50 protein-coding genes and 3 tRNA genes (2 of these 53 running past the window's edge) are annotated in these 57253 nt (G+C 59.3%); 18 read left to right on the forward strand and 35 right to left on the reverse strand.

Translation table 11 applies throughout. From position 1 onward, the window contains the following. The 5 genes from parE to B8783_RS06410 all read left to right on the forward strand — a co-directional run. Positions 1-1674: the 3' portion of a DNA topoisomerase IV subunit B gene (gene parE, locus B8783_RS06390; RefSeq protein WP_084419226.1), read on the forward strand. The gene continues 330 nt to the left of window position 1, outside the view; only the last 1674 of its 2004 coding nucleotides appear in the window; its start codon lies off the left edge, out of view; the stop codon is at positions 1672-1674. A gap of 113 nt (positions 1675-1787) precedes the next feature. Then, the gene (locus B8783_RS06395; protein ID WP_084419228.1) at positions 1788-2705 is read left to right on the forward strand and encodes a hypothetical protein; all 918 of its coding nucleotides are present in this window, start codon (positions 1788-1790) and stop codon (positions 2703-2705) included. 1 nt (position 2706) lies between these two features. Beyond that, positions 2707-3879, forward strand: coding sequence for a GNAT family N-acetyltransferase (locus B8783_RS06400; protein ID WP_084419230.1), 1173 nt, complete (start codon positions 2707-2709; stop codon positions 3877-3879). Between the two features lie 93 nt (positions 3880-3972). Then, the gene (locus B8783_RS06405; RefSeq protein WP_084419232.1) at positions 3973-5409 is read left to right on the forward strand and encodes an amidohydrolase; all 1437 of its coding nucleotides are present in this window, start codon (positions 3973-3975) and stop codon (positions 5407-5409) included. Then, entirely contained in the window at positions 5406-6668 is a 1263-nt protein-coding gene (locus tag B8783_RS06410) for an amidohydrolase family protein (protein ID WP_084419234.1), read from the forward strand. Before B8783_RS06405 ends, B8783_RS06410 begins: the two co-directional genes overlap by 4 nt. On the opposite strand, the gene B8783_RS06415 is transcribed toward B8783_RS06410, so the two are convergent. After that, positions 6669-7481 carry an NUDIX hydrolase gene (locus tag B8783_RS06415; protein WP_084419236.1) on the reverse strand — a complete coding sequence of 271 codons (813 nt, stop codon included), beginning with the start codon at positions 7479-7481 and terminating at the stop codon, positions 6669-6671. Positions 7482-7599: 118 nt separating this feature from the next. Between B8783_RS06415 and B8783_RS06420 the strand changes: the two genes are divergently transcribed. Further along, positions 7600-8286 (forward strand): EAL domain-containing protein, encoded by a 687-nt coding sequence (locus B8783_RS06420; protein WP_084419238.1) that lies wholly within the window; start codon positions 7600-7602, stop codon positions 8284-8286. Here B8783_RS06420 and B8783_RS06425 read toward each other — a convergent pair. Then, positions 8283-9452, reverse strand: a complete 1170-nt coding sequence (locus B8783_RS06425; RefSeq protein ID WP_084419241.1) for a DUF2336 domain-containing protein — start codon at positions 9450-9452, stop codon at positions 8283-8285. The two genes, B8783_RS06420 and B8783_RS06425, sit on opposite strands and share 4 nt — an antisense overlap. A gap of 113 nt (positions 9453-9565) precedes the next feature. On the opposite strand from B8783_RS06425, the gene B8783_RS06430 reads away from it, so the two are divergent. Continuing rightward, positions 9566-10786, forward strand: coding sequence for a CaiB/BaiF CoA transferase family protein (locus tag B8783_RS06430; protein WP_084419243.1), 1221 nt, complete (start codon positions 9566-9568; stop codon positions 10784-10786). Here the strand turns inward: B8783_RS06430 and B8783_RS06435 are convergent. After that, a complete protein-coding gene (locus B8783_RS06435) occupies positions 10735-13467 on the reverse strand; it encodes a M1 family metallopeptidase (protein WP_084419245.1) in 2733 nt (910 codons plus the stop codon). The two genes, B8783_RS06430 and B8783_RS06435, sit on opposite strands and share 52 nt — an antisense overlap. A gap of 144 nt (positions 13468-13611) precedes the next feature. Here B8783_RS06435 and xth point away from each other — a divergent pair, with 144 nt between their 5' ends. Then, entirely contained in the window at positions 13612-14391 is a 780-nt protein-coding gene (gene xth, locus B8783_RS06440; RefSeq protein WP_084419247.1) for an exodeoxyribonuclease III, read from the forward strand. Positions 14392-14394: 3 nt separating this feature from the next. Here xth and B8783_RS06445 read toward each other — a convergent pair whose 3' ends face one another. The 9 genes from B8783_RS06445 to B8783_RS06480 form a co-directional block, all read right to left on the reverse strand. Continuing rightward, positions 14395-14778 (reverse strand): hypothetical protein, encoded by a 384-nt coding sequence (locus tag B8783_RS06445; RefSeq protein ID WP_084419249.1) that lies wholly within the window; start codon positions 14776-14778, stop codon positions 14395-14397. Between the two features lie 74 nt (positions 14779-14852). Next, a complete protein-coding gene (ilvD, locus tag B8783_RS06450; protein WP_084419251.1) occupies positions 14853-16580 on the reverse strand; it encodes a dihydroxy-acid dehydratase in 1728 nt (575 codons plus the stop codon). A 186-nt stretch (positions 16581-16766) separates the two neighbouring features. Continuing rightward, on the reverse strand, positions 16767-17309 hold the full coding sequence (locus B8783_RS06455) for a GNAT family N-acetyltransferase (RefSeq protein WP_084419252.1): 543 nt from the start codon (positions 17307-17309) through the stop codon (positions 16767-16769). After that, positions 17299-17484 carry a hypothetical protein gene (locus B8783_RS18460; protein WP_084419253.1) on the reverse strand — a complete coding sequence of 62 codons (186 nt, stop codon included), beginning with the start codon at positions 17482-17484 and terminating at the stop codon, positions 17299-17301. The genes B8783_RS06455 and B8783_RS18460 overlap by 11 nt, the downstream gene beginning before the upstream one ends. Then, a complete protein-coding gene (locus tag B8783_RS18465) occupies positions 17462-17620 on the reverse strand; it encodes a hypothetical protein (protein WP_169711717.1) in 159 nt (52 codons plus the stop codon). The genes B8783_RS18460 and B8783_RS18465 overlap by 23 nt, the downstream gene beginning before the upstream one ends. Positions 17621-17636: 16 nt before the next feature. Then, positions 17637-20378, reverse strand: coding sequence for a valine--tRNA ligase (locus B8783_RS06465; RefSeq protein ID WP_084419254.1), 2742 nt, complete (start codon positions 20376-20378; stop codon positions 17637-17639). Positions 20379-20461: 83 nt separating this feature from the next. Then, the gene (locus tag B8783_RS18760) at positions 20462-21424 is read right to left on the reverse strand and encodes a DUF2497 domain-containing protein (RefSeq protein WP_084419255.1); all 963 of its coding nucleotides are present in this window, start codon (positions 21422-21424) and stop codon (positions 20462-20464) included. 104 nt (positions 21425-21528) lie between these two features. Beyond that, complete coding sequence (locus tag B8783_RS06475) at positions 21529-22821, reverse strand: TolC family outer membrane protein (RefSeq protein ID WP_084419256.1); 1293 nt, start codon at positions 22819-22821, stop codon at positions 21529-21531. Positions 22822-23046: 225 nt separating this feature from the next. Next, positions 23047-23700: a protein-L-isoaspartate O-methyltransferase family protein gene (locus B8783_RS06480; protein ID WP_084419257.1), complete on the reverse strand. Its 654-nt coding sequence runs from the start codon at positions 23698-23700 to the stop codon at positions 23047-23049. A 151-nt stretch (positions 23701-23851) separates the two neighbouring features. Here B8783_RS06480 and B8783_RS06485 point away from each other — a divergent pair. Further along, positions 23852-23925, forward strand: a tRNA-Cys gene (locus B8783_RS06485). A gap of 30 nt (positions 23926-23955) precedes the next feature. On the opposite strand, the gene folE is transcribed toward B8783_RS06485, so the two are convergent. Beyond that, positions 23956-24657 carry a GTP cyclohydrolase I gene (folE, locus tag B8783_RS06490; protein WP_084419258.1) on the reverse strand — a complete coding sequence of 234 codons (702 nt, stop codon included), beginning with the start codon at positions 24655-24657 and terminating at the stop codon, positions 23956-23958. 210 nt (positions 24658-24867) lie between these two features. Here folE and B8783_RS06495 point away from each other — a divergent pair, with 210 nt between their 5' ends. The 5 genes from B8783_RS06495 (at position 24868) to B8783_RS06515 (ending at position 29180) form a co-directional block, all read left to right on the forward strand. Beyond that, positions 24868-25989 (forward strand): acyl-CoA dehydrogenase family protein, encoded by a 1122-nt coding sequence (locus B8783_RS06495; protein WP_084419259.1) that lies wholly within the window; start codon positions 24868-24870, stop codon positions 25987-25989. 17 nt (positions 25990-26006) lie between these two features. Further along, a complete protein-coding gene (locus B8783_RS06500; RefSeq protein WP_084419260.1) occupies positions 26007-27266 on the forward strand; it encodes an acyl-CoA dehydrogenase in 1260 nt (419 codons plus the stop codon). Continuing rightward, positions 27263-28036, forward strand: a complete 774-nt coding sequence (locus B8783_RS06505) for an SDR family NAD(P)-dependent oxidoreductase (RefSeq protein ID WP_084419261.1) — start codon at positions 27263-27265, stop codon at positions 28034-28036. Before B8783_RS06500 ends, B8783_RS06505 begins: the two co-directional genes overlap by 4 nt. A gap of 16 nt (positions 28037-28052) precedes the next feature. Beyond that, positions 28053-28856, forward strand: coding sequence for an enoyl-CoA hydratase/isomerase family protein (locus B8783_RS06510; protein ID WP_084421948.1), 804 nt, complete (start codon positions 28053-28055; stop codon positions 28854-28856). 248 nt (positions 28857-29104) lie between these two features. Next, positions 29105-29180: transfer RNA gene (locus B8783_RS06515), tRNA-Asn, on the forward strand. 42 nt (positions 29181-29222) lie between these two features. Here the strand turns inward: B8783_RS06515 and B8783_RS06520 are convergent. The 17 genes from B8783_RS06520 to B8783_RS06600 all read right to left on the reverse strand — a co-directional run bounded on the left by B8783_RS06520 (position 29223) and on the right by B8783_RS06600 (position 47956). Continuing rightward, a complete protein-coding gene (locus tag B8783_RS06520; RefSeq protein WP_084419262.1) occupies positions 29223-29732 on the reverse strand; it encodes a hypothetical protein in 510 nt (169 codons plus the stop codon). Then, on the reverse strand, positions 29732-30487 hold the full coding sequence (gene gspN / locus B8783_RS06525; protein WP_084419263.1) for a type II secretion system protein N: 756 nt from the start codon (positions 30485-30487) through the stop codon (positions 29732-29734). The genes B8783_RS06520 and gspN overlap by 1 nt, the downstream gene beginning before the upstream one ends. Further along, entirely contained in the window at positions 30487-30981 is a 495-nt protein-coding gene (gene gspM / locus B8783_RS06530; RefSeq protein WP_084419264.1) for a type II secretion system protein GspM, read from the reverse strand. Before gspM ends, gspN begins: the two co-directional genes overlap by 1 nt. Further along, a complete protein-coding gene (gene gspL / locus B8783_RS06535) occupies positions 30978-32147 on the reverse strand; it encodes a type II secretion system protein GspL (protein WP_169711718.1) in 1170 nt (389 codons plus the stop codon). Before gspL ends, gspM begins: the two co-directional genes overlap by 4 nt. Before the next feature lie 2 nt (positions 32148-32149). Beyond that, positions 32150-33139 (reverse strand): type II secretion system minor pseudopilin GspK, encoded by a 990-nt coding sequence (gspK, locus tag B8783_RS06540; RefSeq protein WP_084419266.1) that lies wholly within the window; start codon positions 33137-33139, stop codon positions 32150-32152. Further along, on the reverse strand, positions 33139-33768 hold the full coding sequence (gene gspJ / locus B8783_RS06545) for a type II secretion system minor pseudopilin GspJ (protein ID WP_084419267.1): 630 nt from the start codon (positions 33766-33768) through the stop codon (positions 33139-33141). The genes gspK and gspJ overlap by 1 nt, the downstream gene beginning before the upstream one ends. After that, on the reverse strand, positions 33765-34160 hold the full coding sequence (gene gspI / locus B8783_RS06550) for a type II secretion system minor pseudopilin GspI (protein ID WP_169711719.1): 396 nt from the start codon (positions 34158-34160) through the stop codon (positions 33765-33767). The genes gspJ and gspI overlap by 4 nt, the downstream gene beginning before the upstream one ends. Beyond that, complete coding sequence (locus B8783_RS06555) at positions 34144-34623, reverse strand: prepilin-type N-terminal cleavage/methylation domain-containing protein (protein WP_407646331.1); 480 nt, start codon at positions 34621-34623, stop codon at positions 34144-34146. Before B8783_RS06555 ends, gspI begins: the two co-directional genes overlap by 17 nt. Before the next feature lie 15 nt (positions 34624-34638). Further along, positions 34639-35088 carry a type II secretion system major pseudopilin GspG gene (gene gspG / locus B8783_RS06560; protein ID WP_084419270.1) on the reverse strand — a complete coding sequence of 150 codons (450 nt, stop codon included), beginning with the start codon at positions 35086-35088 and terminating at the stop codon, positions 34639-34641. Positions 35089-35107: 19 nt separating this feature from the next. Next, the gene (gene gspF / locus B8783_RS06565; protein ID WP_084419271.1) at positions 35108-36322 is read right to left on the reverse strand and encodes a type II secretion system inner membrane protein GspF; all 1215 of its coding nucleotides are present in this window, start codon (positions 36320-36322) and stop codon (positions 35108-35110) included. Positions 36323-36324: 2 nt separating this feature from the next. After that, a complete protein-coding gene (gspE, locus tag B8783_RS06570; protein ID WP_084419272.1) occupies positions 36325-37818 on the reverse strand; it encodes a type II secretion system ATPase GspE in 1494 nt (497 codons plus the stop codon). A 43-nt stretch (positions 37819-37861) separates the two neighbouring features. Then, positions 37862-39802: a type II secretion system secretin GspD gene (gspD, locus tag B8783_RS06575; protein WP_084419273.1), complete on the reverse strand. Its 1941-nt coding sequence runs from the start codon at positions 39800-39802 to the stop codon at positions 37862-37864. A 5-nt stretch (positions 39803-39807) separates the two neighbouring features. Then, positions 39808-40734: a type II secretion system protein N gene (locus tag B8783_RS06580; RefSeq protein ID WP_169711720.1), complete on the reverse strand. Its 927-nt coding sequence runs from the start codon at positions 40732-40734 to the stop codon at positions 39808-39810. Positions 40735-40833: 99 nt separating this feature from the next. Further along, positions 40834-43512, reverse strand: a complete 2679-nt coding sequence (locus B8783_RS06585; RefSeq protein WP_169711721.1) for a TonB-dependent receptor domain-containing protein — start codon at positions 43510-43512, stop codon at positions 40834-40836. A gap of 100 nt (positions 43513-43612) precedes the next feature. Continuing rightward, entirely contained in the window at positions 43613-46507 is a 2895-nt protein-coding gene (locus B8783_RS06590) for a hypothetical protein (RefSeq protein ID WP_084419279.1), read from the reverse strand. A 392-nt stretch (positions 46508-46899) separates the two neighbouring features. Then, positions 46900-47778 (reverse strand): TolB family protein, encoded by an 879-nt coding sequence (locus B8783_RS06595; protein WP_169711722.1) that lies wholly within the window; start codon positions 47776-47778, stop codon positions 46900-46902. Between the two features lie 102 nt (positions 47779-47880). Continuing rightward, positions 47881-47956, reverse strand: a tRNA-Thr gene (locus B8783_RS06600). A 142-nt stretch (positions 47957-48098) separates the two neighbouring features. Between B8783_RS06600 and B8783_RS06605 the strand changes: the two genes are divergently transcribed. Beyond that, positions 48099-48554 carry a hypothetical protein gene (locus tag B8783_RS06605; protein ID WP_139792272.1) on the forward strand — a complete coding sequence of 152 codons (456 nt, stop codon included), beginning with the start codon at positions 48099-48101 and terminating at the stop codon, positions 48552-48554. 69 nt (positions 48555-48623) lie between these two features. Here B8783_RS06605 and B8783_RS06610 read toward each other — a convergent pair whose 3' ends face one another. Next, a complete protein-coding gene (locus B8783_RS06610) occupies positions 48624-49085 on the reverse strand; it encodes a DUF1761 domain-containing protein (protein ID WP_084419285.1) in 462 nt (153 codons plus the stop codon). Between the two features lie 105 nt (positions 49086-49190). Here B8783_RS06610 and metG point away from each other — a divergent pair, with 105 nt between their 5' ends. Further along, a complete protein-coding gene (metG, locus tag B8783_RS06615) occupies positions 49191-50936 on the forward strand; it encodes a methionine--tRNA ligase (RefSeq protein WP_084419287.1) in 1746 nt (581 codons plus the stop codon). Positions 50937-51033: 97 nt separating this feature from the next. Next, positions 51034-52398, forward strand: coding sequence for an amidohydrolase (locus B8783_RS06620; RefSeq protein WP_084421949.1), 1365 nt, complete (start codon positions 51034-51036; stop codon positions 52396-52398). Here B8783_RS06620 and B8783_RS06625 read toward each other — a convergent pair whose 3' ends face one another. The 4 genes from B8783_RS06625 to B8783_RS06640 form a co-directional block, all read right to left on the reverse strand. Then, positions 52399-53364, reverse strand: a complete 966-nt coding sequence (locus B8783_RS06625) for an alpha/beta fold hydrolase (RefSeq protein WP_084419289.1) — start codon at positions 53362-53364, stop codon at positions 52399-52401. Between the two features lie 234 nt (positions 53365-53598). Continuing rightward, the gene (locus B8783_RS06630) at positions 53599-54300 is read right to left on the reverse strand and encodes a hypothetical protein (RefSeq protein WP_139792273.1); all 702 of its coding nucleotides are present in this window, start codon (positions 54298-54300) and stop codon (positions 53599-53601) included. A 71-nt stretch (positions 54301-54371) separates the two neighbouring features. After that, complete coding sequence (locus B8783_RS06635) at positions 54372-55574, reverse strand: acyl-CoA dehydrogenase family protein (RefSeq protein WP_084419293.1); 1203 nt, start codon at positions 55572-55574, stop codon at positions 54372-54374. A gap of 12 nt (positions 55575-55586) precedes the next feature. Next, the gene (locus B8783_RS06640; protein ID WP_084419294.1) at positions 55587-56702 is read right to left on the reverse strand and encodes an acyl-CoA dehydrogenase family protein; all 1116 of its coding nucleotides are present in this window, start codon (positions 56700-56702) and stop codon (positions 55587-55589) included. Between the two features lie 172 nt (positions 56703-56874). Between B8783_RS06640 and B8783_RS06645 the strand changes: the two genes are divergently transcribed. Further along, a protein-coding gene (locus tag B8783_RS06645; protein WP_084419296.1) for a hypothetical protein crosses the window boundary here: on the forward strand, positions 56875-57253 show its 5' portion. Its footprint extends 194 nt past the window's final position; only the first 379 of its 573 coding nucleotides appear in the window; its start codon is at positions 56875-56877; its stop codon lies off the right edge, out of view.

The raw sequence follows: 57253 nt of genomic DNA on the forward strand, positions 1-57253 counted from the left end.
ATCATGACGACGCTGCACTCGGGCGGCAAGTTCTCAGACAAAGCCTATGCAACCGCCGGCGGCCTGCATGGCGTCGGTATATCAGTGGTCAACGCCCTCTCAGAGCGCGTTGATGTCGAAGTCGCCCGCGACAAGAAACTCTACATTCAGTCGTTTGAGCGCGGCACCGTTGTTGGCCCCGTTGAGCAAAAAGGCGCCGCCCCGAACCGTCGTGGCACCAGCGTGAGATTCCGGCCCGACTTTGAGATCTTCGGTGAAAAGCTGCGTTTCAAGCCTGCGCGCCTGTTTCAGATGGCGCGGTCGAAAGCCTATCTCTATCGCGGTGTCGAACTTCGCTGGTCTTGTGACCCGTCGCTCCTTCCTGAAGATTCCAAAGTCCCTTCGGAAGCCGTTCTGACCTATCCAAATGGACTCGCCGATCAATTGGACGAAGTCTTCAAGGGTAAGGCCACGATCACGGCAGAGGCGTTTTCTGGTCTCGTCGAAACAGATGACGGGAAGGTCGAATGGGCCATAGCCTGGACAGCCGCCGGTTTCGGTGAGGCGGACGGTTTCTCGCGATCCTATTGTAACACCATCCCGACCCCGGATGGCGGCACGCATGAAGCAGGCCTCAGATCAGCCATCACCAAGGGCTTGCGTAATTATGGCGAGCTGACCGGCCAGAAGAAGGCCACAGCGATCACCGCCGATGATGTGATGTCCTATGCGGGCATCCTCCTGTCGGTCTTTATTCGCGGACCGGAATTTGTTGGTCAGACCAAGGACAAGCTGTCGACAACGGCGGCCTTCCGCCTCGTCGAAAATGCCGTACGCGACCGTTTCGACCATTGGCTCGCCGGCAGCCCGAAGGAAGCCGACAAGCTTCTGAATTGGGCGATGGAGCGCGCCGATGAACGTGCGAAGCGGCGCAAGGCCAAAGACATCGCTCGCAAGTCGGCAACAAAGAGACTTCGCCTCCCCGGCAAACTCGCAGATTGCGCCTCCAATGGACATGACACGGAGCTATTCATCGTCGAAGGCGACTCTGCTGGCGGCTCTGCCAAACAGGCACGGGACCGCAAGACACAAGCCATCCTGCCACTGCGCGGGAAAATTCTGAACGTCGCTTCTGCGTCCGACGACAAGCTGGAAAAGAACCAGGAACTGTCGGACCTTATGCTGGCGTTGGGAACCGGCCTGAAGACCGGCTTCAACCTCGATGATTTGCGCTATGAGCGCATCATCATCATGACCGATGCTGACGTCGATGGCGCGCATATTGCCGCCCTGCTGATCACATTCTTCTACCAGATGACGCCAGGCCTTATCGAAAGTGGCCGCCTATTCATGGCGATGCCGCCGCTCTTCCGACTGAGCTATAAGGGTAAGTCCGTCTACGCTATGGATGAAGAGCAGAAAACGGCGCTGATGGCATCGGAGTTCAAACCCAGCCAGAAGGTCGAAATCGGCCGCTTCAAGGGCCTCGGTGAGATGAACCCATCGCAGCTCAAGGAAACGACGATGGACCCGAGCTCGCGAACGCTGGCACGGATCACCTTGCCAGACTCTCTCGATGAGCTGACAGAGATGAAGCCAGCGGAGCTGATCGACACGCTCATGGGCAAAAAAGCCGAGCACCGGTTCAAATTTATTCAGGATAACGCGCAGTTCGCTGAAGAACTCGACATCTAGTTATCCCTTTATAGCCGTCTTGGCCCAAATCTTGCTCGCCTGATAAGGGAATTTTGACCTAATCCGCTTAAATGGCGGCTCTTGGACAGGTTCTGTTACAGGACGGGACAGGCATGACGATTAATTGGCCTAAAACGACGAAAAAAGACTTCGGGAATGAGATTCTCGAAGCGACCCACACGCTCGACCAGTCGCCGCTATTCAGTGACGATGCGCTGGCCGCACTTCTGGACGCCTATCCACGCGAACGGCTTGGGGTCTGGACGTTTGCCGATCACAGCGAAGGTGAGGAAGCCCCGGTCCGCGGGATCGCCGGAGACCTGTCAGGCGCTGAGATATTGCGGGCCGTCAAGCGCGGCCGGATCTGGCTCAATCTGCGCGCCACCAACCAACTGGTCGAGGCCTATAGCCAGACGGGTGAGGCAATATTCGACTCGCTCCAGAACGCTGCCGGACGGAAAGTCATGAAACGCGATATGAGCGTTCTGATTTCGTCTCCCGGCATTCATGTCCACTATCATCTGGATATCCCGCTGGTCGCCTTGTTGCAGGTTCGCGGCGAGAAGACAATTTGGCTCTACCCGCCGACCCGCGATTTTGCGCCCGATGAGCGTGTCGAAGCAATTGTTCTGCGCGAGCAGGAAGAAGGCCTCGCCTTCAAGAGCGGCTTCGAGGCCTCAGCCCGGCAGCTGACACTTAAGCCCGGCATGGCGCTCACCTGGCCTCAAACTGCCCCTCACCGCGTGCAGAATGCGGACGTCATGAACGTCTCGCTCTCTTGCGAATTCATGACGATGCCCGCCTTGCTGAAGGCGAATGCCCTTTATACCAATGGTCGCTTGAGACGCGGCTTCGGCGCCAAGCCGAGCCGGCCCAATTCGCTGACCGCCGGGACGATCGGCAAGGCAGCTCTGGCGCGCGTTCTTAAAAAGCTCGAACCACAACGCGAACCGACCGCCCCGACGCCTGCCAGTTTCGAACTCGACCTGGACAGCGAAACCTGTACTCGGCCGGCGCAGCATCTTTCCTAGAATGGCGCTGTCCCCTCCCCCCTTATCGACAACGGTCCGCGTTGTACGGGCAGATGAGCTCGACGACGCAGAGAAGGCGCAATGGAAATCCCTTTGCGCCCAACATCCCGACTATGACAGCGCCTTGTTTCAACCCGAGTTCGCAGAACTGGTGGCAGGCGTGCGGGATGATGTCCGTGTCGCACTTTATTCACGAGGGGAGCAGCTGGTGGGTGTGCTGGCGGCCCATATAAGGCCGGATGGATTTGCCCGTCCGCTCGGGGCGCCATTCTCTGACTATTGCGGCCCTATTGTCGACCGAGACTGCGCCATGTCGCTCGATGAGATGCTCGATATGGCCGGGATTCCGGCATATCTGGCCAACAGCATGGTCGATCCGTGGGGAGCGCTCGCACCGTCCAATAAGACCCATAAGGCAGATCAAACCGCCACCGACAGTCACGTCATCAGACCCGGCGAATTGTCGTCTGAGGAATATGTCGAGAGCCGTCGTTCAGACCACGCCAAACGGTTCAAGAATTTTCGGCGGCTTCTGAACCAGATCGAGCGCGAAGTCGGCGAAACACGCTTTCAATGGGGCACTCCCGACCGGGCGACACTAGACCAGCTGTACGACTGGAAGCGGCAACAGTTTCGAGAAACCGGCCTCGTCAATCTGATCGACAGCACGGATGCGTGCCAAATCCTGGAATGTGTTGCCAACAGTTCACACGGATTCGCGACGACCTTGTGGATCGGCGATAAACTGATCAGCGGGCATTTCGGCATTCGCGTGGGCGGCGCCTTCCATCCATGGCTCGCCGCTTTCAACCCAATCTATGGCCACTATTCGGCGGGCAACCTGCTGATCATGCGCGCACTCAAGAGTTTTTCCGAGATGGGGCTGGACGTGTATGACCTCGCCAACGGTCATGACCATTACAAAAAATACTTTGCGAATGCCTCCAGGCCATCTTTCGAAGTATTCGCCACATCCCCCGGCATGCGGGGCCGACGCCATCGCATTGGCCAGAAAATCTGGTCGGTCCTCAGTGGCTCGAATGAGCTCAGCACAGTCGGCCGCCTCAAGCGCCGACTTGATCATATTGCCGTCAGCGAACTCGGCTTTGCGCCGCGCGTAAGGGAATTCGGTTATGCCGTTCTGGCCCGCTCTGTGCTCAGGAAGCGGCGCTAGGCCACACGGCGCAATGGAAATTGTCGTCTGCGGATTGCAACGCGCATCAAACCGTACACAATAGCTCCGAATTGCAGTGATGAAGGGGCTCGTATGAAGCACGCGATCAAACTCATGGCCGGTGCCGCAATCGCCGTGTCACTAAGTGCCTGCGACAACGGCAAAGAGACTGAACCTACGGAAACGACCAAGACCGCAAAGTCTGAAACCTCCGAAGCGTTCAACAAGAACCCCTACCCCTCGACTTACAAGCCCTACCCGTCTGAAACGGTGCTTCTTCAAGGCGCCACGGTCTTCGACGGGATCGGTAACGAGTACCAGAATTACGACGTCCTGCTGAAGGGCGGAGAAATTGCCGAAATCGGCGAAGGTCTAGAGGTGGACGACGACGTCGAGGTCGTGGACGCGAGCGGAAAATTCGTAACGCCCGGCATTATCGACAACCATTCCCATCTCGGCGTGTACCCATCGCCCGGCGTGAGCGCGCATGGCGATGGAAATGAAGCGTCAGGTCCTGTTACAGCAGAAGTCTGGGCTGAGCACGGAGTCTGGCCACAGGATCCGGGCTTCACGCGCGCGCTGGCGGGCGGCATCACGTCACTGCAAATCCTGCCTGGCTCAGCCAACCTCTTCGGCGGACGCGGTGTAACGGTGAAGAATGTGCTTTCCAGAACCGTTCAGGGCATGAAGTTTCCCGATGCGCCTTACACGCTGAAAATGGCGTGCGGCGAGAATCCAAAGCGCGTCTACGGCTATGGCAATGGCGGCTTTCCCGGCGGCGCGCCTTATTCGCGCATGGGCAATATGGCCGGGTACCGCAACTCCTGGATCAAGGCGGCGGACTACAAGAAAAAGTGGGATGACTGGGACCCGGACAGCGATGAGGCTGCCCCTGCCCGTGACCTCGAACTCGATACGCTGAAAGGCGTCCTCGACGGCGATATCCTCGTCCATATGCACTGCTACCGCGCCGACGAGATGGCGCAGGTCATCGATATGTCGAAGGAATTTGGCTACAAGGTCGCGTCCTTCCACCATGCCGTCGAAAGCTACAAAATCGCGGACAAGCTGGCCGAGGAGAACATCTGCTCGTCCATGTGGGCCGACTGGTATGGCTTCAAGATGGAAGCCTATGACGGCATCCGCGAGAACATTCCCATGGTTCACAATGCAGGCGCCTGCGCCATTGTTCACTCTGACAGCGATGTCGGCATACAGCGGCTAAATCAGGAAGCCGCAAAAGCGCTGGCGGATGGCCGGAGGGTCGGCATCGATATTTCAAAAGCTGATGCCTGGACCTGGCTGTCGTCTAACCCTGCAAAGTCACTTGGTATTTTCGACCAGACTGGCTCGCTCGAGCCCGGCAAGGATGCAGATGTTGTCGTCTGGTCGGCTGATCCGTTCAGCGTCTACGCCAATGCCGAGAAGGTCTACATTGATGGCGCATTGATGTTCGACGCAGACCGGCCTCAGAAAACACCTGTTACCGATTTCGAGCTCGGCCAGCCTGGTGAAGGAGACATCAAATGATCGGCAAGTTCACGATCCTCGCCACTGCGGCGTCCGCACTCGTTCTTGGCGCAATCGCGCAGGATATCGCCATTGAAAATGCCAAGCTCTGGGACGGCTCAAAACTGACTGAAGATGCAACTATCGTGATCAGGGACGGCAAGGTCGTCGCCTGGGATGATGGCGCGCTTCCGGACGGCGTTGAGGCCATAGATGCAGAGGGCGCCTGGGTGACCCCCGGCATCATCGCCAGCTTTACTCAGGCGGGCATCGTCGAAGTTGGCGCGGAAGACTCCACCAACGACACAGTCGCGCCTGCATCGCCCTATAGCGCGGCGCTCGACATGTCCGATGCGTTCAATCCATCGGCGGCGATGATAGATATGACCCGGCTTGAAGGTGTCACACGCATCGTCGTTGCTCCGGGCATCAGCTCCTCGCTGATTGGTGGCCAAGGCCTTGTCGCCGATACGTCCGGCACCCCTGATTCCATCACGAAATCCAAAGCGTTCACCTACATCAATCTCGGCGAAGCCGGGGCTGGGGTCTCAGGCGGCTCGAGGCCGGCGGCATGGGCGAAACTGCGCGCTGCACTCGGAGATGCGCGGACCTACCCTGCCCGTTACATCACAAGCTCTGACGGGGATGCGCTCAACCGCATCGATGCGCAGGCGTTCAGCGCGGCAGCGCGTGGCCAACAACTGATTCTGATCGGCGTCAGCCGTGCGAGCGACATCCGCCAAGTTATTGCCCTGACCGAACAGTATCCAAACCTGAAAATCGCTCTCGTTGGCGCTCAGGAAGGCTGGATGGTCGCAGACGAACTGGCTGCCGCTGATATCCCCGTCATCATCGACCCATTCGATAATCTTCCAAGCCGCTTTGAAAATCTCGGGGCCACCCAGAAAAACGCGCGGCGCCTTATCGAAGCAGGCGTAAAGACAGCGTTCTATTATTCAGACGATGCCAGCCATCAGGCGCGCCTGACGCTTCAAAGCGCCGGCAATGCCGTTGGCAGCGGCGTTGATTTTGAAGACGCCATGCGGGCCATCACGTCCGCGCCAGCCGAAATTTTCGGCCTCGATGGCTACGGCTCTCTGACCACCGGCAGTGCAGGCGATCTCGTGATCTGGGACGGCGACCCGCTAGAGGTCATGAGCGCGCCGACGCGCGTTTTCATCGATGGTGAAGAACAGACGATGGAGAGCCGGCAGACAAAGCTGCGCGACAGATATCTGGATCTCGACGAAAGCGAAAAGCCGCTGGCCTACAGGCGCTGATCAGCGTTTCGCGACATTGGCAACATTCTCCAATGGCTCAATGGTCTGAACATACCCGGCTTCGGCCGGGATGTGCAGGCACGGATTGCCATCTTCGTCTTTTCCAACAATTGGCAGCACAGTGACGACCCGCTCCCCGGCAAAACGGTTGATGGCGGTCGGCACGCTTTCCTCTTCCCCCAGCTTTCCAAGATTCATCTTGGTGGGGAAGATGATCGTGGCTTGTCCCGCCGCTTCCATCTCAAGCGCCAGTTTCGGTGACAACCAGACCGCGTCTGTCGTCTCGCGCCCATCATGGGTCGCTAGTTGCTGCGGCGGCGTCGGCGCGAGGTAGAAATGCGTGTCGAAGCGCTTTGGCATCATGTCAGGGGTGATCCAGTGCCCAAAGTGAACCAGCGTATCGAGCGCGAGCACAAGATCATTTTCGCGGACCAGCTCGACAAAGCTCTTCTCACGCCGATCAACAGCGGCCCGGTGCGGCGAGACATGTGTGGCGACATCGGCACCGACCAGAGGCTGGTCCTTGCCGCGAGCACTTTTCGGCCGCGCCAGAATCAGCCCTGATTCCTCAAAAGCTTCACGGATGGCCGCGACACGTGCAGTTCTTTCCTTGCCCGTATAGTCCCCATCGCTGAGCTCGTCCCAGACGTCCGACTCATCTTCATCATTGGTCTTGCCGCCCGGAAAGACGAGCGCGCCAGCCGCAAAATCTATCTGGTAGTGGCGTTTGACCATCAGCACTTGCAGGTCAGGCGCATCTCTCAGAAGCAGCACGGTTGCAGATAGACGGGGTTCGGGCGCGGCAGTCGTCATAAATATTTTCTCCCTGAAATGCGGAAAATTTGCCGCAAATCTGTCCGTTGAAATCCGCGTGATCTCAACGGCCTTTTCTTATGGTTACCGGCAAGACAATCACAAGCAGGGGTGCTGCATGCAACAAGTACGGGCCAGAGCCGCAAATCCAACGTCACTGATTCAGGACGTCGACGAAATTCGGCTTTCGCCGGTAGTTCATCTCCTGACTGGAGAGATAGTCAACCTTGTCGCAGAGACACCCCGTGCGTTTGACGACCGCGTCTCTTTCGGCGGGAATAATCAGTTTATCAGCCGTATCAGCCCGGCAATCTGGCTTGCTCACCATGTTGAAACGTCCGCCATGATGGCGGTGGACAGTCAGACAAGCGCTCGCCCGATCATCATCTCGGCCCCGATATCGGCCATGATGCATCCAGATACGCCGATGGCGTGTGAAGCCGCAGCAGCCCGCAGCAAGCTCTGCCCACAAGAAATTTGCATCGAGGTCGAAGACGCCACCCTGTATCAGTCAAAAGCCGAGGTGATGCGGTCCATTCAGGCGCTGCGCCAGCGCGGCTTCCGGGTATCGGTCAACGCCACCCGTTCATGGTGCACGCCGATGGATACAGACATGCGCTTGCTGCTCGATTGCGTACGAATTGATGCCAACAAGATCTGGGTTGAAAGCGACCTGCTCAACCGGATCGAGGCGGCGTCAGCCTGTGGCATGGGGGTTATCGCTGAGAACGCCCGCTATCGCGACGGTGAAAAGCTATCGGCTGTCGGCATTGAATTGGCGCGTGCGCCAAAAGTCGACGCCTAGCCAGCCTTGCTTTCCTTAGGCGCTGTGCCGGCTTCCATTGCGGCGGCCTGCTCGGAATAGATATCGAGCTTTTCGAGCAGGTAATCGAGATCGCCTTTCGGGATGGCCTGAAACTGGGTCAGCACCCGTTCGATCATCCGCATCCGGAACCGCGCCTTGTCATTCGGCCCGCCATCAATCTCGGTCTCGTGAAAGACGTTCACGGCCGCCTTGAACGCTGGCAGCAGCTTCCGCGGCATACCTGCACGGTCGAATATCGAGGCGAGCCCGCGTGGGCCGGCATCATGGATCAACAGCCAGGCCTTGCCGTGCGTCAGACCGGCAAGCTCGGCCAGCGCATATTCGACGAATTTCATCTGCCCAAGGCAGAGTGCACGCATGATCAGTGAATTTGTCAGCCGCCCATTGAGATCCAGCTGATGAACAAAATGGCCCATATCCTGGCTGCGGTCAGCCTGCTCGACCAGATCAACCGTCGCCCGCTCACGCGCGCCGGACGCGAGATCAATCGCGAGTTGGGCTGGTAGCTCATGACGGTTCACCAGCATGTCGAAGGCTTGCCCTGAAACCAGCGAGACAAGCTTTTCAGCCACGTGAACGGGAATATGTTCACGTGCGATGAGGGCATCCTTCACCGTATCATCGTCTCCAAACCGCTGAACGGTCCGGTCGAATGCGCGGTCGGTCCACCGAGCCCCATTATTCTTGGCCAGAGCCGACACCGCGTCGGATGTGGCATGATCTGCGATAACGTCGCAAAGCTCAGGCGAGACATGCTCGCGCTTTGCGATTGCCGTCTGCTTGGCGCCGTTTACGGCCAGCACAAGGTCAAGCAGGTCCTGATCGGTCAGGGAGGGTGAGTGCTCGAGCACCGGCAGCGCAACAGATTCAATGTCCCGCGCCAGTTTCAGCGCCACTTCACGCGGAAGCCGCGGAGAATTTCTCAGCGCAATGGCAAGCGTCCGGCGAATAAGGTCGGCCGCATCCGCCGCAAGGATGCGAATAATCTCTTCCGCATTGGTTCTTTCAGCATCTGTCAGCGGATCCGTCGCGATACGCCGGCAAAGGCGATGCGCAATGCCAGCACGTTCGTCGACCGTCTCACCTTTCATGAGCCGTTCTATGTCCTGCTGAGACAGCTGCGGTCGCATGCTTGCAATCGCCATCTGGTACGCCTTCCCTTGAGCCCGGAATCAGTTAGGTCAAACTGCATAATGCCGGTTAATTTCCGGTTTACCAATCCGTCAGGTGCGGCCGAAACAAAACGGGAGGAGCAAAAATGCTCGAAGGACTACGCGTCATTGAATATGCAACCTACATGGCAGCCCCGGGAGCCGGCAGCATTCTGAGCGACTGGGGCGCTGAGGTTATCAAGGTCGAGCCTCCCGGCGGCGACCCGATCCGCAAGTTTTTCCGCACTATCGGGACCGACATTCAGGACAACCCGGTCTTCGATTTCGATAATCGCGGCAAGAAGTCGATCGCGATCGATACGACCACGGACGAAGGCCGCGCCCTTCTGCGCGAGCTCGCAGAGACCGCAGACGTGTTCCTCACCAATGTCCGCCCCGGCGGCCTGGCCAGATCGGGTCTCGACTATGACGGCCTCAAAAGCGCCAATCCGAAACTCGTTTACTGCAGCCTGACTGGCTACGGCCTCGATGGCCCGGACGCCGACAAGCCCGGCTTCGATATCGCCAGTTTCTGGGCCCGCTCCGGTGTGGCGCGCGCGACCATTCCAAAAGGGAGCGAACCCTTCCCGTGCCGCACGGCGTTTGGTGACCATACGACCAGCATCGCTGCCGCGGCAGGTATCTGCGCCGCACTAGTCGAAGCCGGTCGCACCGGAAAGGGTCGGCTCGTCGAAGCTTCATTGCTCCGCACCGCGCTTTTCACCATGGGGTCGGACTTCGCAATCCAGCTCTTCTTCGGTCGTCTCGGCTCCACCAAGCAGCGCCATGAACAGACCGTGCCAATCATGAACTTCTTCAAGACGAGCGATGATCACTGGCTATGCATCGTCGCGCGACAGGGCGAGTCAGACTGGGCGCCAATCTGCCGGGTCATTGGCCGGGAAGACCTGATCGATGATGAGCGATTCAATCGCGCCAAGGCCCGCCGCGCCAATTCTGTCGCCTGCGTCGATGTTCTCGATGAAGGTTTTGGCAAGCTGACACGCGAGGAAGCTGCCGCGAAGCTGGACGAGCACTCAATTGCCTGGTCGCCTGTGCAGACTCTGGCCGAAGCGTCACAAGACCCGCAGGTCCTGGCGGCCGGCGGTGTTGTCGATGTGCCGTCCTCTGCCGGCGATGGCTCAACCTTTCGCTCACCCGCCTCCCCGGTGCGTTTTCCGGGCGCAGATGACGGCCCAAAAGGCCCTGCACCACGTTTTGGCGAGCATAGCGAAGAGGTTTTGCTGTCGCTTGGGCGCAGCGCTGAGGATGTTGCTCAGTTGCTGGAGTCCGGAGTCGTCTCAGATGGGGCCAAACGCGAGAAATAGTTCACCAGTTCGGCTTCCTTCTCGTTTCTGAACGCGACGCAGAGGCCGATATTCTCGCGGGCCTCTGCGAGCGCGCGTTCATAGCCGGGCGCGAGGTCGCCATACGTCTCGAACAGGGTTTCCATCTCGTCCACGGCGCCCGGATAGCAAAGGCGTGACGCCAGACGCGGCGTAGATCGCGGCCGCTGTCCGGGAATCAGTTTGATAAAGGCTGGGAAGTTCGTTCGCAGCCACGCCCAGGTCTGCGGGCGCGTCTCATGCTCGCGCATTTGACCGGATATGACAGAGTAGGTTTCGCGCGTCCCGAGCGTACCCGACATTGCCAGATCGAGGATATCCGGCAGAAGCGCCGGGTCCTTGTTTTCGCCAATGGCGTAGGCGGCTGCCAGATTGAAGGTCGGGTCATCGACGTCATCCAGAGACGACACCAGTGCCTCGAGAAACGGTTTGCCGCCATCCTGCATGCCGATGGCGAGGGCCGTGCTGAAATCGTCACTGGTCAGCTGGCGCACATCTCCGCGCACAGGCAATCCGACATAGGAGTTTGCCGCGCGGCCAAGTTCTTCGCGAATGGCCGCGTTATTGCCGACACGCCCAAGGAAGGACTCCAGACGCCCCTTCATCAGCGTATCCCGTTCGGTTTGCGGGTCTTCCACCGCCGCGAAAAGCGGCATGAAAATACGATTGAGTTCCGCCTGGTATCCCTCCAGGGCTTCGGGGTTACCGGTCAGGAGCGGATGCAGGCTCGCATAGGCAGATATCGCCTCGTTCAGTACTTGCTGTTCAGACCTCTGCGAACCCGCATTGATGATGGCCATCAGCGATGAAAGCGACAGCTGCCCCGCTTCAAAGCTCGCACGCGCACTGTCGATGGCGGTCAGGGCTTCAGCTGGCTCCAGCGCTTGCATGTTCACCGCCAGGAGCGCCCACTGAGCATCGCTCATCGTGAAACGCCAATATCCGCGCCCGCCTGCATTTGGCATGATCCAGGCCGGACAGGTTTCCTCACCAGCCAGCTTCATTGTTGCGCTTTCGCTATCAATCATCATGCAATGGCGCTCACGCCCGCCTTCCTGCTCAGCGGCGAGACAGAAAGGGATTGTCCACTTTCTGGTTTCGCTGATCGGGCTGCCGAGTGGCTTGTAGCGACTTTGCTTCAGCTTAACTTGCGGCGTCTGCCCGTCCTTGCATTGAAGTTCAGTTTCAAGCGTCGGCAGACCGTTCTGCTCGACAAAGCTACGAAACGCCTTTGTCAGGTCGGGCTCCTTGGTTTCGCGTGCGATAATTTCAAAGAAATCGCCGCTGTCGGCGACCGAGTCTTCAAAGCTCGCGACATATCGGCCGAGCGCTGGCCTGAACGTTTCTGCGCCAAAGTAGGAATCAACCATCGCAATGACGGCGAGCCCTTTGTCATAGGTAATCGAATCGTAGGCGTTCCGGATATCTTCGTTCAACGTGATCGGCTCCCGGACGGCGCGGGCACTTTCAAGACTGTCCAGCCCCATAGCGCTGACCGCCTCACTGACGGCTTCAAGCTCATATCCCCCGTCCGGCTCCAGCTCATTGAGAACAATTCCGGTCGCCCAGCTAGCAAAAGCCTCCTTCAGCCAGAGATCATCCCACCAGGGCGGCGTGACCAGATCCCCAAACCACATATGGGCGATCTCGTGACTGTGAATACCGAGAAGCGATCGGCGCGCTGCCGGGCCAGAGGTCGGCCCATAGAGAATGCGGCTTTCGCGATAGGTGATGGCCGCCGCCAGTTCCGTCGCTCCGCTTGGCCATTGAGGCGCGGCGATAATATCCAGCTTCTGATAAGGGTATGGAATGCCCAACTGGCGCTCAAAGTACGCGATCATCGGCTCAGTCATCATGAGCGCGTAGGAGATTTCATCGCCCTTGCCTGCGCGTGTGTAACCGGTCAGCGGTATCTCCACGTCGCGAACCTCGTTGGGCGCCATTGCCGGTCCATTGACCTGATCGAAGTTTCCGACAGCAAGCGACAGTAGATAGGTCGGCAAAGGCCGGGTCCGCTTGAACGTGACGCGCGCCATATCATCGCCTTCGATCAATTCCCGGCTGACGATGGGCGTGTTCGAGATGGCCACATCTGTCTGCGGCACCGTCAGCACGATGTCGTAAGGGGTCTTAAAGCGCGGTTCGTCGAAACCGGGCATGAACCGGCGGGCCTGAATGCTTTCGGACTTGGCAAGCGCATAGGCGTTGCCCTGCTCTTCCACGCGGAACAGACCGGACAGGTTTTCGTCGAATGGTGCTGCGTAGGAAATCTCTATCCGCGAGACACCCGGAGAGACGCGGCGCGGAAAGCCTATCCAGGCGACACCCGATCCGAGAACGTCTCGCCAGCTTGCTTCGGCGTTCTCCAGCGTTCCTGAAGACACGCGTACGTCGCGTATCTGAAGGCCCTGCCCGTGCAGCCAGAACCCGGTTGCCGGACGGTCAAACTCGACATCCATCGTGACGCGCCCATTGAACCGTGTCTGGGCTGGATCGAGGGTCAGATCTAGCTTGTAGTAAGTTGGGCGTACGCCTTCCGGAAGCGGTCCACGCGGCGCGGCCTCGTATAGCTCGGGCAAATCCAGCTCGCGCGTTTGAGGCGTCGGGCCGCATGCCGTGATCATAAACAGCAGGCACATGGCCATCGCACTCAATCGTAACATTCGACGCACTCCTGAACAGGTTTTAAGGAATACAGGTATGCCGTACGCGGCGTCACCCCCTCGGCTGCGGCGGAACGTGGTTAGATGTGCGCAAGCGTCAGCTCATCATGGCATCGCCGCAGAATCCGGCCTATACACCCCGTCATGAAAATCGCGACCTGGAATGTGAATTCGGTGAAGGCCCGGCTGCCCACCGTCCTGGAAGTCCTCAAGGACATCGATTGCGATGTCATTTGCCTTCAGGAAATCAAATGCGAAACCGACGCTTTTCCCTACATGGAAATCGAAGAGCTCGGCTATAATTGCGCGGTCCACGGGCAGAAGAGCTATAATGGCGTCGCCCTGCTCTCAAAACACCCGCTTGAAGATGTCGAAAAAGGCCTGCCGGGTGATGATAGCGATGAGCAGGCCCGTTACATTGAAGCGCTGGTCCTCGCAGACCGTCCCGTCCGCGTCGGCGCCCTTTATCTGCCGAATGGCAACCCAGCGCCCGGCGACAAATACGACTATAAGCTCTCCTGGATGAACCGTCTGACCGCCCACGCGAAGTCGCTACTGACGCTAGAGGAATCCTTCGTTCTTGCAGGCGACTATAATGTCATTCCGCGCGACGAAGACTGCTGGGATATCGCGGTCTGGCGCGATGACGCTCTGGCGCTCCCCAAAACACGTGACGCGTTCCATGAGCTGAAATGGCTCGGCATGACAGAAGCGTTCGAAGCGGCGGATGGGCGCGCGCACCAGTATTCCTTCTGGGATTATCAGGCCGGCGCCTGGCAGAAGGGGCATGGCATCCGGATCGATCATCTGTTGCTGTCCCCGCAAGCTGCCGACCGCCTGACCGGGGTAGAAATCTACAAGAAAGCCCGTGGTCTGGAAAAGCCGTCAGATCATGTGCCGGTCATCGCAGAGCTTGCCGATTAGGCATTAGCGCCTCCGGGTCGCGCAGGTCCTGTTGTAGTTGGCCGCGTCTCTATTCAGGCGGCTCAAACGCGCCTGCAGGTCATCCTCAAGCGAAACCAGTTCGGCTTTCAGCGCTTCGTATTCCGCTCTCGCCGCATCTGCTTCTGCTGCATGAGACGCGCTAAAATTTCTGAGGGCCTCTTGGTCTTCCCAGGCGTCGCCTGCCGCTTCAACCTCCAGAAGAAGTTCGTCGCGGTCTGCGGCCATTGCCTTGGCTGAAGCTTGCCCAGACTTGATGGTCCGCGCCATTTGACTGCAGTCAGATGCCGCAAGCGCGCTCGGCGCTGCGAGAGCCGCTATCACAATACCCAAAGCCGCAAATCTGAAATGACTGACAAGTTTGATCATGACGCTTCCTCTACCTGACGGTTGATGAAGCGTCGCTGAACAAAATGACCATTTCCGGGCCACATTCGGCAGATTTAGAGGTCGGCGTAAACGTGCCGCTCGGCCTCAAATCCATCATGTGTGACAGCCCCCAGATGCGCCGGGCCGACAAGCTTGGCGAACTTGGCGAGCGCGCCGGATGCATAGCGCGTCTGGCGAGGTTGCCATTTGCGCTTGCGATCCTGCATTTCAGCGGGGCTGAGGCGAACGTCGATCGTGCCCTTTTCAGCATCGATCATGATCATGTCGCCATCTTCGATAAGGCCAATCGGCCCACCTTCCTGGGCCTCAGGGCCGACATGACCGATACAGAAACCACGTGTCGCGCCAGAGAACCGGCCATCGGTGATCAGCGCGACCTTGTCGCCCATGCCCTGTCCGTAAATCGCTGCCGTGGTCGACAGCATCTCACGCATGCCCGGCCCGCCCTTAGCACCTTCATAGCGGATGACCAGAACGTCGCCTTCCTTATAGTCGCGGCTTTCAACCGCCTTGAAGCAGGCCTCTTCGCCGTCAAAGACGCGCGCAGGACCGGTAAAGGTCAGCTTTTCAAGGCCCGCGACTTTCACGATAGCCCCATCTGGCGCGAGCGAGCCCCACAGGCCGACGACACCGCCCGTTTTGGTGATCGGTTTGCTAGCGGGGTAGATGACTTTCTGATCCGGATTCCAGGTGACCTCTTCAAGCTGCTCAGCCCAGGTCTTACCGCTGACGGTCAGGCAATCGCCGTGGATAAGGCCTTCTTCGTGAAGGGTTTTCATCAGCATCGGAACGCCGCCGGCTGCGCCGAAATCCTTGGCGACGTATTCGCCGCCCGGTTTCAGCGAGGCGATGTAAGGCGTCTTCTGGAAGATCTCTGCGACATCCTTCAGCTCAAACTTCACGCCGCACTCATTCGCCATGGCGGGCAGGTGCAGCGCCGCATTGGTTGAGCCACCGGTTGCAGCAACGACAATTGCGGCATTCTCAAAGGCTTCGCGGGTACAGATATCGCGTGGCCGGATATTGTTCTCGATGAGGCTCATGACAGCCCGGCCAGAGGCCACAGCGTACTCGTCACGATTGGTATAAGGCGCCGGCAAAGCCGAGGAAAGCGGCAGCGCGAGACCAATCGCCTCGGAGACACACGCCATTGTATTTGCTGTGAATTGTCCGCCACATGCGCCGTCTCCCGGACACGCTAGCTTCTCAAGTGCGTGAAGCTTCTCTTCGGTCATTTCATTATTGCCCGCAGCATGGGCGCCGACGGCTTCGAAGACGTCGAGGACAGTGACGTCCTTGCCTTCAAAACGGCCGGGGAGAATCGAGCCGCCATAGAGGAAGACGGACGGCACATTCAGACGGAGCATCGCCATCATCATGCCCGGCAAGGACTTGTCGCACCCGGCAACGCCGACCAGCGCATCATAGCCGTGACCGCGCATCGTCAGCTCAACCGAGTCGGCGATAACTTCGCGCGAAACCAGCGAGGAGCGCATGCCTTCGTGGCCCATGGCGATGCCGTCTGTGACCGTGATGGTGCAGAACTCGCGCGGCGTGCCGTCGGCTTCCTTCACGCCATCTGAAACCGCGTGAGCCTGACGCATCAGCGCGGTATTGCAGGGGGCGGCCTCATTCCAGCAGGAGGCGACGCCCACGAAGGGCTTCTGGATATCTTTCGTGGAAAGCCCCATCGCGTAATAGTAGCTGCGGTGCGGAGCGCGCGCCGGGCCTTCGGTGACGTGGCGGGATGGCAGGCGTGACTTGTCCCAGGTCTTGCTCATGATGTGCGGTCTCCATGAATAGGTATCCAAGGCGCTTCAATAGATCGCGCGGATGGCTGCGGCTAGTGTCGAGGGGCAAAAATTTCCACATGACTGCTGTGTTTGAAGCTTATTGGAATTTCCTTGCTTCGGACGGTGTCGTAGCGGTGTTTTTTGGGTGCCTTTTGGTGTTTTTCCAGGCCCGTTTCAGAGCTTCTTGCGGAGCAGGAACTCAAGATCGCGATGCTCGCCAACCGGAAAGAAAAATTCATCCACCTTCTCAAAGCCCCGGCGTAGATAGAGCCGGTAGGCCCCCTCATTTTCGGAGAAGACACTGAGATACATTTCCCTCGCCCCACGCGCCGCCGCCCAGATAAAGGCTTCATCCATGAAGTGCGAGCCAAGCCCCCTGCCCTGTAGCGGCGCGTCGACATAGAGGCGTTTCAGCTCAACAGCAGACGGGTCAGGATTGACCGCGGGCAAGCTGAGCGGTGAGCAGACGAGATAGGCGGCAAGCGCGCCCTCTTCTGTCTCTGCCACGCGGATGAGATAGTCCGCGCCCTTCTCGAACAGGTCTTCGTAAAAGGCGGGGCTATGGGCTTCGTCGATGAAAGTGTTGAGGTCCGCTTCGGAATAGATGTGGCCGAACTTGTCAGTAAAAGTCTTTTCAGACAGCGCGGCGAGCGCCGCTATATCGGCCCGCGTCGCATCCCTGACCTTCCATTTGTGTCCGGCCGGTTCAGGCTGCATTGAGGGGCTCCATTTCGAAATCGCAGCGCATAATCCGAGCCGCGCGAATGATGTCTTTCAGCTTATCGAGTGCCGTCATGCTGGCATTTCTTAGCCCGCATGGTGAGCGAAGTCCAACCACGGGCGCGCGCGCAGCGCTGGCGCCAATCGCTTCAGCGCTTGCGGTCTTCGTCATCCATCTCAGGCGGGAAGCCGGGTAGCTCATCATGGGTCAGGCCGCCCTTCTGGGCGCCGCGTTTCACCAACCAGATCAGCACCGCCATGTCGAACAGGACGAAAGCGATAATTCCAATTGCGATCCACAGCCCCATGGCGGCCTCCCCAAGATCAGTTCATATCTGCCAATTGAGCGCGCGCTGACGACAGCTTGGCAAGCGTGGCGGACCATTCGGTAATCCGTTCGCGGTTTTCCTCGACGATTTCTGGCGGGGCCTTGGACACGAAATTTTCGTTGCTGAGCTTGCGTTCAGTTCCGTCGATATCCTTTTGTAATTTAGCCATTTCCTTGTCGAGACGGGTGATCTCGTCGGCAGGTGTGATGAACTCCTGAACGTCGAGCGCGATCGTCTCTTCGCCTGAGGCAATGGTCACCGCGCCGGCAGGCTTGTCTTCTGTAACGCTGAAGGATGAGAGGCGCGCGAGCTGTCGGATCGCCGTCTCATTGGCTGCGGCCCAGCCCTTCACTTTATCAGTTGCGCCAATCAGAGAGGCCGGGACCTGCGCGCCCGCCGGGACGTTCAGCACCGAGCGGGTCGAGCGGATTTCCGAGATCGTATCGAGCACCCATTGAAGCTCGGCTTGGGCGTCGGCATCGGTCCACGCATCGCCGAACTCCGGCCAGGACTGCATCATCAGGAAGCCCGGGCGTTTGCGGGCCTCGTCTTCAGTCTGCTCCCACAGGGCTTCGGTGACGAAGGGCGTGAAGGGGTGAAGCAGCTTCAGCGTCTCGTCGATGACCCAGCCGCAGGCCTTGCGGGTCTCGGCCTTGGCGGCCTCATCCTCGCCATTCATGATTGGCTTGATCAGCTCGATGTACCAGTCGCAGAAGACGTTCCAGATGAACTGGTAGAGTGCGTCTGATGCTTCGTTGAACTTGTAGGCTTCGAGGCCCGCCGTGACGGCCTTGGCGCACTCAGCAAGCTCTGCCGCGATCCAGCGGTTGAGCGGAAGCTTCAAATCGGCGGGCGAGAGGTCATGACCCGACTCGCACTGGTTCATTTCTGCAAAGCGGGCCGCGTTCCAGAGCTTGGTGGTGAAGTTGCGATAGCCTTCAACCGCCTGTTTGGAGAGGCGAATATTCCGCCCCTGGGCGGCCTGACGCAGGAAGTTGAACCGCAGCGCGTCGGCGCCGTAATCGTCCACCATTTCCAGCGGATCGATGACGTTGCCCTTGGACTTCGACATCTTCTGGCCCTTCTCGTCGAGGACGAGGGCGTGGATGTAGACGTCGTGGAACGGAATATCGTCCATGAATTTGAGGCCCATCATCATCATCCGGGCGACCCAGAAGAAGATGATGTCGTGCGCAGTGATAACGACACTGGTTGGGTAGAAGGTTTTCAGGTCGTCGGTGGTTTCCGGCCAGCCCTGCGTCGAGAACGGCCAGAGGGCCGAGGAGAACCAGGTATCGAGGACGTCTTCGTCCTGTTTCAGCTCGGCTGGTTTGCCATAATGCGCGTCGGCCTCTGCTTGAGCGTCTGTCTTATCTTCTGCAACGAAGATTTTCCCATCGGGCCCAAACCATGCCGGAATCCGATGGCCCCACCAGAGCTGGCGGCTGATGCACCATGGCTGGATGTTGTCCATCCAGTTGTAATAGGTCTTGGTCCAGTTTTCGGGCACGAACTTGGTCGCGCCGCTCTGAACTGCAGCAATGGCAGGTTTGGCGAGCTCCGCGGCGTTCACATACCACTGGTCTGTCAGCCACGGTTCGATGACGACGCCGGAGCGATCACCGAAGGGCTGTTCGACCTTTTTCTTTTCGATCTCAACCAGCAGATCGAGGGCTTCGAAATCGGCTTCGATCTTCTTGCGGGCCTCGAACCGGTCGAGGCCGCGATAATCTGCCGGGATGCAGGCTTCATCGGCTTCGGCGCCGTCGACGATGGCGGCGACGGACGTCAGAATGTTGAGGCGTGGCAGGCTGGCGCGCTCGCCGACCTGGAAGTCATTGAAATCGTGCGCGGGGGTGATCTTCACCGCGCCGGAGCCCTTTTCAGGGTCAGCATGCTCATCGGCGACGATGGGAATGCGGCGGTTGACGATAGGTAGGTCGACGAATTTGCCAACGAGCCCAGCATAGCGCTCATCGTCCGGGTGCACGGCAACGCCGGTATCGCCCAGCATGGTTTCAGGCCGGGTCGTCGCGACGACGATATAGTTGCGTGTCTCGGTGCCGGCCGGATTGCCGTCTTCATCCTCGATGGGGTGTTCATAGGTGACCCCATCGGCGAGCGGATAGCGAAGATGCCAGAAAGCGCCCTGCACTTCTTTCTGCTCGACTTCGAGGTCAGAGATGGCGGTCTGGAAATGCGGATCCCAGTTTACCAGGCGCTTGTCGCGGTAGATGAGGCCGTCTTCGTAGAGCTTCACGAAGACCTTTTTGACGGCCTCGGACAGGCCTTCATCCATGGTGAAACGCTCATTCTCCCAGTCGCAGGAGGCGCCGAGGCGTTTCAGCTGATTGATGATCTGGCCGCCGGACTGTTCTTTCCATTCCCAGACGCGCTCGACGAATTTCTCGCGGCCAAGGCTGACGCGGCTTTCGTTGCCGCCATCTGCAGCGAGCTGGCGCTCGACCACCATCTGGGTGGCGATGCCCGCATGGTCTGTGCCCGGCTGCCAGCGGACATTCTTGCCGCGCATCCGCTCAAACCGGACCAACGTGTCCTGAAGCGTGTTGTTGAGCGCGTGGCCCATATGAAGGACGCCGGTGACGTTTGGCGGCGGAATTACGATGGAATAAGCTTCGGCGCTGGTGTCTCCGGAAGGGCGGAAGCAGCCTGCCTCCTCCCAGCGCGCATAAATGCGCTGTTCGGTTTTCGCTGGATCGAAGCGTTGGTCGAGCATGTCGGAATTTCCATCAGGGTAACAAACAAAAGGCGCGCCGTTTATGGCGCGCCCTGTCTCTATAACAAAGTCTGAGAACGGTTCTAGCGTGCCATGCGGGCGATACGCTGTACTTCTTCTTCTACTTTGCGCTCAACGATGCCCGGCAGGTTGGCGTCGAGCCATTCCTTGATCATCGGGCGGAGCAATTCGCGCATCAGGCCGTCCAGCGTATTCGGGTCAGCGCTGGCTTCCGGTGTTGCCGCGGGTTTCTTCAGCATCAGCTTGCCGAGCGCGCTGGCGGCGACGCCTGCAATCTTTTCGTCAGTCAGGGCATCGTCATTGGATGCCGTGTTTTCGGTGGTTCCGCGAAGCATATCCGTCTCGGCTTTTTCTGGTTCGGGCGCAGGCTCAGGTGCTGGCTCTTCAGTCATTGCCATCATAGCAGGCTCTGGCTCTGTCGTCTCTTCAAAAACCTGCGCTGGCACAGTTTCTGGCGCGACCAGTTCTTCCGGCTCTTCGAAATCATCAACGACATATTCATCAGCTGAAGCGGTTTCGACGCCTGTGTCCTTGTCCCATTCAGGTGAAATAGCATCGAGCGCCTGCTCAACGCTGGATTTTTCGGCGGTCGGCTCATCCTTGTCGAGGTCGACGGCATCGAAGTCGAAATCTTCAAGCTCATCATCGTCGGCGACGGCAAAGTTTTCAGCGGACGTGGTGGCAGGCTCTGAGGACTGCGGCTCTCCAAGGCTCTCGAACATGTCCTCGTCCGCCTCTGTCTCAGCGGTCGTTTCCGGCATGTCATCATCATTGGACAGGAAATCGAACTCGTCGCCCGTCGTCTTCAGACTTTCAGAGTGGACCGGCTCAGCGCTCTCCATGACATCGCTCAGCGAAAGGTCATCGAAGTCGTCATCGTCGGAGACACTGACGTCAACCGATGACGCGTCCTTGGGGGGCGCGGCGCTGGAGGGCTGCGAGGTATCACCATCATCGGCGATGATCTTGCGAATGGAAGCGAGAATTTCCTCCATTGTCGGTTCAGATTGCGCTTTATCGGCCATTCCCAGCTCCCGAGAGGTAAATTATCAGCCGCTTCCGGCTACACGGCGTCGGTTAATAGGGTGTTATGACGGATTCGGCGGAAGAATGCACTTCCTCCGGTAATTTACCGCATCCCCATCCCCAACCGGTCTGGCGTCAGCTGTCCCATCGCCGCCAGCAGTTGGTGAGCAGCAACATAGCGGTCCCGCCGGGATGTGGCCAGAGCCAACCGGGCCTCGAGCAATTGTTGCTCCTGATCGAGCACATCGAGCGTCGTACGCGTGCCAACCGAAAGCTCTTCGCGCGCGCCTTCGAAAGCGAGTTCAGCGGCCTCGACCTGACGCTCGGATGCGGACACTGATTGCGTCGCCGCTTCAAGGCCATACCAGGCGCGGGCGACATTGGTGCGCACGATGCGGCGGTTGAGATCAATCTGCGAGCGCGCCTGATTTCGCGCGAGGCGCGCTTCCCTGACACGCGAAGTGTTCAGCCCGCCAGTAAACAGAGGCACGCGGGCCTCCGCCCCAGCGACGACGCTCGTGTCGCGGAAGCCGTCGACATGGTATTCCTGGATGCCGGCCTGGCCGATCAGTGAGACTTCCGGCTTGAGCGCGCCTTCAGCAAGGGCAACGCCTTCCCGTGCGGCCGATTCAGCCTGTAATGCTGCTTCGATGTCCGGATTGCCCGACAGAGCGACTTCAAGCGCGTCGTCAAAGCTGGCTGGCACATCCGGCAGAGGCGGCACGGGGGCGAGATCTCCGGCTTCCAGGCCGGTGATGAGCGCGTAGATGGCGAGGCTGGCTTCAAGCTGGGCCTGAGCGGCGGCGAGCTGCGCGGTGCCGCCTTCGAGGCGTGCGCGCGCCAATGCAACGTCTGTGCGGGTGATGTCACCGACTTCGAAACGGTCTGATGCGGCTGTGAACTGGCCTTCGAGCAGGCCGATGCTGTTCTTGCGGATATCGATGACCTGCCGGTCGCGCAGAATGTCGACATAGGCGGTGACCGTGTCGAGCAGCAGTCCCTGTCCTGCACTGTCGAGCTGGGCTTCAGCGACGCGAGACCCGGCCTCGGCCTGTCGGATGCCAGCATTCAGGCGGCCGCCGGTATAGACAGGCAGCCGCGCCTCGATCTGCGCAGACGCGACCGGGCGATCTCCGAGATTGAACGCAATCGGGCGATTGGAATCGATTGATTCGTATTGGTATCCGCCGAAGAGATTGACCGTTGGCCGTCGCTGGGCGCGGGCCTGCTCAATACGTTCATCGGCAATGTCCAGCTCATCGCGTCTGGCTTCAAGGGATGGGTTATTGAGCCACGCCGCCGTCAAAGCATCCTGCAAGGTTTCAGCATGGCTGGCCTCGGGTGCCAGAAGCATGCCTGCCAAGATGAACCCTGTCACTATCGCCGTCTTGCGCATTCAGTCCGGCCCTCCCCGTTTTTTACAGCGTATAATGTAAAACGGGAAAAGTGAACAGTGTTCACTTCTTGATGGATGTTCGCTTAATGGCCGTTCGATGCATCGGCTCAACTGCTGAGCCCCTGACGGGCAGCAGCAGGTATTGCCGAGCTTCGCCGACAACGCACTTTTTCGAAGATCAGAACAATTTCGCGGGGTAACGCGAGAAGAGTCGCCGTGATAGGCCTAGAAAACGAAGCTTTTCGCTTTTTCGAAACCTGCAAGACGCGGCGGCGAGCAATCGAAAGCGTCGCGTGACGAGACATTGTCCCCGGCGCGCGTCCAGATGCGGGCGCGGCCGACATCCCGGCCAATCGGAACAGCGGCGCCGAGGCGGCCGCCTTCAGCCAGCTGTGAGAACCATGCTTCCGGTGCCTGCTCAATCATGCCTGTCACCAGGATGATGTCGAAGGGCCCCTGGTCGGCGAGCCCTTCGCGAAGATCGCCTTGAACAGCAACGGCGCGGTCAAGATTGAGAGAGGCCAGACGACCTGTCAGCTCATCTACAACGTCCTCATCGTCTTCCAGCGCAATGACCGTTTCGACGATTCGCGACAGAACCGCTGTTTCGTATCCAGCGCCGGCGCCGATCACCAGCGCGATATCTGTCGATTGCGGCGAGAGCGCCTTGATCATCTTGCCAATGTCGCGCGGCTTCCACATGGCGCGGCCATCACTCGTCTGAATTTCATATTCAGCATAGGCGATGGATTGTTCGCTCTTTGGAACGAACGCTTCACGCGGGGTGTGCAGGAAAGCGGACACGATATCGGGATTCGTCACGTCACTCGGACGTATCTGGGAATCCACCATGATCTGGCGCATCTTCGCAAAATCCATGGGTGCAACCCTTTCCAGCTCGCTCAATTCTCGTTCGGACCGCCATAACTTAGCCCGTGAAGGCATGCAATGCGGCCAGATGTGCGAAAGTCGGCTTTCTTTGATTGCAAGCACAGAAACTCGCTGCTATCTGAACGCCCTCACTCGTGACGGCCCTGTGGCGGAGTGGTGACGCAGCGGATTGCAAATCCGTGTACCCCGGTTCGATTCCGGGCGGGGCCTCCAAGTGCAAACACCCACATGACAATTGCCGGATCAGCTGTCGCGCAAGCGGATCAGCGTCAGGAATTCACGTCGCAGCGACGCGTTTTCCAGAAACTCGCCGCGCATGACGCTGTTGATCATCTTGGTGTCGCCATCCTTCACGCCGCGCCACTGCATGCAGAAGTGATCGGCTTCCATCACCACTGCGATCCCGTCTGGCTTGATCATGTTTTCGAGCCTGTCAGCGAGCTGCACGATCGCCTCTTCCTGAATTTGCGGACGCGACATGATCCAGTTCGTCAGACGCGTGTATTTTGACAGACCGATCAGGTTCGATGTCGAACTCGGCAGAAGTCCAAGCCAGACGCGGCCCATGATCGGGCATAGATGGTGGCTGCAGGCGCTGCGCACCGTGATCGGGCCCACGATCATCAGCTCGTTGAGTTTTTTGTCGTTCGGAAATTCGGTGATCTCAGGCTGCTTCTGGTAGCGACCAGCAAAGATCTCATTGAGATACATCTTGGCGACCCGCCGCGCTGTCTCACGCGAATTGTGATCATTGCGCCAGTCTATGACGAGACTGTCGAGCAGCTTCTCAACCGCCGACTGGGCCTCTTCGTTCAGCGCTTCCATATCGCCCGGCTCAAGCATGTCCGCGATATTGTCATTGGCGAAGTAACGCCGTCCGGCCTTTTCCAGCCGGTCTCGCACCATCTTCGATGCCGCCCCGTCGCCTTTGCGATCCTTATCCATGAACCATCCCTCCAGATGCTGGCCGCACCTTCACTGCGCAGCAGACGAGAGAGGAGATGATCGCTCCGGGAAGGATTTCCAGTCTAAACCGCGCAGCGACTGCGTAACGTGGCGGCATGATTGACGGACGCTTCTCGATGTTTCTTCCAGTACAGTCTGGGACAAACAGACTGCGCACAGACGCGCAGCAACATGTGAAAGTGGAGGACCATGAATCTCGATTTTTCGGAAGAACAGAAGCAGCTCAAGGAACAGGTTGGACGTTTCCTGGCCGAGAACTGCCCTCCGGCAGCCGTGCGCGCCGTCCTTGAAGGCGAGCAGCATCACGATGCGAAGCTTTACAAAGGGATCGCAGATCTAGGCCTTCTCGGCGCAGCCATCCCTGAAGAATATGGCGGCGTTGGTCTTGGACAGCTGGAGCTTTGCGTGATCGCAGAAGAGCTCGGCCGGGTGATCGCGCCCGTGCCTGTTGCCTCAACCGTCTATCTTGGCGCTGAATGCCTGCTCCATGCAGGGACCGAAGATCAGAAATCAACCTGGCTTCCGAAGATTGCCGCTGGCGAGGCGATTGGCTGCTGGGCCATCAATGAAGGTAGTGGCCGGATGCGGCCGGAGAAGGTCACTGCAAGCTTTGAGAACGGCAAGCTGAACGGCACAAAGTCACCCGTCGCTGATGGCGCCATCGCGGACTTCGCCATCGTGCTCGCCAAGGAAGGTAGCGGCGTCTCGCTCTGCCTCGTAGACCTTTCGGGCGATGGCGTTGAGCGCGAAAACCTCGAGTCGATTGATCCGACGCGTAGCCAGACAAAGCTGACCTTCAATGGCGCATCCGCCACCCGCATCGGGGATGCCGGAGATGGCTGGCACATCGCAACGCAAGTCATGGACAAGGCGGCGATCCTAATCGGGTTCGAGCAGCTCGGCGGCGCAGACCGCGCGCTTGAAATGGGCCGTGACTATGCACTTGAGCGGATGGCGTTTGGCCGCCAGATCGGCTCGTTCCAGGCGATCAAGCACATGCTGTCGGATATGTACGTGTCAGCGACGTTGGCCCGCTCCAATTGCTATTATGGGGCATGGGCCCTTGCCTCGAGCGCAGCTGAGCTACCGCTGGCCGCGGCCACAGCGCGTGTGTCGGCAACGACCGCGTTCCAGCACTGCGCCAAGAACAACATTCAGGTTCATGGCGGCATGGGCTTCACCTGGGCCTTTGACTGCCACCTCTACTATCGCCGCTCCAACGCGCTGGCGCTGATGATCGGCTCGCTTTCGACATGGGAAAGCCTGCTGATTGAACGCATGAGCACCGGAAACGTCGAAGCAGCCGCCTGATCGCGAGGAAAAAGACAATGGATTTCAAGGACACACCCGAAGAAGCTAAATTCCGCAAAGAGGTCCGCAGCTGGATTGATGCGAATGCCCCGAAACATCTGGAAGCTGAGCTGAAGCGAGCGAGCTTTGGCTCAAGCGGCCTCACCAGCGAAGACCCGATCGAGGCCGGTAAAGCCTGGCAGAAGAAGAAGGCCGAGGCCGGATGGGCCTGCCTGCACTGGCCAAAGGAATATGGCGGCGGCGCCCGTACGGCGATGGAGCGCGTGATCTGGAGCCAGGAAGAAGGCCCTTATGCGGTTCTCTCCAGCCCGTTCACCATCGGCCATGGCATGTGCGGCCCGACCGTCATGGAATGGGCCAGTGAAGAACAGAAAGAAGAGCTTCTGCCGCCACTCGCAAGCGGCGAGGAAATCTGGTGCCAGCTCTTCTCAGAGCCCGCCAGCGGCTCTGACCTCGCAGGACTTCGCACCCGCGCGGTGAAAGCTGATGATGGTTCGGGCGACTGGATCATCAATGGCCAGAAGATCTGGACCAGCGGCGCGCAGAACTCCGACTGGGGGCTGCTGATCACACGGACTGACCCTGATGTGCCCAAGCACAAGGGCCTCACCATGTTCTTCCTCTCGATGAAGACGCCGGGCGTGAAGGTCGTGCCGATCAAGCAGGCGAATGGCGCGTCGGGCTTCAATGAAGTCTATTTCGACGATGTGCGCATTCCCGATGCCCAGCGCCTCGGCGCTGTTGGTGAAGGCTGGCGAGTGTCGCTGACAACGCTGATGAATGAGCGCCTGTCGATTGGCTCTGGCATGTCGACCGGCTTTCCTGAGCTCTTCAAGTTCTGCATGGATGCTGAAGTTGATGGCGAGCCTGCAACGGCCGATTCGGGCGTGCGCTCAAAACTGGCGCAGTTTGCGGTGAAGCAGAGCGGCCTGAAATATACGGGCATGCGTGCAATTTCTGCCCTCTCCAAGGGCGAGACACCGGGACCGGAAAACTCCATCGGTAAGCTGGTGGCTGGCGCAACCATGCAGGAGCTGTCCATGTTCGCGCTGGACCTGCAAGGCGAGGCTGGCGTCCTCTGGAATGAGGACAGCCCGCAGAATGGACGCTTTCAGGCGATGCTGATGCGGTCACCTGCAACGCGCATCGAGGGCGGGTCTGACGAAATCCTGCGCAACATTATCGGCGAGCGCGTGCTCGGCCTGCCGGGCGACATTCGCGTCGACAAGGATGTGCCTTTCAAAGATATACCCGCCAGCGGAAAGGGACGCTCATGAGCTACGATCTACCAAACAATTCAACCGACCTCTCAGGACAGGTGGCCCTCGTCACCGGTGCCTCGTCGGGGCTTGGGCTTCGATTCGCCAAGGTTCTGGCGAGCCAGGGCGCGAAAGTGGCGCTGGCGGCCCGCCGGGTGGAGCGCCTTGAGGCGCTGGCGCAGGAAATCAGGGATGCTGGTGGTGAGGCTGTCGCGGTGGCGATGGACGCCACGGATGCAGACCAGATGATCGATGCGGTCGCCAAGGCCGAAGAGGCACTGGGTCTTGTGACCATCCTCGTCAACAATGCCGGCATTCCAGACGCGCAGCGCGCGCACAAGATGAAGATCGAGCTGATCGACCGCGTGCTGGATATCAATGTCCGCGCACCTTTTGTACTGAGCTGTGAAGTGGCGCGGCGTTTGATTGCCGCCGGAAAGCCGGGGCGGATCGTCAATATCGCATCGTCTTCGGCCTATAGCTATAATGGCGAAGGCGCAGCGCTCTATTCTGTGTCGAAGGCGGCCGTGGTGCGAATCACCGAGACGCTGGCTGTCGAGTGGTCGCGCTACAACATCAATGTGAATGCGATTGCGCCCGGCGCCTTCGAATCGGAGATGATGGACGGCATGCTGAGCCGAATGGGAGACATCAGCCAGCATTTCCCACGCAAACGGCTCGGAAATCCTGCGCAGCTTGATTCGACCCTGCTCTATCTTGTCGGCCCCGCCTCGGATGCAGTGACAGGGACAAGCGTGCGCGTAGATGATGGACAAAGCGGCCGCTAAGCCAAAAGGAAGCAATATGTACAACTATGAAGACATCAAGATTGAGGTCGATGGCGGGGTTCACTGGCTGACGCTGAACCGGCCGGACGCGCTGAATGCCATCAGCACGCGGATGGTCGGCGAGCTGGCTGACTATTTCGGCGGACTCTACCATGACCGCAGCTGCCGGATCGTTGTGATGAAAGGCGAAGGCCGTGCCTTCTGTGCGGGCCTCGATATCAAGGGCCACAGCTCAGATGGGCCTGAGGAGGTACCGTTTGGCGGCGGATTCGGCTTTCAGGGCTATCTGGCGGACGTCTATATCAAGATGCGCCGCTGTCCTCAGCCGATCATTTCTCTCGTGCACGGCCCAGCCTGCGGCGGCGGATTCGCTTTTGCGCTGGCGTCGGATATCCGGATTGCTGGCGAGAGCGTGAAAATGAACGCCGCTTTCATCAAACTCGGCCTGTCATCCTGCGATATGGGCGTCAGCTATTTTCTGCCGCGCCTTGTCGGCGTTTCGGTGGCGTCTGAATTGATGCTGACCGGCCGATTCATCAAGGCAGACCGGTCGCTCGCCGTGGGGCTTGTCTCTGAAGTGGTGCCGGACGCAGACCTGGTGAGCGCCGCGCAACCTTATATCGACGAAATGCTGGCCGCCTCCCCTATGGGACTTCGTCTGACGAAGGAAGGTCTCAACATGGCCGTCGACGCGTCCAGCCTCGAAGCGGCGATGGCGATAGAGAATCGCAATCAGGTCCTTTCGGCCAGCACAGAGGACTTCAAGGAAGGGATGCAAGCCTTTCTGGAAAAGCGCAAACCTCAATACAAGGATGCGTGAACCCTTTGAGATATCAGCGGAAAAGGTTTCCAGCGCAGCAATTCTTGTAAACGCGGAGTGATTTTCTGTTAATTCGTTTACGCCGCATTAACCAATCCAGACGATATGTAGGGTTGTCTTCTTTGGAGACACCCACCATCACCCAACGCCTCGGCGGGAGCTCTGCTCCCGCCCTTTTTTTGCCCGATGCTGCAAGAGGGTGTTTGACACACGATCCTGCTTTGGTATTGGAGCCATCTCGCAAGTGATCCGCGATAGCTCAGTTGGTAGAGCAGGCGACTGTTAATCGCCCGGTCGTAGGTTCGAGTCCTACTCGCGGAGCCACTTTCGACTTTCCCTTATCAGGTAGAATTTATACCAGCCCGCTCAGGGCTTGCAGGCGCGTACGCCGAGCACGGGGATAAGTGTTTTCCAGCCATCTACCGACTTTATCGAGAGCTGGCCGGCCTGGATCCGCTGACCGCCATTGAGCTCGTCGCCGGGCACGACCGTCACATCAACAAGCTCACCGGAGGGCGCGGCGAAGCTCTGCTCCGTCATGAACTGGCCGAAAATCGTTCCCGCATTGGACACCTGCGGCGCATCAACGGTCGCATTGCCGATTCGCACGCGGGCGACGCCGGATGAGGCCTTCTGGAAATAGATGAGTTGAGTCGGGTCGGTCTGGCTCCAGAGGAAGAGACCGCACTCCTTGCTGTCGAGGCTTTGAGGCCCCAGCGACGACTCCGGCACGAGGCTGACCGCCGGGATCATGCCGGAGCTGCCAACGGCTTGCGGGACAGGCGATGGTTCTGGCGCGGCTATGACGGGCTCAGCGTCAGGTGATGACGCACAGGCAGCGAGGCCCAGCAGAAGCGCGAGCGACAGGGCGCGCATCACTGAACGCCCTGCTGAAGCGACTGAGAGGCTCTTGTATAGGTCCACACGCCATTCTCGCGGGAAAAGCCAGCGCGCGCCAGAAGGGTCTCAATGTCGTTGTCAGTCGTGTTGGCGACCACTTCGATGCGAGAGCTGCCATACAGCGTCGCCTCTGCATCGATGGCAATCGTGTCGCCTGCCGGGCTGTTGCCGCTCATATCGATGTTGAACGCACCGTCATTGCAGGCGATTGAACCCGTCAGGTCAGAGAATTCGCGGCCAAACTGCGCAGCGGCCAGCGACAGCGTGTCGGCCTGCACATTGCCGGTCGCTGTTTCGCACGCTGAGTCGGCGATTCGGAACGCGCCCTGATTGATTCGGAAGATGCCGCCAATGGCGCGAAGTTCCGGTGTCAGGCTTTCCAGCGCTGAAATACGTTGCTCGACGCGCAGGTCGCTGGCTTCGATGGCGTCTCCATCGAGCTTGACGACCCCTGCCCCGCGACCACCTGCCCCGCCCCATTGCACCTCGATTTCAGGCTGCAGCAGGATGAGTGATGCGGGCCTGAGAGCAAGATCCACGTCGCCAATCGGCTGACCGTTGAGATAGACCCCCATCATCCGGCCCTTCCAGATCGTCCCTTCGGACTGTGTCCAGTACACGCCCATCGCGCTGAGCGGCAGCTTTTTGAGGACGAAGCCAAGCGGCACTTGCGACAGTGCAGCGCCGATAAGGGCAACGATGGCGAGTATGATCAACAAGGCCCTGAACATCAGCTTCCTCCAGCCACAACATCGACGGTCGCGCGCACGCGCCCGTTTGGCGCCTGATCGATCGACATACGCTCAACGCTGCCGCCGAGAGAAGTTTCCACCTGGCCCAGCCAATAGTAAAGCTGACGCGCATCTGCCTGTTCGAACACCAGCGAGAATGGGCCGCCATCGCCGCCCTGCAGGCGCGCGATGGAAAGCCCGGCGGCCTGAGCGCTGCGGGTGACTTCGGACTTGAACGCATCACCGCTGAGGGACTGGCCATTTGTATTGCCGGGGGCTGCTGAGAGCGGCGACATGGCACGCTGCGCCGCCAACAGGCGTTCAAGCTGCGCTAGCTCATTCGACGCGGTCTGACGGGCAAGGCGAGCCTCCTCTCGCGCATTCGTCATTGGCGTTACGACGCCATACCAGATGACCAGAACGAGCAGGATTGCGCCTGCCGTTCCAAGCAGGCCCTTTTCGCGAAGTGACAGTCCAACCCACCAATCTCTCATGATGCGGCTCCGATCCTGAATTCGCCGAGCACACGCCCGCCCGATTGCCGCGCTTCGCCAAGCTCAACTGCCAGTCCATTAGCTTCCAGCCGGTCACCAATTGCATCAGCATCGGCGAAGTTTTCGAAAAGGACGAGCGCAACCAGATTGCCGGTGGAGGCATCGAACCGCACGGATCGAATTTCGGCGTCGGTTGTGGGTTCCAGCGCTTCATAGAGCGCCGCCGACGCAATGGTCGGGCGCAGCATCACGCCTGCCACCTGCTGTTGCTGGCGCAAAGTGTTCAGCGCGGCGGACACGTTGCCGTTCGCAGACGGGACCGCGTCATTGACGATTTTTAGCGTTTCATTGCGCAATTCAGTCGTCTGGGATTTGTAGGCCGCCGTTTCCATCCAGACATCAGCCAACCACAAGACGCAGGCGGCGGCAGCCAGCGCGCCAATCGCGCGCCAGCGGCCAACTGCGCTGAAATTCATCTGCCGGCGGATCGCATAGGCGCCCTGACGAAGCGAGATGACCTGCCCTGCCTCAGCGGCTTCAAAGGCTTCGGCGAGCGTAATGAGCCAGGCTTCGCGCGTCGGCGCCCCCGGGCCGGACGGCGGCACGCCTAGTAGCTCAGCCAGACGGTCTCCGTGGACATCGGTTGCTGGCGCGGGTGCCAAAGTCCGGACAAGGTCCTGCGGGGCATCGCGGTCGAGTGCGAAGGCCCTGCCATTGGCGCGAAACAGAAACTCGTCAGCACCTTCGAAAGCATCAACGCCCGGCGCAAGAAGACTATGGGTCGTCACGATATCGGCGTCCTGAAGCCCCCATGCCGACAGCGACGCGATCCAGCCCGCCATATCGGCGGCGCTGCAGATAAGGACGTCGCGCGAAGGTGTGGCTTCGGGACGGCCGAGCGCGATGTGGAGCGCCTCTACCGGCTCTGCAACATCATCCTCGATAGCGAACAGCGCTGTCTGGCGCACCTCTGAAGGTTTGCGCGCGACGATCTCGACGCGGTGACGCGTAACCGCCGTGCCGGGGACAAAGGCCACGGTTGCGCCGGAGCCGGCTTCGAAAGCTGGTGGCATCGTGTCTGCAAATTCCCACGTGCCGCGATCGCGCCAGCCAAACAGGGGCGCCTCGCTCTCTCGCGCAGGAAAAAGTACGAAGAGTTCAGCCATCCTTACCCCTTTCGCTCCCGCCATACCGTCTTTGCGGGCTCAGCACCATCAAGGGCGTACACGATCTCAACGAGGCGCCTTGTGCCCGCAAAATCTATCGCGGCCGACATCGCGATGTATTTCGACTCAACCGACAGCATCTCCGTTTTGCGTAGCTCAGGTGCGATCTCGACGATTGATGGTTCTGTCATGAAGGCTTCGACTGTGGGCCAGCCGCCTGCAGGACGTTTGAAGATGAGATCGCGCGCGCCTTCGACGGTCAGGGCACCAGAGAAGGCCAGCGACAGAAGCGGTGCCTCGCGCGCGGTCAGCGTGTTGATATTGAGCGGAACGGTGGCCTTGCTGGGCAAGGCGCAGATCAGCGGTTCCAGCGCGTCGAAGGCAACCTCATCGAAGTAGCGCACGGCGCGCACCTCGCTAACATCGACCATAGGCTGGCCCGAAGTGCGGTAAGGCAAGCGTTGCGACGCATAAAAACTGTCCTCAGCGCCGCTGATCCCAGGCGAAAGATCTGCATCCATCCAGTCGGCCAAGGCCGATGCGAAAGCCTGAGGGCTCGCGCCGTCGACTTCAGCTAGCTCGACAAGCGCTTCGAAGTCTTCGCGCGGCCCCTGCGCTGCGGTCACGCCCGGCGCCGCGCTGGACGATGTCCCCCGCAGTAGATTGACGTTGAAACAGTTGCCCGCGTCGCGGCCGGTGATTGTGATGAGGCCGCCTTCGATGGTGATGGGGACAGGCTCCTTTAGGCCCGGCATGTCTGCAAAGAAACGCCCCTCCGTTGCGCGGACCATGTCCCCAATGACAACGCGGCCGAACTCTTCCGATGACAGGGCGAGCCAGTCTGATTGCGTGCTGGCGTCGAGCGCCTTGGCTCTCACCGTGCTGGAAAGCACGGCAGACGAAAGCGTGACGGCGACCACAGACATGGCTGCGACAATCATCAGCGTCGTGACCAGGGCGACCCCTTTTTCCTGTTCGCGGAAGGCTGACATCAGGACGGCAACCCTCCAACGAGGCTCGCAATGTTCAGCGTTTCCTCATTCTTGAAGCGGATGCGCATCTCGATCATGTCGGGCAATACGTTGGCTGGCGGCTCTGGCGTGCCTTCCCAGTAGACCGATGGTTCTCCGCCTCTCCAGAAGACAAGATCGACCGCCTCAACACCCGTCAGAAGCACGCGGCGCGCGACGGGGGTCGACGGGGTCGGGTCTGGCCTGAGGCTTGCCTCGCGGATGAGTTCGCCGTCATCGCTCAGCGTGTAGCTGATCGCCTGAAGCCCGCTTCGCGCGTCGGCATTCTCCGGGTTAATCCAGCCATTGCGCACGAAGGTCAGCAGCGCATTGGTGCGGCTGGTCTCTCCGCCGGTCATCAATTGCACGCCGCCGCGCCCCTCGGCCGTTTCAGCCGCGCGGAGGCTCGCCGCTTCCAGGTCATCACGCAGATAGGCCTGGGCGACGTCCAACGTACGCGTCATCTCTTCGCGGTCGCGGACCTGTTTGCCAGCGTCGGTGGCGCGCAGCAGGAGGTTGCCGCCAGCTACGGCGAGGATGGCGAGAATGAACAGGGCGACGAGCGTCTCTGTCAGCGTAAAACCGGACTGGGCGTGTCTGGACGGCCTCATGATGACTGCCCCACAGTTTTCAGGGACATCAGGCGCGCCAGCGTTTGCGGGCGTCCGTCTTCGCTGACCTGCACTTCAAGACGCAGCAGATCTGCCCGGTCTGTCGGGTAGACAGTGAGGGTCCAGTTATAGGCCCGGCCCATCTGCTCTTCGTTACCGCTTGTCTGACCGAGATCCAGCGGCACAGGGTCAGAGATGGCACGAGCCATGACGTTCTCTGCCGTCGTGCGGGCGAGGAAACGCGATTCAAGGCGGCTGGTGTTCTGCAAGGCGTCGGATGACATCTGCATCAGGGGGACGGCTGCGAGAGAGAGAATGCCGAGCGCGGCAACCGTCTCCACGAGGCTGAAGCCTCGCTGGCCTTTACGCCCTGCCCTAGCCCTTCTGAACATCGACCACATCTCCCTCAGGGGTGAGTTCAAATTGCCATGAGCGGGCGCGATAGGTCAGCGCCAGGCGGACGGGCTCTGCGATGCCGAGTGGGTTGAAGATGATGCGGTCCAGCTCACCGCTCCTGCGGGATCTGGCGCGGGGGTCATCGGCAACGACTTCCAGGTGGACGCCTCTTGGCAGGTCGAGCGCGGTGGTGCGGACGGGCATCCATTCCTGCCCCGTCCAGCTCAACACGCGGAAGCCCGTGTCTGTGACTTCAAGGCCTGTCACTTCGCCGGTGAGAATGGCCCGGTCATGCACGCCCTCCAGCAGCTGGCGAACGTCTCGCATGGCACGCTCCTGCGGCCCGGGGCGCTCAGGCAGCGAGAGGACGGCAACGCCCGATACAAGGCCCATGATGAACACCACCACGAGCACCTCGATCAGGGTCATACCGCGATCGCGGCGAGCAGGTGGGGGCACTCGTTTCAAGCTGCGCTAGTTCCAGTTTCCGATGTCGGCATTCTCGTCTTCGCCGCCTTCCTGACCATCCGCGCCGAGCGAATAGAGGTCATAGCCGCGTTGCGATTTCTCAGCCGGGCGTTTGTAGACGAAAGGCCGTCCCCATGGGTCCAGCGGCACCTTGTTGATGTAGCCGCCGCGGCGGTAGGAGCCGGCATTGCTGGCATCGGCAGGCTGGGTGACCAGCGCATCGAGGCCCTGCTGCTCTGTCGGGTAATCGTACATGTCGAGGCTGTACTGTTCGAGCGCATTGGAGAGGGCCGACACGTTGGTCCGGGCTGTCTTCACCTGCGCATCGGTCCGTGCGCCGAGCACGTTGAACAGGACGACGGTTGATAGCAGGCCGATGATGAAGATCACGACCATGATTTCGGTCAGCGTGAAGCCGGCCTGTTTCGAGCGCGGCTGGACGGGTTTGCGTTTCATCGCCAATTCTCCTTTGAGGCTAGCCTATGGCCAGCGTGTTTATCTGCAAAATCGGTAGCATGATGGACAGTACGATGAGCGCGACGATACCGGCGAGGAAGACGATCATCAGCGGCTCCAGCAGGCCGAGCGCGACAGTGGTGGCATTATCGAATTCTTCTTCCAGATAGTCAGCTGCGCGTTCCATCATTCCGGCAAGATCGCCGCCGCGTTCACCGCTGGCAATCATGTGCAGCAGCATGGGCGGGAAGACCTCTTCGGCGCGCATGGCGCGGGCGAGCGAGGCGCCCTCCTCGACCCGTCGACGCACAGCCTGGGTCGCCTTGCGAAAGACGGTATTGGCCATCGCGCCCTGCGCTGCGCCGAGGCATTCCGGAACGGGAGCGCCGCTGGCCGAGAGGGTTGCAAAGGTGCGCGCGAAGGCCGCCGAAGAGACGCCTCGCGAGAGCTTGCCGACGATGGGCAAGGACAGGATGAACCGGTCTCGGGCCTCTGCGATGCGCGGCACCTTGAAGAGGCGTCTCAGCCCCCAGATGCCCGCTATGATCAGGATCAGTGTGATGATGCCCCAATTGCGCAGGAAGACCGATATCGCGATGACTGCATCGGTCAGCCAGGGCAGGTCCTGGCCCAGCGTATCGAACTGCTCGACAATGGCCGGGACGACAAAGATCATCAGCAGGGTGACAACGACAAGCGCGATGACACTCAGCACGATCGGATAGATCAGGGCAGAGAGAATCTTGTTCTTCATCTTGCGCGTTTTTTCCAAGTGGGTGGCGAGACGCTCAAGCACCTCATCCAGCCGCCCGGAGGCCTGACCTGACGACACGACGGCGCGGTAGAATTGCGGGAAGGCTTTTGGCGCTCCGTTCAGCGCTTCAGACACCGAATAGCCGTCCGTGATGGAAGAACGCACGCCCATGAAGACCTTGCGGGTGGCCGGCTTTTCGGCCTCCGTCGCGACAGAGCCGATGGCTTCTTCGACCGGGGTACCCGCCTTCACCAGCAAAGCGAGCTGGCGTGTGGCAACGACAAGGTCTCCGCCGCCGAGTTTCTGGTCATGGCCGGTGACTGAGCCGCCGGATTTCGCCTTGCGGCTTTCAGAGACATTCAGCGGCGAAAGCTGGCGCATGCGCAGTTCGCGCCGGGCCGCGCGGGGCGAGTCGGCCGTGATTACACCGCTGGTCTTTTTCCCGTCAGCGCCGAGGGCCTGATAGTCGAAGACCGCCATGATCAGTCTTCCTCCCGCCGGCAAACACGGAGGACTTCCTCCACGCTGGTCTGGCCCGCAATGACATAGCGGCGCGCATTGCGGAACAGCGTGTCATGATTGGCAAAGGCGCGCGCTTCGAGCGCATCTTCCGAGACGTCGTCGCGGATCAGCTGGCGCGTTTCCTGATCGATCAGTAGCAGTTCATAGACGCCGAGACGGCCCTCATAGCCGGTCTGCGAACACGCCATGCAGCCCTGTGGGCGATAGAATTCGATGATTTGTTCGGCTGGCACGCCGAACATGGATTTTTCTTCGGCTGTGGCTTCGTGCGGCTGCTTGCACTGGTCGCACAGTTTGCGGACGAGACGCTGGGCCAGAACCGCGCGCATTGTGGCGGCGATGACGTAGGGCTCGATACCCATGTCGCGCAGACGCTGGATGGCGCCAATGGCGCTGTTCGTGTGGACCGTGGAGAGGACAGGCCGGCCCGTGGACGAGAACTCGAACGCGACCTTGGCGGTCTCAAGGTCACGAATTTCGCCGACCATGACGACGTCCGGGTCATGGCGAAGAATGGCGCGGAGCGTCGCGGCGAAGGTGAGGCCGACCTTGTGGTGCATCTGCGTCTGGCTGATGCCTTCAAGCCCGTACTCGATCGGGTCTTCCAGCGTCATCACATTGCGCTGACCATTGTTCAGCACAGAGAGGGCGGAATAGAGCGTCGTCGTCTTGCCCGAACCCGTCGGTCCCGTGACGAGGGTGATGCCGTTGGGTTGGGCCAGCACGGATTTGAGGCGCGTCAGCGTGTCGTCATCCATGCCAAGATCGTTGAGGCTGAGCAGCGCGTTGCGCGTATCCAGCAGTCGCATCGTCACCCGCTCACCATAGCGCGATGGCAGCGTCGAGACGCGAACATCGATGGAGCGCCCACCAATGGACAGCGAGATACGGCCATCCTGCGGGATGCGTTTCTCAGCGATGTCGAGGCGCGCCATGACTTTGACGCGGCTGGTCAGCGGCGCGGCAAGCCGGCGTGATGGCGTCAGCACTTCCTGCAGGACGCCATCGATGCGGTAGCGCACGGCGAGCGTCTCTTCGTGCGGTTCAATGTGGATATCGGAGGCGCGGCGTTTAACGGCTTCGTAGATGAGGCCGTTGATCAGGCGCACGACGGGCGCGTCATCATCGCCGTCCAGAAGGTCTGCCGTTTGCGGGATTTCATCGATGAGCGAGTGCAGATCGCCCTGCCCGTCGATGGCCGCTTCGGTTTCATCATTCTCGATGGCGTTGCGGGCGTATTGTTCAGAGAGCTCCCGCTCGAAGGTCGCAGCATCGAGATTGGTGAAGTGAAATGGGCGCCCCAACGCGCGGCGCGCTTCGACAATCGCAAACGGGTCTGCCCCCGTGCGCACACCAAGGCTGATTGCGCCGTCTTCGGTATCACCCATGACAACGAGACCCTTGTCGCGCGCAAAGGCATATGTCAGCGCCCTGTCTCGTCTGGTCTCGGTCATGCGGCTACCAAACCGTTCTTGTATGTCCTGACTGTCGCCCGCATCAGTCTGCAATCACCGGTGTGCCCAGCACCTCCCCAAGGAACTGGTCTATGGACATGGCGGCTTCGTCTTCGCGGAGCAATTCCTGGGCACGCAGATAGTTATAGCTTCGCGCTGTGACGGTTCGTGCAGAGTCGCGATCACGCACGATTGTCGGCTTGATAAAGACCATCAGGTTTTTGCGGGTGCTGCCACGGCCTTCGGACTTGAACAGGTTTCCTGCGATGGGCAGGTCCCCGAGGAATGGCACTTTGGAATTGACCTTGGATTCGGTCTGTTCGATCAGACCGCCGAGCACGATGATCTCTCCGTCATCCGCCAGAACGCTGGTGGAGATATTGCGCGTGCTCAGGATCAGATCCGGCGAGTTTGTCGTTCCGATAAAATCGGCGACGTTCGAGACTTCCTGATAGATATCGAGCCTGATTGTATCGTCAGATGAAATACGGGGCGTCACTTCGAGTTTGACGCCGACCTTTTCGCGTTGAACCGTCCGGAATGGATTGGAATTGGCGTCGCCAAGCACCTCGCCAGAGGTCAGCGGCACATCCTGCCCGACCAGCAACGAAGACGTGCCGTTGTCGAGCGTCATGTTGAACGGCTTGGAAAGGACGCGTGAATTTGTGTCCTGCTCGACGGCGTTCAGGATTGCGCCGAACAGCGTGTCGCCATCCTGCCCACCGATCCCCAGAAGCGCGCCGTTGACGCCGAGAAGCGAACTGATCGCAGCATTCGCGAACTGGCCGGAGCCACCGCCTCCGTCGCCAACATCTGGATCGATAATCGCGCCGGCCAGCGCCAGAAGATTTGGCGCTGAACGCGTAAAATTCGTTGATGCAAATGGCGTCGTGGAATCGCCGGTGCCTGAAAGAAGGAACTGCACGCCAAGCTCGCGGGCGGTGTCGTCTGACATCTCGACGATAATCGCCTCCACTAAGACCTGCGCGCGGCGTTGATCAAGCGCGGAGACGACGCGTTCCATGGCAAGCAACGTGTCCGGCGTCGCGCTGATGATGAGCGAGTTGGATTCCTTATGCGCGGCAATCGTTGCCGGCGGCATCCCGTTCTCGGTCGGCGTGCGCTGATCGGCCAGCGTTGCGGCGATTTTCTCAAGCACGGGGACAATTTCCTCGGCACTTGAATTGTTTAGCTCGATGACCCGGATATTGTCGCGGCTTGGTTCAGCCTGGTCGAGTTCACTTGCGACGCTGATGGCCCGCTCAACCGTAGCCGCATCGCCTCTAATGACGACAGAATTGCTCGTCGGAGAGGAGGTCACTTCGAAATTCGAGGTCGGGTTGCCATCGCTCGTTCCGAGCAGATTGCTGAGAATGTCAGCCATCTCTTTTGACGGAACGCTCTTGAGTGACAGCGTCTCTACAACCGTGCGATCTCCGCTATCGAGCGAATTTATGATTTCACGGATGCGCGGCATGTTGGAGGCGTAGTCAACCACGATGACCGAGTTTGACCGCGCATTGGCAACAACCTGTCCCTGCGCGTCCGCGATCGGCTTGATCATCTGAGCGGCTTCGACGGCGCCGAAATTGTCGAGCCTGAAGACTTGCGTAACGAAGGCGTTCGGCCCGGCCGCCGCGCCGCCGGCTTCGCCCACGGCCAATTGTTCGGGGACGATGCGATAGACACCGCGTCCTGCGGGGATGGCGGCAAAGCCGTGGACACGAAGCGTCGAGAGGAAGACCTGGAAGACCTCATCTGTTGTCATCGGAGTCTGCGAGAGGACCGTCACCCGTGTTCGGCCGACATCGGGGTGAAGGATGAAGGTGTAACCGGTGATGATCGAGACATCGTCGATCAGGGAGGTGATCTCGACATCATCAAGGCTGAGCACATGACGTGCGCCCGCGGCCGCCTGAGCATTCGCCACTTGCGCCGGAATCAACCAACCAATCGCGGCAACAGCCGCCAACAGGCATTTCATATATCTCACCCCTCCTCGAAAATGATTTCGAAGGTCTGTGTCGCCCCATCCCGTAAGACTGTCACATTCACTGTTTGCGCCGAACTGAATTCAGCAGCGAGAGCAGACGGATCAATCTCAGATACTCGAGTACGATTTATTTCGACAAGTCGGTCACCCGGTTGCAGCCCAGCGTCCTGCATCAGCTGCGGATTGCCCCGCGGCGCGAGCACAAATGAGGTGACGATGCCGTTTTCATTCTGAGGCACCGGATCGATGCTGGCCAATAAGGTTCGCGATGTAACACCCGGCGCAAAGGTGGAGGATGCCGGGGAACTGACCGTACCGGCGCGCGGACGCCCGATTGTGTCTGTCGTGGCAGTCGGGACAGACAGCGTGGTCGCGTCGGTCTCTGCTTCTTCCGGATCACTGATGACCGACAGGCCAGCGTCACGGCCGCCGCGCATAAGTGTTTCCTCAACGCCGTCGCGCTCAATGATGACCCTGTCGCTCAGGATTTGTGAGAGCTGAACACCGGGCAAAATGGCATCGCCCGGCTGAAACCGCCCGGTCCGGTTGTCGGGCGTGACAATCGTTGCAGAACCTGCGCCAGCTTCGGTGGACATGAACAGAGCGACGAGCTTCAGGTTCAGTTGGGTTTCAGGCGCCTCAGGGGCCGCTTCAACGGTCTTGCCAACCGACTGAAACGGATTGGTCGTGACGAGCAGGCTGAGATCAGCGCGGACATTGGACCGCGTGGTTTGCTGAATCGGTGCCGGCAATGGCCGGGCCGTCAATGAGGAGACCGCCTCCTTGGGCGCAATGATCAGCCAGATCAGACGCGCAGACAGAAACGCCACGACGACAATCAGAATGACCATGATGGCGATTCTGGCGCCGTCGATGTAGCGGTCGGCCCCTTGCGGCAATGAAAATCTACCCTCGCCTATCATAACTTCCCTCATGGCACGGGGGCAGGTACGCCCTGCCCCCGTCCGGTTCATGTCCTCTGCGTTGTCGCAGAAAATGTGGCGATCACCAATGGCTTCAACCTAAAAGCGGCGTTTCAGACCCAATGCGATCGATGTGCCGAGATCATAGACGTCGACGGCAACGCGGTCACCACCCCGTTCCTGATAGGCTTCATACTTGTCGCCCAGCAAATTGTTGATCTTGAACGAGAATTCGTATTCGCCGCCGCGCAGGTCGAACCCCTGGTTCCAGATGAAGTCCACTGTGATGGGCGGTTCTTCAATGATGGCCGGGATGTTCAAGGCCAGCGCCTCACCTGAACGGATGCGCTCACTGGCATAGTTGAACAGCAGGTTCACTTCCCGGCGCGCTTCGGTGTCCTCAAACAGCAGCTGGAAATTGAACAGGTGCTCTGACTGTCCTTGCAGACGCCGACCATCCTCAATCAGGCCAGAGCCTGGCAGAAGAAACGGTTCAGGGTCCAGAGGCTGCTGGTTGGTGATGACGCACTCATCCGCGAACTGCGTGCAGAACTCCAGACGGTTGAGACCAAGATCAGCGGGGTTGCGGCCAGCGCTGACTTCGGAATCTGACCAAGTGTAGTTGGCTTTGATTGTCAGGTCGCGGTCCCGGAACCACTCGATGCCGAACTTGTCGAACATTGGCAGGCGTTGCTCATACTCGAACTCTGCGCCGTACAGCTCCGCACTAGGTACGTTGATAAAGGTGGTCTTCGGCGTATCGCCTGTGCGCTGGTTTATCTCTTCGATCGGGCGTTCCATGTCCTTATAGAACAGGCCGAACGTCACGAACTGGTCCCGGCCGAAATAGTATTCGCCGCGCAAATCATAGTTCTTGATCTTCGCATTGGTGAGGAACGGATTACCGATGAAATTAACGTCGGTTTCGGTGTTGAGAAACTCTGTTGGCGCAAGTTCGCGGAACTGCGGACGTGTCAGCGTTTCCGAATAACCGGCACGCACCTGAAGCTCATCAAAGGGATTCCAGGTCAGTGTTGCGGCCGGAAGAATATCTTCCTCATGCTCACAGCTCTGGTCCGGCTGACGCGAAATGCAGGCTTCGACGTAATTTGTCGATGGGTCAGCGCCGAGCGCCTGCGTATCGACCGCCTCGATCGCGCGCTCATACCGGGCGCCGATGGCGCCGCGAATATAGGGCGTGATCTGGGTATCGAGACCGACATAGGCTGCGTCAACTTCCAGCGTTGCGAAATAGCGCTCCGGGAAAGTCGCGCCACCGATTGAGCTGGAACCGAGCTGGTCGCGGGCATAGAGATCAGCGAAAAGATAATCGATGCGGGTGCTGGAGACCGGGATGCCTTCGATCGCGAACAGGCGTGAGGTCGCAACGCGGTCATTCTCGACATAGGCGTAGCCGGCTTTGAAGTCGGTTTCGCAGAAGAATGTGCAGTCCCCTCCGAAGGTGAGCGGCAACTCGAGGTCGATGCCCAAATCCGTCGAATCGTCGTCGATCCGGCTGAACGCGAAGGTGGTGTCGGCTGAGTTGGCGAGCGTTTGCAGGCCATTGCCGGAATCCTGGTAGAGAATGTTGAACTGGTACGGTGCATCTCGGAAAGCTTCAGAGTAAGACGCGCGCCATTCGACCTTCAGGTCCATCAGATCAGGAAAGAAGTGCTCGCCCGAGAGTTGCGTCGTCCAGAGCTGACGCTCGAACCATTCAATGCTGTCGTCACGCTCAAAATTGTCATCGAAGTCGACGCCGCTGACGGTCCGCGCTTCCTTGTCGGCTGAGCGGGCGAGAAGCGCCGTAGCGCGGATTTCATGGTTATCGAAAAGGTCAAAGCCGACAGTCGCAAAGCCGTTCACGCCGACCGAATTCTGCGTCGAATAGAGGTCTTTCTGGAAGCGGGGCGTCAGACCATCACCATCATTATCGGCAAATCCACGTGTGCCGGTACGGGTCGTCCATTCATTGGAATAGGACGCGGCCACCAGAAGCCCCATGGAGACGTCCTGATTGATGTCATACCTCTGGCCGCCTGTCGCGCTGAAACTCAAATCCGGAGAGACCGTGCCTTCCTGAATGATGAGCAGGCTGGAATTGTTTGTCAGGCTGCGCGCAAAGAAAGCGTCATTGCCATCTGGCGGCGGATTGTCCGGCATGTCGCGCTGATTGTCGCTGATGCCGAGATAGTCGAGGTCTCCTCCGTCATAAAGCAGGCCATCCTGCAAAGTCGTTTCCGTGTCGCCAGAGACGGATGCCGACACCTCAAAGAACGCCTCATCCGGCACGGCCTTGGTGCGAATATCGACGAGACCGCCGCCGAACTCGCCCGGCAGGTTTGGCGAGAAGGTTTTCTGAACGAGGATGCTGCGCAGAACGGATGTCGGAAAAAGGTCAAGCGGTGCGACGCGGCGCAGCGGCTCGGGCGATGGAAGGGGCGAGCCGTTCAGGGTCGCGCTGGAATAGCGCTCGTTCAGGCCGCGGACGTAGACGAAGCGGTTCTGCGCTGTCGAAATACCGGCAACGCGCGAGAGGGCTGCGGCCGCGTCAGAGTCGCCGGTCACCTGAAAGTCACCAGCATCAATCAGGCTGGAGACTTCGGAGGTCGAACGCTTTTCGTCGGGAATGAACTGGCCGCGCACCACAACGCTTTTCTGGCGAAGCTCTTCGCCACTTTCATTGTCAGCGTCCTGAGCAGAAGCGCCTGTCGCGAGGCAGGCAGCCGACGCGCCAGCCAGCAGCATGAGGCGCAGATAATTGGCAGATTTAAACATGACTTCCCCCTGGAAGGAGGGGAATTTCCCCTCAATAGATCTGAATACGAGAAAGCAGAGCGGCCTGTTTTGACCGCCCTGCCCCAGTTTTGTGTTTGACCTAATTGGTCGTTTCTTCGCCCGACAGATCGACCGTCCAGCCGAGGTACCAGGTGTCATTGGCGTCTTCGACGGCGCCGACATAGGTGGTCGCTTCAAGCTCACCGATCCCCGACACATCGAACACCGGCACATTGGCTTCAGCCGTGCCAGGCACCAGACCGGTGGCCCCATCGACGAATGAGAAGCCCGACAATGTGTTGGTGGTCGTCACGATATTGTCGCCTGCAACAAAGGCCGGAACACCGAGCGTTGCGTCGGATGGGTTGTCACCGTCCGTCGCGAAGTTGGCGGTGTTGTCCAACAGGAGGGATTTGATCTCCAACGTGTCGTCGTCATAGTTCGCATAGGTCTGATCGCTGTCGACATCGAGACCGACTGACCAGTCAGCGATGATGCCATTGGCGATCGTGCCCCGCGTGCCACGACGCAGGAGCGTGCCTTGAGCGGTGGCCTGTTCACCCGAATTGATCAGCGTGAAGTTCGAAAGACGCGGGGTCGAGAATGGCGTCTTGTCATTGTCGCCGTCCCGGTTGTCGCCTTCGATCCCGCGCGGATCACCGGACATGCCGCCATCGGCCCCAGCAACACCGGGATAGGCGATCGCGTACTGCACGGAGCCCTGCCATCCATCGGTCCAGTCGATGCTGTCATCGCCGACACCTGTGACGACGACGTGATCTGCGCTGACGGTGCCGCCGAACCATTCAATGCCATCATCGAGATTGTTGGAGACCTGCACATAGCTAACCTGCGTGCCAGACCCGACCCCCTGGAAGGCGATGCCATTCAGCTCGTCTTCATTGGTCAGGCGCGTGCCAGCATACTGGACGCGGGTGTAGGTCAGTCGGCCGCTATTGTCTTCTGGCGAGGCGCCGCCGAAGAGGCCGGAATTGCCTTCACCCGATTTCTCACAATCAACAGTGCCGCCGACAGCTGTTGCGTCGATACAGGCATTGATCGGTGCGCGGCCATTGATGACCAGTCCGCCCCAGACGCCCTTCAGGCTATCGGTTGCCGTCGACGGATCTTCGACGACGCCTTTTGCGGTGAAGACAACTGGTGCATTTGCCGTTCCGTTCGCAACGAGCTTCGAGCCGCGGCGGACGATGAGATAGTCATCATTGCCTTCAGCAACGACTGTGACGCCCGGATCGATCGTCAGCGTGACCGGCGTACCGCCTGCAAGCGGGCTGACCGGATCTGGGCCCATGTCGATCCCGACTGTGACCGTGCCGTCGAGCTCATAGATGAGATCGCTGCCGCTGCTCAGCGTCAGATCGCTGGTCAGGTTGCCGCCTGGGATCTGGCAGAGACGCTTGCCGTCGAGCGTGCCGTTCTCATTGGTGCCATCCGGGCAGTCAGCCGGCGGGAAAAGCGTGCCGGAGAGTGCAAAAGTGGCCCAGTTATTAGCGACCGTTTCCGTCGAGCTGAACGCGCCGATATAGGTCACCGCATCAAAGAAGGTGTCTGCGAAGATACCTGCGGAAACCGGCACAGCCAGTTCCTGCGCGCCTGGGAAGTAGCGATCAGAAAGGGAGTTGTTGCCGCCGACAATATTGTTGGCTGCGCCATAGGCTGGCAGCCCGTCATCCTCACCGCCGCTGTCAGACGAATAAGTCTGATCGGCATCGATAAAGAGCGACGCCACCTTGAGCGAGCCATTGTCGAAATTGGTGTAGGTCTGCGAGCTGTCGATATCGAGACCCGGCGTATATCCGCCAGCAACGATACCATTCACGATGTTACCCTTGGTGCCGCGACGAAGCAGGATGCCCTGCTGGTTGCCGTCAGACCCGATCAGGGTGAAGTTCGACACGTCTGGCGCCGAGAATGGCGTCTTGGCATTGTCGCCATCACGGTTGTCCGCCTCGATACCGCGCGGGTCACCTGAGCTTGGAACGGTCGAGTTGACGACAGCGTACTGAAGCTTGCCCTGCCAGCCATCCGTCCAGTCCAGCGAGTCGTCGCCAGCGCCGGTGATGACGACGTGGCTAGCGTTCACCGTGCCGCCAAACCATTCGATACCGTCATCGAGGTTGTTATGAACCTGGACGTAATCGACTTCTGTGCCGGATCCGACACCCTGGAAAGCAATACCGTTGAGCTCGTCTTCATTGGTCAGGCGTGCGCCTGCATATTCGACAATGAGATAGCGCAGCGAGCCGGAGCTATCAGCCGGGTTGTCGCCGCCGAAGAGACCCGATGAGCCTTCGCCAGACTTCTCACAATCTGCCGAGCCGCCAACAGCGGTGGCATCAATACACGCATTGATCGGTGCAAAGCCATTGATGATCAGGCCGCCCCACTGGGCGTTCGTGCCGGATTCAATGACGCTCGAGCCAACATTCTCGTCATTGATTGCGGCGCGTGCCGTCATCCGGACAGGTGCATTGGCCGAGCCATTTACATCAATCTCTGAGCCGCGGCTGATGACGAGATAGTCGTCAGAGCCATCGCCTGTGCCGCCTGCGGCCGCACCATAAAGGATTGCGCCTTCGCCGAGGGTCAGCGTCGCGGGCGTACCCCCATCCTCGCCAATGAAAACGGCGCCTTCGATGGCAACCGTCACACCAGCCGGGATAGATACATCAGATGTGATGGTCGTGGTCGTCGCGCCGGAGGTGCCTAGCGAACACACATCGATGCTGGAAAAGCCTTCAGAGGCAATCGCAGCATAGGTCGACGATGTCGTGCCGGCCGGACAGCCTGCCGTGGGTATCAGGTCGATGGTCGAACCTGCTGGCGGCGGTGGTGGAGGCGGAGGTGGCGGTGGAGGCGAGACTGGCGGTGTTGGTGCACCAGGCGAAGAAATACTGGTGTCAGAGCAGCCAGTGACTGCCAGTAGCGCCGCACTTGCCAGCAGTATCAGGCGCAAGCTTTTTGCCGTGTTCATTTAAAGCCCCCTTCAGGGTAGTCAGGTCCATCACGAAGGGCAGGAATTGATCCAGTGATTCCCGTCCTTGGCGGGGCTATCGCACGGCTACGCAACAGTATTGCGACATCACAAAAGCTTCACATTGACTGTCACAGAGCTGTCACAACTGTATATACAATGTTTATTTGATGACTCCTCATGTATTCATGAAAACAATCAAGAGCATTGATAGCATTGCCGCTCGCACACCAGCACAGCGCGGCGGCGTAGAAACCATCAACCTGCGCGCCATATTTTCTATAATAATCAGCGCACTAAAAAGTTTTATTTGAATCTGTGGACAACGCCGCCCGAGCCAGTGACCATTAATTTTAAAGGGTCTCGCCCTATGAAAATTACTGCCTCTGCGGCTATTGCGAAGTGGACACTGAGCCTTCCCCGGCAAGTGCAACTTCAAGGTCGATGATCATCAACTCACCATCCCTGGAAAAGAACAGACGAGAGCCATCGCCTGACAGGCCGGCCCCAAAATCGATGCCTGCGGTATTGACCGGCTCGCCAAGATTCTCTGGCATCTGCCAGTTGCCGTCTGCGCCGCGCGTCATCGTCCAGATGTCCACTACCCCCAATTTAGGCGCGCGGTGGGAGTAGAAGAACATCCGGTTGCCGTCCGGCGTGACGGCGAGATGGCCTTCAGCCTTGGGCGAATTGACCCCGTCAGGCATGGTCGACACGGCCCAGTCGCCTGTCTCTTCATCCAGTACCGCTTCAAAAATGTCGTGACCGCCGATGCTGTCATATCCATCAGACGTAAAATAGAGGTGCCCGTTAGCGTCCATGGCAGGATTGAAATTGCGTGCGCCGTCATTGATGGACGCTGGCAGCGGCTCGGGCTCGCCCCAGCCCTCAGGCGTGGCTTCAACCCGCCAGATATTCAGATCTCTCTGGCCGCGCTCAAAAATGTCTGCGTCCGACGCATAGTACAGCGCGCCATCCGAAGCGCTGAAGGATGGAGTTGTGAGCGTGATCCGGCTTGGAAAATCAAGCGTCTGAGGATCAGACCAACTTCCATCTTCCTGTTTCCGCATTTCCCAAAGCTTGGTGTAGTCACCATCCTCCTTGGCATAGACGCGGATAAGGCCATCCCGGGACTCCGTCATGCTATAGGCGCGCGTGAAAGCCGTCGGTGCGTCTGCCGCCGGAAAGATCGGCGTCGCGACATTATAGGACACGCTTTCGGCGCCGCACGCTGCGACCAAAACCAGACTCGCCAGAACCAGAGACCTCATCCAACACACTCCAAACTGCTGCATCATCATTGCCGACTTAAACGGCGTACATGACGCTTTGTTCACAGCATTCAGCTTTTTGTGGATCGATGAAAGGGGAAGTGGTGCCGGCACCAGGACTTGAACCCGGGACCCCCTGATTACAAATCAGGTGCTCTACCAGCTGAGCTATACCGGCCAACCAGCGCCGCTTTACGATGCTGCGGCGACGAACGCAAGATTGCTTTGCAACATCATAGCAGTAGGGCGTTTCAACTATTCACGGGCACTTTTTCGGCATTCACGCGTTTATTTTGAGTGTTGCAGGAAGGAGCACGGTAATGAGAACGCAAATTCTGTCTGTCGGTCTAGTCGTCGCAATCAGTACTCTACCAGTTATGGCTGATGAAGCTCGTTCTCCCGCCGAAGGGAATGCAGATTACGCGCCCCAGACAGCGAGCTGCGATTCGATGCAGCTGAAAGTCTATTTCGAGCCGGGCACATCCGTCCTGACCCCTTTTGCACGGGATGCTATCCGTGAAGCGGGCGACCTGCTCGCCGGATGTGCCGTCGTGCAAATGAATACGAATGCTGTTGCGGGGGAAATGGATAAACGCACGAACACGCTGTCACTGGCAGAAGCGCGGCGGGCCGTCGTTTTGAACGAGCTTCGCGCAAACGGAATCGAACCCGTCAGCTCAGAAGTCCGGCTCGGCGTTGCCATCAAGCCTTCCGACGCCGTTATGGCGCGAAAAGTTGATATCGAACTCCAGACAGAGCCTGCGATTATCGGATAGATTCAGCTCCTGAAGAAAAAGACGCCCCGGCGATCAAATCGTCCGGGGCTTTCTGCTTTTTGAGCTGAGCTAGTTAAAGAACGACATCACGATGCAGCCTGCGACGAAGGTCACCACTGTGTGAGACGCGTCGGTCAGAAAGCCCGGTACCGAGTGCCAGGGTGTGTAGATCAGATCATATGCCATCAGGGGCACACCGATCAGCAAGGACAACCAGAGCCCGAACATCGCGGCAGCCCCAAGCGTGCGGACCTGCCGCTGCTGCATATGCCAGCCCAGTCCGAAGGCCAGGACGAGCGGGATGACAAAACCGCCGAGCATCCAGAGCGGCTCGGCTTCCTCCATGGAGCGATTTTGAAGACCATCTGCAGTCAGCAGGGAAATGCTGTCGCCTGCTTCGTTGAAAAAGATCCCGACACCATTCATGTAGGGTTCTGAGAATAGAAGCCCGTACCAGATGAAGCCCAGAAAATAGATGACGATTGCGGCGATCAGGACGCCGACCAGATTTACCTTGGCAAGTCGTGGCATTGTTTCCTCCCCATGCCCGTTTCATTTTGGCCGCGTCCCGCTTAAGAGATCAGCCCAGACCCGGCGGTCCAATATGACCGCACCTGCCGATTTACGGAAGACAACATGACCAATAATGGCTCTCGCCGAATACTTGTTACCTCTGCCCTGCCCTACATTAATGGGGTCAAACACCTCGGTAATCTTGCCGGGTCCATGTTGCCGGCAGACATATACGCGCGGTTTCAGCGGCTTCGCGGCCATGACGTGCTCTATATCTGCGCGACCGACGAACACGGCACCCCGGCAGAACTCGCGGCGCAGGCCGCTGGCATTGATGTGCGCGCCTATTGCGACGAGCAGCACGAGATCCAGAAGAAGGCCGGCGACGACTTCCTTCTGTCCTACGACCACTTTGGCCGGTCATCCGGCGAAGAGAATGCGCGACTGACGCAGCATTTCGCCAATGTCCTGGAAGCCAATGACCTGATCGAAGAACGCGTGATGGAGCAGGTCTATTCGGTCGATGATGGCCGCTTCCTGCCAGACCGCTATGTCGAAGGGACCTGCCCGCATTGCGCGTTTGAAAAGGCGCGCGGCGACCAGTGCGACAATTGCGGACGCCTGCTGGACCCTGTCGACCTGATCAATCCCTATTCCGCGGTTTCGGGCTCCAAAAATGTCGAGATCCGCGAAACGCGGCACCTCTTCCTGCAACAGTCGAAGATGCAGGACACCATCCGCGAGTGGATCGAGGCGGCGACAGACTGGCCGCCACTCGCGCGCTCCATCGCTCTGAAGTGGCTGGACGAAGGCCTGCGGGACCGTGCGATCACGCGCGACCTTTCCTGGGGCGTTCCTGTGCTCAACCCGGATGGTAGCGTACGCGAAGGCTTTGAGAACAAGGTGTTCTATGTCTGGTTCGACGCGCCCATCGAATATATCGGCGCAACCGAAGAATGGGCAAAAATCAACGGTGAACCGGACGCCTGGCGGCGCTGGTGGCGCACAGATGAAGGCGCAGATGATGTCGAGTACGTACAGTTCATGGGCAAGGACAATGTCGCTTTCCACACGGTTGGCTTCCCCGTCACCATTCTAGGCTCAAAGGAGCCGTGGAAACTGGTCGACAGCCTGAAGGCGTTCAACTGGGTCACCTGGTATGGCGGCAAGTTCTCCACCTCAAACAAGCGCGGCGTCTTCATGGACCAGGCGCTCGACCTGCTGCCGGCTGACTATTGGCGGTGGTATTTGACGTCGAATGCGCCGGAAGGGTCCGACGCGGCCTTTACATGGGAAGGCTTTCAGTCGGCGATCAATTCAGACCTTGCCAATGTGCTTGGGAATTTCGTCAACCGCATCACCAAATATTGCGCGTCGAAGTTTGATGGCAAAGTGCCGGACGCCGGTGAGCCGGGCGACGCCGAAGCGTGGATCGCGGCGGAACTGGAAACGCGCCTGCCACAGCTCGTACAGCACTATGAGAATATGGAGTTCCGCAAAGCAGCGGCTGAAACCCGCGCGATATGGGCGGCCGGAAACGAGTATCTCACCAAGGCTGAGCCGTGGGTGAAGTACAAAACCGATGTCGACGCCGCTGCAATCGGCGTACGCACGGGCCTGAACCTGGCGGCTCTCTTTGGTATCATCGCCCAGCCGATCATTCCGGAAGCGGCCGCAATGATCCTCGACGCCCTTGGCGTGCCAAATGACCGCCGCACAATGACGCCGGAGGCATTGAGCGACGTCTCAGCGCTTCTGGATGCATTGCCACGCGGCCATGAAATCACACCGCCGGACGTCCTCTTCCGCAAGATCGAGGACGAGCAGGTTGCTGAATGGACGGAACGGTTTGGCGGAGAGCCAGCCTAATCAGGCTTTCACTCAATTCTCGCCTCCTCTTCGCTGGCACAGTGGCCGACATCTGTTAGGCTGGCCCCAAACGCCATTCTGAGAGGACTTCCAAATGATGATTTCGCGAAATCTCGCCGCCTGCGTGTCTGCTATCGCCGTGATCGGCGCAGCGCCCGCACTGGCCCAGCAATCATTGCCGGGGCCGGATACCGGCTTGCTGGACCTCTACACTTATCTTCACTCCAATCCTGAGCTCTCGTTCAAGGAAGCGACGTCATCGGCAATCATGGCCGACGAACTGGAAGCACTTGGCTTTACGGTCACGACCGGTCTTGGCGATGAATGGGTCAAAGAAAAAGCGATGCGCGACGAGGGCGTCGTGCGCGATGGCGTTGGCGGCTACGGCCTTGTTGGCGTCTACGAGAATGGCGAAGGCCCGACTGTGCTCATCAGGGCCGATATGGACGCCCTGCCCGTGCCGGAACAGACCGGCCTTGATTACGCCTCCGATGTTATCAGCACCACATGGACGGGCGTTGAAAGCCCGGTCATGCATGCCTGCGGCCATGACATTCACATGACCAGCTGGGTGGGCACAGCACGCGACCTGATTGCCCGCAAGGATGAATGGTCCGGCACGCTGGTGATGCTCGCGCAGCCGGCTGAGGAGGTCGGACTTGGCGCGAAGGCGATGATCGAGGAAGGCCTCTATTCGGAAATTCCATTGCCCGACTACAATCTAGCGCTTCACGTATCTGCGGGCGCGCCCGCTGGCACGGTCGCTTATTCATCCGGTTTCGCCCTTGCGAACGTGGATAGCGTCGATGTCATCGTGAAAGGCGTCGGTGGACATGGCGCCTATCCGCACACAACGACAGACCCCGTTGTCGTCGCCTCCTCCATTGTGATGGCGATCCAGACGCTGGTCTCACGAAATGTCGACCCGCAAACGCCTGCCGTTGTTACGGTTGGCGCATTCAAGGCTGGCGCGAAGCACAACATCATTTCCGATCAGGCCGAGCTGCTGCTCACCGTCCGCTCATATGATGATGCGACGCGCAAACTTCTGCTCGACGGCATCGAGCGGATCGCCAAGGGGCAGGCAGAGGCTTTCGGGGCACCGGAGCCTGAAATCACCATCGATTCCGATTACACGCCGTCGACCTACAATGATCCTGAGCTGACGGCGCAGGCTGTCTCGGCGATCCGCGGCGCGATTGGCGAGGACAATGTGGTGGAAGTCACGCCTGTCATGGGCGGCGAGGATTTCTCGCAATACAGTCGCACCGAAGAGGATGTGCCCGGCCTTATCTTCTGGCTGGGCGCCATAGCGCCAGAGACCTATGAGGCATCGCAGAGTGGCGGCGAGAGCTTGCCATCTCTGCACTCGCCTTTCTTTGCACCTGACGCGGAGCCGACCATCGAAACCGGCGTCAAATCCATGACGGCCGCGGCGATCGCCCTGTTCAACAAAGGCTGATCAGAGCCCGGACAACCAATCCAGAAGGAGTGCGTTGACCTCATCGGCGCGCTCCTGCTGTGTCCAGTGCCCGCATCCATCAAGCAAGTGAGCGGCCTGAAGCCCCGGAAGGTTTGGCTTCATCGCCTCGACCGGATCCCCCGGAAACATCTTCAGAACGAGATCACGTGTCCCGCCAATGAACAGGCTGGGCTGGTGAATTCTTTTGTCCGGCAGCGCAGACAGATAGGCGTGGTCCCGCTCATGATTGCGATAGCGATTGAGCGGGCCGCGAAAGCCCGAAGCTTCAAATTGTGAGGCGTAATAGGCTACGTCTTCCTCGCTCAGCCATGGCAAGGGCATGTCTGGTTCCGGCAGCCGGTGAAGCAGCGTGTCGCCATGCTTCTTGTCGGTCGGCCATGTGCCCTCCGGCGCATCGCCCGAGATCGCGTAATAGAACTTGCGAATGGTCGCGGCAGGGTCAGCCTCAAGCTCTGCCTCTGGCGGCCCCTGATCCTGAAAATAGACCTGATAAAAGAACATGCCGCGCGCGGTAAAAAATTTGCGGAAGACTTCAATCGCGGGCCGGTCGCCTGGCGGGATGTACGGCACGGAGAGCCCGGCCACCGCCTTGAATTGATCCGGGTGAAGCAAGGCAGAATTCCACGCAATCGGCGCGCCCCAATCGTGACCAACTACGACGGCTGGCGCGTCCGGCTGAAGCGCTTTGGCCACGGCCGCCACATCGGAGGTGATCGATTTCATGTCATAGGCTTCGACCGCTTCAGGCCGGTCCGACCCACCATAACCACGCACATCGAGCGCCGCCGCGCGGTAGCCATTGGCCGAGAGCGCATCCAGCTGATGGCGCCAGGAATACCAGCTTTCGGGGAAGCCATGGACCATCAGCACGAGCGGGCCGTTCCCCTTGACCGCGACCCGAAGGCTGACATCGCCGTTTTGGATCTGCTGAAACTGATATGACATGTCCTACCCTCACCTCGCCGGTTTGGCGGCCGACTGCGCAGTCAAACTCTGTGCACGCAGGAGCAGCCACCGATGCAAACTATTTCAGGGAACACTCATGACCGGATTTGTTGCGCGTGGCCAGAATTGCCCAAGCGGCAAATCGAGAAAACTCCCTCAATCAGCCGTCAAGCAATCGCGATGCGACGACCAAACCGGGCCCGAAAAAGGCAGGCCCGGTTTGAGGCAGTCTGATTATTCGGTGGGGGCGGACTGAGCTGATTCCGCCGCGGCCATCAGGGCCACCATCTTCGGGTGGGTGTAGAGCCGGTAGGCTGGCTTTTCCCCTGGGGTGCCGATCAACCTTAGTACATCAGAAATCTCCAAAGGAGCGATCTCGATATTGGTGTCTTTCAAGTCGCCTTGCTTGAGCGCAGAGGCGAGCTCTGCGGCATCTGCATGACCTGTCAGGATCGGCGTAACCAGCCCTGACTCACTTTGCATCTGCACTTCATGGCCGTCTGAAATGACCGTATAGACCGGCGCGCCAAAAGGCTGCTCCTGATCGGAGAGTTTTGCCGCTTCCTGGATTTCGCTGGCACCGGATTCAAAAACGACCACACCGTCCCAATTCGCCATCAGGTCAGCCAGCGGTATGATCCCAACCTGCAATTCGGGATCCTGCGCTGCGGTCCGCGCAGCGCCAACCGCTTCAGGGCTCAGAAACGCGAGCAGCGCATCGCTGCCGTCTTTCATCTTGAGCGAGACCATGCCGCCCGCAGGGTTTTGCAAAATGGCGACGTAGAAACCTTCTAGCGCATTCATCAGGCTTTGAGCCGCAGCCGTTTCAGCCTCAGAAACCGGAGGCGTGGGTTGAGCGGTGGTATCGCCTTGTGCCATCGCAGACGGCAAAACCAGGGCGAGCGAGGCGCTCGCCATAGCGAGAAATCGTTTCATGGGAGGAGCTCCTTTTGGATGCAGACCCGGCAGAGGCTAGAAGTCTCCGCCGGGCACTACAAGGAATTGCCTCAGCCCTGTTTCAGTTCGTCGAACGGAACTTTCTTGTCCACGCGGACATCCTGCGGAAGGCCAAGCACACGCTCGGCGATGATATTCTTCAGGATTTCATCGGTGCCGCCCGCGATCCGCAGACCCGGCGCCCACATGAAGCTTTGCTGGAACAGCGCATTGGCCGGCATCGTGTCGCTATCATTCATGATGCCGTAATGGTCCTGCATCTCGATCGCCGAGTTACAGATGTCCTGCAGCTGGTTGGCCGTGATGATCTTGCCGATCGAGTTTTCCGGCCCCGGCGTTGCGCCGCGCGAAAGCGCGGTTTGCGTGCGGAACTTGGTCAGATTGTAGCCTTGCGCGGCCACATACCAGTCTGCGAGCTTCTCACGGAACGCCTGATCGCTGATCGTACCCGTGCTGCGGGCATAATCCATGATCTCTTTCCAGTCTGGACCGGGCGAGCCGCCAACGGCCAGACGCTCATTCATCAGTGTCACGAGCGCAACTTTCCAGCCTTCGCCGACTTCGCCGAGACGGTCACTGTCCGGAATGCGTACATCCGTAAAGTACACTTCGTTGAACTCGCGTCCGCCAGACGCCTGGTGGATTGGACGAGCTTCAACGCCCTGCTGATGCATGTCCACGATGAACATGGTCAGGCCCTTATGCTTGGGCGCCTTCGGGTCAGTCCGGGCGAGCACGATGCCGTAATCAGAGAAGTGCGCGCCAGTGGTCCAGACCTTCTGGCCATTGATGACCCAGTCGTCGCCATCTTTCACGGCGCGCGTTTTCACACCGGCAACGTCGGACCCGGCTGCAGGCTCTGAGAAGAGCTGACACCAGATTTCCTCACCGCGCAGCGCCTTCTCGACGTAGCGCTTCTTGTGCTCATTCGAGCCGAACGCGATGACGGTTGGCACGCACATGCCGAGACCAATTGCGAATGGACCGGTCGGGGCTTCGAACTTGCCCTCTTCCTGATTCCAGATGACTTGCTGCATCGACGTGCCGCCACGCCCGCCCCATTCCTTGGGCCAGGTGATTTGCGCAAAGCCGCCTTCAGCTTTGGTTTTCTGCCATTCCTTGGCCCGTTTGAGGAAGTCCTCGCCGGATGGACGGCGCGGTGTGTTGGCGTCTTTCAGCTTGAGGTGTTTTTCAAGAAAGCTGCGCGCTTCGGCGCGGAATTCTGCTTCTTCTGCTGTATCGTTGAAGTCCATATCTAGTCCTCCTTACGCTGCGTTCTTGCGCTCAAGCGCAGAGACGAGTTTTTCTTTCCAGACTTTCGGCGCACCCGCCTGAACGGCCAGCAGTTTTGCGCGCCGGTAGAACAGGTGGCAGTCGACTTCCCAGGTGAAGCCCATGCCGCCATGGGTCTGGATGTTTTCCTTGGATGCGAACCAGAACGCGTCCGAAGCCGCCAGTCTTGAAGCGGCAGCCGCTTCGGGAAGTTCAGCAGCATCGGTCGAGAGAGCCCAGGCGCCATAATAGCAATTGGAACGGGCGACCTGGTTCTTCACATACATCTCTGCGAGCTTGTGCTTGATCGCCTGATTGCCACCAATCGGGCGGCCAAAGGCATAGCGCTCCTTGGCATATTCCGTCGCCATTTCGAGGCACCGGTCAGCGCCGCCGAGCTGTTCAAAGGCGAGCAGGACTGCCGCGCGGTTCATCACCGCATCGTGCAGGTCTGCGCCCTCGCCTGCTGCGCCGAGACGTTCAGCCGACGCGCCATCGAAAGTGATTTCAGCGTGGCTGCGGGTGGGCTCAAGTGTGCTGACGGATTTGCGTGAAACGCCATCGGCATTGAGATCAACGAGGACGAGGCTTGCGCCGGCCCCTTCCTTGACGAGCACAACGGCATGCGTGGCGATATCACCATCCGTCACCGGCAGTTTCGTGCCTGAAATCTTCGACCCGTCAAAGGTGACTTTCAGTTTGGCAGGATCTGGATTGCCCGGCCCTTCGCTGGCCGCATAACACCCGACCACTTCACCACTGACGACCTTCTCCAGGATTGAGCTTTTTTGCGCTTCCGATCCGGCAAGCTTCAGCGCTTCGGCGAAGAAGTAGGTCGTTGACGCGAATGGTACGGGCGCAAGGGCGCGGCCCATTTCCTCAGCAATGACGCAGAGCTCAAGCATGCCGAGCCCGAGACCGCCGTATTCTTCCGGAATGGCTGCCCCGATCCAGCCCATCTCGACGACCTTCTGCCAGACACCTTCATGATGGCTCTTGGCATCGTCATCCAGGACTTCGCGGACATGTGCGGTTGTGCACTGGGCACCCAGAAACTTGCGCGCTTCGCTGGCAAGGAATTTCTGATCCTCTGAAAAGTCGAAATTCATGCGACCTCGTCTCCCTTTATGTTTTGATACCTAACAATAGCGCACCTTACGTCTGCGGAAAGCCGTCTCGCAGGGTAAGGGCTGTAACAGGCGATCGATCAAATTTTACAGACCCGTTTCACCGGACTTCAAACATGCTGTGACACACAGGGCCAACGAACGGAGTACGACCATGGCCAAAGCCCTGTATCACAAGTCCCAGCGCGTTTTTATCAAGCCCGTCGGCACGTGGGCGATCGTGGAAAAAGTAATTCCCCATTGGGTGAAAGACGTCGAGGAACCCCTCCGGGTCACGTATGACGTTGGCCTTGGCCGCGAATTCTCTGCGACCGAACTGGTCTCTGAAGATGTCATGCATGGACGCAACCGCTCACGCATGGACGAAGACCCGACGACCGAGGACTGGCGCATTCAGCGTGCCAAGAACCGCTGGCAGGATGGCGACGATATTTCGGGCCATCCCTACCCCGGCACATTCCCGGTCGTCATGACGGACGAGAATGACTGGGGCGGCTGGCGCGTGCCAGGGGCCGAATATGACCGGGATCCGC

This window comes from Henriciella litoralis (genome assembly GCF_002088935.1).
GTDB lineage: Bacteria > Pseudomonadota > Alphaproteobacteria > Caulobacterales > Hyphomonadaceae > Henriciella > Henriciella litoralis.

What these genes read in the sequence shown, in the direction of transcription:
- gspL (WP_169711718.1), bottom strand. Translation starts at nt 32,147, where the DNA reads ATGGCTGAACTCTTCGTACTTTTTCCTGCGCGAGAGAGCGAGGCGCCC.
- gspM (WP_084419264.1), bottom strand. Translation starts at nt 30,981, where the DNA reads ATGAGAGATTGGTGGGTTGGACTGTCACTTCGCGAAAAGGGCCTGCTT.
- B8783_RS06585 (WP_169711721.1), bottom strand. Translation starts at nt 43,512, where the DNA reads ATGTTTAAATCTGCCAATTATCTGCGCCTCATGCTGCTGGCTGGCGCG.
- B8783_RS06425 (WP_084419241.1), bottom strand. Translation starts at nt 9,452, where the DNA reads ATGGCGATTGCAAGCATGCGACCGCAGCTGTCTCAGCAGGACATAGAA.
- B8783_RS06400 (WP_084419230.1), top strand. Translation starts at nt 2,707, where the DNA reads ATGGCGCTGTCCCCTCCCCCCTTATCGACAACGGTCCGCGTTGTACGG.
- B8783_RS06520 (WP_084419262.1), bottom strand. Translation starts at nt 29,732, where the DNA reads ATGCGCGCCCTGTCGCTCGCGCTTCTGCTGGGCCTCGCTGCCTGTGCG.
- B8783_RS06405 (WP_084419232.1), top strand. Translation starts at nt 3,973, where the DNA reads ATGAAGCACGCGATCAAACTCATGGCCGGTGCCGCAATCGCCGTGTCA.
- gspK (WP_084419266.1), bottom strand. Translation starts at nt 33,139, where the DNA reads ATGTCAGCCTTCCGCGAACAGGAAAAAGGGGTCGCCCTGGTCACGACG.
- B8783_RS06475 (WP_084419256.1), bottom strand. Translation starts at nt 22,821, where the DNA reads ATGCGCAAGACGGCGATAGTGACAGGGTTCATCTTGGCAGGCATGCTT.
- gspN (WP_084419263.1), bottom strand. Translation starts at nt 30,487, where the DNA reads ATGTTCAGGGCCTTGTTGATCATACTCGCCATCGTTGCCCTTATCGGC.
- B8783_RS06420 (WP_084419238.1), top strand. Translation starts at nt 7,600, where the DNA reads ATGCAACAAGTACGGGCCAGAGCCGCAAATCCAACGTCACTGATTCAG.
- B8783_RS06640 (WP_084419294.1), bottom strand. Translation starts at nt 56,702, where the DNA reads ATGAATTTCGACTTTTCAGAGGATCAGAAATTCCTTGCCAGCGAAGCG.
- B8783_RS06505 (WP_084419261.1), top strand. Translation starts at nt 27,263, where the DNA reads ATGAGCTACGATCTACCAAACAATTCAACCGACCTCTCAGGACAGGTG.
- B8783_RS06620 (WP_084421949.1), top strand. Translation starts at nt 51,034, where the DNA reads ATGATTTCGCGAAATCTCGCCGCCTGCGTGTCTGCTATCGCCGTGATC.
- B8783_RS06580 (WP_169711720.1), bottom strand. Translation starts at nt 40,734, where the DNA reads ATGATAGGCGAGGGTAGATTTTCATTGCCGCAAGGGGCCGACCGCTAC.
- B8783_RS06590 (WP_084419279.1), bottom strand. Translation starts at nt 46,507, where the DNA reads ATGAACACGGCAAAAAGCTTGCGCCTGATACTGCTGGCAAGTGCGGCG.
- B8783_RS06495 (WP_084419259.1), top strand. Translation starts at nt 24,868, where the DNA reads ATGAATCTCGATTTTTCGGAAGAACAGAAGCAGCTCAAGGAACAGGTT.
- gspJ (WP_084419267.1), bottom strand. Translation starts at nt 33,768, where the DNA reads ATGAGGCCGTCCAGACACGCCCAGTCCGGTTTTACGCTGACAGAGACG.
- B8783_RS18460 (WP_084419253.1), bottom strand. Translation starts at nt 17,484, where the DNA reads ATGACGAAGACCGCAAGCGCTGAAGCGATTGGCGCCAGCGCTGCGCGC.
- gspI (WP_169711719.1), bottom strand. Translation starts at nt 34,160, where the DNA reads ATGTTCAGAAGGGCTAGGGCAGGGCGTAAAGGCCAGCGAGGCTTCAGC.
- folE (WP_084419258.1), bottom strand. Translation starts at nt 24,657, where the DNA reads ATGGATAAGGATCGCAAAGGCGACGGGGCGGCATCGAAGATGGTGCGA.
- B8783_RS06480 (WP_084419257.1), bottom strand. Translation starts at nt 23,700, where the DNA reads ATGGATTTTGCGAAGATGCGCCAGATCATGGTGGATTCCCAGATACGT.
- gspG (WP_084419270.1), bottom strand. Translation starts at nt 35,088, where the DNA reads ATGAAACGCAAACCCGTCCAGCCGCGCTCGAAACAGGCCGGCTTCACG.
- xth (WP_084419247.1), top strand. Translation starts at nt 13,612, where the DNA reads ATGAAAATCGCGACCTGGAATGTGAATTCGGTGAAGGCCCGGCTGCCC.
- B8783_RS18760 (WP_084419255.1), bottom strand. Translation starts at nt 21,424, where the DNA reads ATGGCCGATAAAGCGCAATCTGAACCGACAATGGAGGAAATTCTCGCT.
- B8783_RS06445 (WP_084419249.1), bottom strand. Translation starts at nt 14,778, where the DNA reads ATGATCAAACTTGTCAGTCATTTCAGATTTGCGGCTTTGGGTATTGTG.
- B8783_RS06455 (WP_084419252.1), bottom strand. Translation starts at nt 17,309, where the DNA reads ATGCAGCCTGAACCGGCCGGACACAAATGGAAGGTCAGGGATGCGACG.
- B8783_RS06465 (WP_084419254.1), bottom strand. Translation starts at nt 20,378, where the DNA reads ATGCTCGACCAACGCTTCGATCCAGCGAAAACCGAACAGCGCATTTAT.
- B8783_RS06510 (WP_084421948.1), top strand. Translation starts at nt 28,053, where the DNA reads ATGTACAACTATGAAGACATCAAGATTGAGGTCGATGGCGGGGTTCAC.
- B8783_RS06635 (WP_084419293.1), bottom strand. Translation starts at nt 55,574, where the DNA reads ATGGACTTCAACGATACAGCAGAAGAAGCAGAATTCCGCGCCGAAGCG.
- ilvD (WP_084419251.1), bottom strand. Translation starts at nt 16,580, where the DNA reads ATGAGCAAGACCTGGGACAAGTCACGCCTGCCATCCCGCCACGTCACC.
- B8783_RS06430 (WP_084419243.1), top strand. Translation starts at nt 9,566, where the DNA reads ATGCTCGAAGGACTACGCGTCATTGAATATGCAACCTACATGGCAGCC.
- B8783_RS06435 (WP_084419245.1), bottom strand. Translation starts at nt 13,467, where the DNA reads ATGTTACGATTGAGTGCGATGGCCATGTGCCTGCTGTTTATGATCACG.
- gspD (WP_084419273.1), bottom strand. Translation starts at nt 39,802, where the DNA reads ATGAAATGCCTGTTGGCGGCTGTTGCCGCGATTGGTTGGTTGATTCCG.
- B8783_RS06410 (WP_084419234.1), top strand. Translation starts at nt 5,406, where the DNA reads ATGATCGGCAAGTTCACGATCCTCGCCACTGCGGCGTCCGCACTCGTT.
- B8783_RS18465 (WP_169711717.1), bottom strand. Translation starts at nt 17,620, where the DNA reads ATGGGGCTGTGGATCGCAATTGGAATTATCGCTTTCGTCCTGTTCGAC.
- gspF (WP_084419271.1), bottom strand. Translation starts at nt 36,322, where the DNA reads ATGGCGGTCTTCGACTATCAGGCCCTCGGCGCTGACGGGAAAAAGACC.
- gspE (WP_084419272.1), bottom strand. Translation starts at nt 37,818, where the DNA reads ATGACCGAGACCAGACGAGACAGGGCGCTGACATATGCCTTTGCGCGC.
- B8783_RS06630 (WP_139792273.1), bottom strand. Translation starts at nt 54,300, where the DNA reads ATGAAACGATTTCTCGCTATGGCGAGCGCCTCGCTCGCCCTGGTTTTG.
- B8783_RS06605 (WP_139792272.1), top strand. Translation starts at nt 48,099, where the DNA reads ATGAGAACGCAAATTCTGTCTGTCGGTCTAGTCGTCGCAATCAGTACT.
- B8783_RS06610 (WP_084419285.1), bottom strand. Translation starts at nt 49,085, where the DNA reads ATGCCACGACTTGCCAAGGTAAATCTGGTCGGCGTCCTGATCGCCGCA.
- B8783_RS06595 (WP_169711722.1), bottom strand. Translation starts at nt 47,778, where the DNA reads ATGAGGTCTCTGGTTCTGGCGAGTCTGGTTTTGGTCGCAGCGTGCGGC.
- metG (WP_084419287.1), top strand. Translation starts at nt 49,191, where the DNA reads ATGACCAATAATGGCTCTCGCCGAATACTTGTTACCTCTGCCCTGCCC.
- B8783_RS06415 (WP_084419236.1), bottom strand. Translation starts at nt 7,481, where the DNA reads ATGACGACTGCCGCGCCCGAACCCCGTCTATCTGCAACCGTGCTGCTT.
- B8783_RS06500 (WP_084419260.1), top strand. Translation starts at nt 26,007, where the DNA reads ATGGATTTCAAGGACACACCCGAAGAAGCTAAATTCCGCAAAGAGGTC.
- B8783_RS06395 (WP_084419228.1), top strand. Translation starts at nt 1,788, where the DNA reads ATGACGATTAATTGGCCTAAAACGACGAAAAAAGACTTCGGGAATGAG.
- B8783_RS06625 (WP_084419289.1), bottom strand. Translation starts at nt 53,364, where the DNA reads ATGTCATATCAGTTTCAGCAGATCCAAAACGGCGATGTCAGCCTTCGG.